At 68.9% G+C, this 57,420-nt stretch carries 53 protein-coding genes and 2 riboswitches (1 of these 55 only partly in view); of the genes, 25 read left to right on the forward strand and 28 right to left on the reverse strand.

The features are described 5' to 3' along the window. The coding region (locus MOQ72_RS23480; protein ID WP_242187581.1) for an acyl-CoA thioesterase at nt 1-974 on the reverse strand (974 nt) is incomplete at its 3' end. A gap of 92 nt (nt 975-1,066) precedes the next feature. Between MOQ72_RS23480 and MOQ72_RS23485 the strand changes: the two genes are divergently transcribed. Together MOQ72_RS23485 and MOQ72_RS23490 are read left to right on the forward strand one after the other, a co-directional pair. Next, the gene (locus tag MOQ72_RS23485) at nt 1,067-1,801 is read left to right on the forward strand and encodes a GntR family transcriptional regulator (RefSeq protein ID WP_242187582.1); all 735 of its coding nucleotides are present in this window, start codon (nt 1,067-1,069) and stop codon (nt 1,799-1,801) included. Nucleotides 1,802-1,900: 99 nt separating this feature from the next. After that, entirely contained in the window at nt 1,901-2,050 is a 150-nt protein-coding gene (locus MOQ72_RS23490) for a hypothetical protein (RefSeq protein ID WP_242187584.1), read from the forward strand. A 33-nt stretch (nt 2,051-2,083) separates the two neighbouring features. On the opposite strand, the gene ligD is transcribed toward MOQ72_RS23490, so the two are convergent. Continuing rightward, nucleotides 2,084-3,079 (reverse strand): non-homologous end-joining DNA ligase, encoded by a 996-nt coding sequence (ligD, locus tag MOQ72_RS23495; RefSeq protein WP_242187585.1) that lies wholly within the window; start codon nt 3,077-3,079, stop codon nt 2,084-2,086. A 172-nt stretch (nt 3,080-3,251) separates the two neighbouring features. Here ligD and MOQ72_RS23500 point away from each other — a divergent pair, with 172 nt between their 5' ends. From MOQ72_RS23500 to MOQ72_RS23515, 4 genes are all read left to right on the forward strand, one after another. Next, on the forward strand, nt 3,252-3,995 hold the full coding sequence (locus tag MOQ72_RS23500; protein WP_242187587.1) for a DsbA family protein: 744 nt from the start codon (nt 3,252-3,254) through the stop codon (nt 3,993-3,995). After that, the gene (locus MOQ72_RS23505; RefSeq protein ID WP_242187588.1) at nt 3,992-4,585 is read left to right on the forward strand and encodes a vitamin K epoxide reductase family protein; all 594 of its coding nucleotides are present in this window, start codon (nt 3,992-3,994) and stop codon (nt 4,583-4,585) included. Before MOQ72_RS23500 ends, MOQ72_RS23505 begins: the two co-directional genes overlap by 4 nt. Nucleotides 4,586-4,677: 92 nt before the next feature. After that, entirely contained in the window at nt 4,678-5,118 is a 441-nt protein-coding gene (locus tag MOQ72_RS23510) for an ATP-binding protein (RefSeq protein WP_242187589.1), read from the forward strand. Further along, nucleotides 5,115-5,957 carry an RNA polymerase sigma factor SigF gene (locus MOQ72_RS23515; RefSeq protein ID WP_242187590.1) on the forward strand — a complete coding sequence of 281 codons (843 nt, stop codon included), beginning with the start codon at nt 5,115-5,117 and terminating at the stop codon, nt 5,955-5,957. The genes MOQ72_RS23510 and MOQ72_RS23515 overlap by 4 nt, the downstream gene beginning before the upstream one ends. A gap of 417 nt (nt 5,958-6,374) precedes the next feature. On the opposite strand, the gene MOQ72_RS23520 is transcribed toward MOQ72_RS23515, so the two are convergent. Next, nucleotides 6,375-7,130, reverse strand: a complete 756-nt coding sequence (locus MOQ72_RS23520) for a M23 family metallopeptidase (RefSeq protein ID WP_242187595.1) — start codon at nt 7,128-7,130, stop codon at nt 6,375-6,377. Between the two features lie 759 nt (nt 7,131-7,889). On the opposite strand from MOQ72_RS23520, the gene MOQ72_RS23525 reads away from it, so the two are divergent. Next, nucleotides 7,890-8,792: a sulfite exporter TauE/SafE family protein gene (locus MOQ72_RS23525; RefSeq protein WP_242187597.1), complete on the forward strand. Its 903-nt coding sequence runs from the start codon at nt 7,890-7,892 to the stop codon at nt 8,790-8,792. 379 nt (nt 8,793-9,171) lie between these two features. Here MOQ72_RS23525 and MOQ72_RS23530 read toward each other — a convergent pair whose 3' ends face one another. Next, a complete protein-coding gene (locus MOQ72_RS23530; protein ID WP_242187598.1) occupies nt 9,172-10,341 on the reverse strand; it encodes an NAD-dependent epimerase/dehydratase family protein in 1,170 nt (389 codons plus the stop codon). A gap of 239 nt (nt 10,342-10,580) precedes the next feature. On the opposite strand from MOQ72_RS23530, the gene MOQ72_RS23535 reads away from it, so the two are divergent. Continuing rightward, complete coding sequence (locus tag MOQ72_RS23535) at nt 10,581-11,051, forward strand: GtrA family protein (RefSeq protein ID WP_277954570.1); 471 nt, start codon at nt 10,581-10,583, stop codon at nt 11,049-11,051. Here the strand turns inward: MOQ72_RS23535 and MOQ72_RS23540 are convergent. The 8 genes from MOQ72_RS23540 to MOQ72_RS23575 all read right to left on the reverse strand — a co-directional run bounded on the left by MOQ72_RS23540 (nt 11,020) and on the right by MOQ72_RS23575 (nt 19,205). Beyond that, the gene (locus MOQ72_RS23540) at nt 11,020-13,308 is read right to left on the reverse strand and encodes a glycosyltransferase family 2 protein (protein ID WP_242187600.1); all 2,289 of its coding nucleotides are present in this window, start codon (nt 13,306-13,308) and stop codon (nt 11,020-11,022) included. The two genes, MOQ72_RS23535 and MOQ72_RS23540, sit on opposite strands and share 32 nt — an antisense overlap. Next, complete coding sequence (locus tag MOQ72_RS23545) at nt 13,305-14,261, reverse strand: NAD-dependent epimerase/dehydratase family protein (RefSeq protein ID WP_242187601.1); 957 nt, start codon at nt 14,259-14,261, stop codon at nt 13,305-13,307. The genes MOQ72_RS23540 and MOQ72_RS23545 overlap by 4 nt, the downstream gene beginning before the upstream one ends. A 66-nt stretch (nt 14,262-14,327) precedes the next feature. Next, on the reverse strand, nt 14,328-14,765 hold the full coding sequence (locus tag MOQ72_RS23550; protein WP_242187602.1) for an SRPBCC family protein: 438 nt from the start codon (nt 14,763-14,765) through the stop codon (nt 14,328-14,330). A gap of 68 nt (nt 14,766-14,833) precedes the next feature. Beyond that, nucleotides 14,834-15,664 carry a phosphoenolpyruvate hydrolase family protein gene (locus tag MOQ72_RS23555; protein WP_242187604.1) on the reverse strand — a complete coding sequence of 277 codons (831 nt, stop codon included), beginning with the start codon at nt 15,662-15,664 and terminating at the stop codon, nt 14,834-14,836. Then, on the reverse strand, nt 15,661-16,854 hold the full coding sequence (locus tag MOQ72_RS23560; protein WP_242187605.1) for a Tm-1-like ATP-binding domain-containing protein: 1,194 nt from the start codon (nt 16,852-16,854) through the stop codon (nt 15,661-15,663). Before MOQ72_RS23560 ends, MOQ72_RS23555 begins: the two co-directional genes overlap by 4 nt. Before the next feature lie 90 nt (nt 16,855-16,944). Next, nucleotides 16,945-17,505, reverse strand: coding sequence for a hypothetical protein (locus tag MOQ72_RS23565; RefSeq protein WP_242187606.1), 561 nt, complete (start codon nt 17,503-17,505; stop codon nt 16,945-16,947). A 185-nt stretch (nt 17,506-17,690) separates the two neighbouring features. Continuing rightward, nucleotides 17,691-17,846 carry a hypothetical protein gene (locus tag MOQ72_RS23570; RefSeq protein ID WP_242187607.1) on the reverse strand — a complete coding sequence of 52 codons (156 nt, stop codon included), beginning with the start codon at nt 17,844-17,846 and terminating at the stop codon, nt 17,691-17,693. A gap of 180 nt (nt 17,847-18,026) precedes the next feature. Then, entirely contained in the window at nt 18,027-19,205 is a 1,179-nt protein-coding gene (locus tag MOQ72_RS23575) for an acyl-CoA dehydrogenase family protein (protein WP_242187608.1), read from the reverse strand. Nucleotides 19,206-19,307: 102 nt separating this feature from the next. Between MOQ72_RS23575 and MOQ72_RS23580 the strand changes: the two genes are divergently transcribed. Then, nucleotides 19,308-19,952: a TetR/AcrR family transcriptional regulator gene (locus MOQ72_RS23580; RefSeq protein ID WP_242187610.1), complete on the forward strand. Its 645-nt coding sequence runs from the start codon at nt 19,308-19,310 to the stop codon at nt 19,950-19,952. A gap of 6 nt (nt 19,953-19,958) precedes the next feature. Here the strand turns inward: MOQ72_RS23580 and MOQ72_RS23585 are convergent, their stop codons facing one another. Further along, nucleotides 19,959-20,207: a hypothetical protein gene (locus MOQ72_RS23585; RefSeq protein WP_242187612.1), complete on the reverse strand. Its 249-nt coding sequence runs from the start codon at nt 20,205-20,207 to the stop codon at nt 19,959-19,961. Nucleotides 20,208-20,348: 141 nt separating this feature from the next. Continuing rightward, a riboswitch (glycine riboswitch) is annotated at nt 20,349-20,443 on the forward strand. Then, a riboswitch (glycine riboswitch) is annotated at nt 20,444-20,544 on the forward strand. It begins immediately after the preceding riboswitch. 115 nt (nt 20,545-20,659) lie between these two features. Here MOQ72_RS23585 and gcvT point away from each other — a divergent pair. The 4 genes from gcvT to bioB all read left to right on the forward strand — a co-directional run bounded on the left by gcvT (nt 20,660) and on the right by bioB (nt 25,966). Next, a complete protein-coding gene (gene gcvT, locus MOQ72_RS23590) occupies nt 20,660-21,766 on the forward strand; it encodes a glycine cleavage system aminomethyltransferase GcvT (protein WP_242187617.1) in 1,107 nt (368 codons plus the stop codon). Between the two features lie 98 nt (nt 21,767-21,864). Then, nucleotides 21,865-23,145 (forward strand): serine hydroxymethyltransferase, encoded by a 1,281-nt coding sequence (glyA, locus tag MOQ72_RS23595; protein ID WP_242187618.1) that lies wholly within the window; start codon nt 21,865-21,867, stop codon nt 23,143-23,145. A gap of 275 nt (nt 23,146-23,420) precedes the next feature. Next, the gene (locus MOQ72_RS23600; RefSeq protein WP_242187619.1) at nt 23,421-24,803 is read left to right on the forward strand and encodes an amino acid permease; all 1,383 of its coding nucleotides are present in this window, start codon (nt 23,421-23,423) and stop codon (nt 24,801-24,803) included. A 101-nt stretch (nt 24,804-24,904) separates the two neighbouring features. Then, nucleotides 24,905-25,966 carry a biotin synthase BioB gene (gene bioB / locus MOQ72_RS23605; RefSeq protein WP_242187621.1) on the forward strand — a complete coding sequence of 354 codons (1,062 nt, stop codon included), beginning with the start codon at nt 24,905-24,907 and terminating at the stop codon, nt 25,964-25,966. Here bioB and MOQ72_RS23610 read toward each other — a convergent pair whose 3' ends face one another. From MOQ72_RS23610 to MOQ72_RS23630, 5 genes are all read right to left on the reverse strand, one after another. After that, nucleotides 25,967-26,632, reverse strand: a complete 666-nt coding sequence (locus MOQ72_RS23610) for a YdcF family protein (protein WP_372495518.1) — start codon at nt 26,630-26,632, stop codon at nt 25,967-25,969. It lies immediately after the preceding gene. 12 nt (nt 26,633-26,644) lie between these two features. Then, nucleotides 26,645-26,851, reverse strand: a complete 207-nt coding sequence (locus MOQ72_RS23615; protein WP_242187626.1) for a UTRA domain-containing protein — start codon at nt 26,849-26,851, stop codon at nt 26,645-26,647. Between the two features lie 284 nt (nt 26,852-27,135). Next, complete coding sequence (locus MOQ72_RS23620) at nt 27,136-27,399, reverse strand: helix-turn-helix domain-containing protein (protein ID WP_242187628.1); 264 nt, start codon at nt 27,397-27,399, stop codon at nt 27,136-27,138. A gap of 130 nt (nt 27,400-27,529) precedes the next feature. Beyond that, nucleotides 27,530-28,171, reverse strand: coding sequence for a response regulator transcription factor (locus MOQ72_RS23625; protein ID WP_242187630.1), 642 nt, complete (start codon nt 28,169-28,171; stop codon nt 27,530-27,532). Then, a complete protein-coding gene (locus tag MOQ72_RS23630) occupies nt 28,162-29,310 on the reverse strand; it encodes a sensor histidine kinase (protein WP_242187631.1) in 1,149 nt (382 codons plus the stop codon). The genes MOQ72_RS23625 and MOQ72_RS23630 overlap by 10 nt, the downstream gene beginning before the upstream one ends. Before the next feature lie 123 nt (nt 29,311-29,433). Between MOQ72_RS23630 and MOQ72_RS23635 the strand changes: the two genes are divergently transcribed. Together MOQ72_RS23635 and MOQ72_RS23640 are read left to right on the forward strand one after the other, a co-directional pair. Then, nucleotides 29,434-30,081 carry a DedA family protein gene (locus MOQ72_RS23635; RefSeq protein WP_242187632.1) on the forward strand — a complete coding sequence of 216 codons (648 nt, stop codon included), beginning with the start codon at nt 29,434-29,436 and terminating at the stop codon, nt 30,079-30,081. Between the two features lie 239 nt (nt 30,082-30,320). Beyond that, on the forward strand, nt 30,321-31,472 hold the full coding sequence (locus MOQ72_RS23640; RefSeq protein ID WP_242187633.1) for an NAD(P)/FAD-dependent oxidoreductase: 1,152 nt from the start codon (nt 30,321-30,323) through the stop codon (nt 31,470-31,472). A gap of 66 nt (nt 31,473-31,538) precedes the next feature. Here the strand turns inward: MOQ72_RS23640 and MOQ72_RS23645 are convergent, their stop codons facing one another. The 3 genes from MOQ72_RS23645 to MOQ72_RS23655 form a co-directional block, all read right to left on the reverse strand. Then, nucleotides 31,539-32,210 (reverse strand): DedA family protein, encoded by a 672-nt coding sequence (locus tag MOQ72_RS23645; RefSeq protein ID WP_242187634.1) that lies wholly within the window; start codon nt 32,208-32,210, stop codon nt 31,539-31,541. 135 nt (nt 32,211-32,345) lie between these two features. Further along, nucleotides 32,346-33,926 carry a D-alanyl-D-alanine carboxypeptidase/D-alanyl-D-alanine endopeptidase gene (dacB, locus tag MOQ72_RS23650; protein ID WP_242187635.1) on the reverse strand — a complete coding sequence of 527 codons (1,581 nt, stop codon included), beginning with the start codon at nt 33,924-33,926 and terminating at the stop codon, nt 32,346-32,348. A gap of 75 nt (nt 33,927-34,001) precedes the next feature. Further along, nucleotides 34,002-34,598, reverse strand: a complete 597-nt coding sequence (locus MOQ72_RS23655) for a LysE family translocator (RefSeq protein ID WP_242187636.1) — start codon at nt 34,596-34,598, stop codon at nt 34,002-34,004. Between MOQ72_RS23655 and MOQ72_RS23660 the strand changes: the two genes are divergently transcribed. Continuing rightward, on the forward strand, nt 34,599-34,763 hold the full coding sequence (locus MOQ72_RS23660) for an Lrp/AsnC ligand binding domain-containing protein (protein WP_242187637.1): 165 nt from the start codon (nt 34,599-34,601) through the stop codon (nt 34,761-34,763). Nucleotides 34,764-34,809: 46 nt separating this feature from the next. Here MOQ72_RS23660 and tesB read toward each other — a convergent pair whose 3' ends face one another. Then, on the reverse strand, nt 34,810-35,748 hold the full coding sequence (gene tesB, locus MOQ72_RS23665) for an acyl-CoA thioesterase II (RefSeq protein WP_242187638.1): 939 nt from the start codon (nt 35,746-35,748) through the stop codon (nt 34,810-34,812). Between the two features lie 76 nt (nt 35,749-35,824). Beyond that, nucleotides 35,825-37,246 (reverse strand): pyruvate kinase, encoded by a 1,422-nt coding sequence (gene pyk / locus MOQ72_RS23670; RefSeq protein ID WP_242187648.1) that lies wholly within the window; start codon nt 37,244-37,246, stop codon nt 35,825-35,827. Nucleotides 37,247-37,320: 74 nt separating this feature from the next. Here pyk and MOQ72_RS23675 point away from each other — a divergent pair, with 74 nt between their 5' ends. Then, nucleotides 37,321-37,665 carry a VanZ family protein gene (locus MOQ72_RS23675; RefSeq protein WP_242187649.1) on the forward strand — a complete coding sequence of 115 codons (345 nt, stop codon included), beginning with the start codon at nt 37,321-37,323 and terminating at the stop codon, nt 37,663-37,665. A 2-nt stretch (nt 37,666-37,667) separates the two neighbouring features. Here MOQ72_RS23675 and MOQ72_RS23680 read toward each other — a convergent pair whose 3' ends face one another. Together MOQ72_RS23680 and MOQ72_RS23685 are read right to left on the reverse strand one after the other, a co-directional pair. Further along, a complete protein-coding gene (locus MOQ72_RS23680; RefSeq protein WP_242187650.1) occupies nt 37,668-38,333 on the reverse strand; it encodes a DUF2461 domain-containing protein in 666 nt (221 codons plus the stop codon). Between the two features lie 57 nt (nt 38,334-38,390). After that, the gene (locus MOQ72_RS23685) at nt 38,391-39,167 is read right to left on the reverse strand and encodes an amidohydrolase family protein (RefSeq protein ID WP_242187651.1); all 777 of its coding nucleotides are present in this window, start codon (nt 39,165-39,167) and stop codon (nt 38,391-38,393) included. Nucleotides 39,168-39,228: 61 nt separating this feature from the next. Between MOQ72_RS23685 and MOQ72_RS23690 the strand changes: the two genes are divergently transcribed. From MOQ72_RS23690 to MOQ72_RS23705, 4 genes are all read left to right on the forward strand, one after another. Next, a complete protein-coding gene (locus MOQ72_RS23690; RefSeq protein WP_242187652.1) occupies nt 39,229-39,984 on the forward strand; it encodes a GntR family transcriptional regulator in 756 nt (251 codons plus the stop codon). Between the two features lie 48 nt (nt 39,985-40,032). Continuing rightward, complete coding sequence (locus MOQ72_RS23695; protein ID WP_242187653.1) at nt 40,033-41,301, forward strand: SLC13 family permease; 1,269 nt, start codon at nt 40,033-40,035, stop codon at nt 41,299-41,301. 216 nt (nt 41,302-41,517) lie between these two features. Beyond that, a complete protein-coding gene (locus MOQ72_RS23700; protein ID WP_242187655.1) occupies nt 41,518-43,872 on the forward strand; it encodes a LuxR C-terminal-related transcriptional regulator in 2,355 nt (784 codons plus the stop codon). Nucleotides 43,873-44,078: 206 nt separating this feature from the next. Further along, on the forward strand, nt 44,079-44,771 hold the full coding sequence (locus MOQ72_RS23705; protein ID WP_242187657.1) for a transglycosylase SLT domain-containing protein: 693 nt from the start codon (nt 44,079-44,081) through the stop codon (nt 44,769-44,771). Nucleotides 44,772-44,792: 21 nt separating this feature from the next. Here the strand turns inward: MOQ72_RS23705 and MOQ72_RS23710 are convergent, their stop codons facing one another. Further along, nucleotides 44,793-45,494 (reverse strand): FadR/GntR family transcriptional regulator, encoded by a 702-nt coding sequence (locus MOQ72_RS23710; protein WP_242187659.1) that lies wholly within the window; start codon nt 45,492-45,494, stop codon nt 44,793-44,795. Between the two features lie 149 nt (nt 45,495-45,643). On the opposite strand from MOQ72_RS23710, the gene MOQ72_RS23715 reads away from it, so the two are divergent. Continuing rightward, nucleotides 45,644-47,050, forward strand: coding sequence for a GntP family permease (locus tag MOQ72_RS23715; RefSeq protein WP_242187661.1), 1,407 nt, complete (start codon nt 45,644-45,646; stop codon nt 47,048-47,050). A gap of 81 nt (nt 47,051-47,131) precedes the next feature. Continuing rightward, nucleotides 47,132-49,420 carry a HelD family protein gene (locus tag MOQ72_RS23720; protein ID WP_242187663.1) on the forward strand — a complete coding sequence of 763 codons (2,289 nt, stop codon included), beginning with the start codon at nt 47,132-47,134 and terminating at the stop codon, nt 49,418-49,420. Between the two features lie 120 nt (nt 49,421-49,540). Here the strand turns inward: MOQ72_RS23720 and MOQ72_RS23725 are convergent, their stop codons facing one another. Continuing rightward, nucleotides 49,541-51,046 (reverse strand): glutamate synthase subunit beta, encoded by a 1,506-nt coding sequence (locus MOQ72_RS23725; RefSeq protein ID WP_242187664.1) that lies wholly within the window; start codon nt 51,044-51,046, stop codon nt 49,541-49,543. After that, entirely contained in the window at nt 51,039-55,589 is a 4,551-nt protein-coding gene (gene gltB / locus MOQ72_RS23730; RefSeq protein WP_242187665.1) for a glutamate synthase large subunit, read from the reverse strand. Before gltB ends, MOQ72_RS23725 begins: the two co-directional genes overlap by 8 nt. A gap of 718 nt (nt 55,590-56,307) precedes the next feature. On the opposite strand from gltB, the gene MOQ72_RS23735 reads away from it, so the two are divergent. Together MOQ72_RS23735 and MOQ72_RS23740 are read left to right on the forward strand one after the other, a co-directional pair. Then, the gene (locus MOQ72_RS23735; RefSeq protein ID WP_242187666.1) at nt 56,308-57,249 is read left to right on the forward strand and encodes an ABC transporter substrate-binding protein; all 942 of its coding nucleotides are present in this window, start codon (nt 56,308-56,310) and stop codon (nt 57,247-57,249) included. Continuing rightward, nucleotides 57,246-57,420 carry the 5' end (the start) of a FecCD family ABC transporter permease gene (locus tag MOQ72_RS23740; protein ID WP_242187668.1) on the forward strand. The gene runs 869 nt beyond the window's last position, so 175 of the gene's 1,044 nt are visible here — the first part of the coding sequence; it begins with the start codon at nt 57,246-57,248; its stop codon lies off the right edge, out of view. The genes MOQ72_RS23735 and MOQ72_RS23740 overlap by 4 nt, the downstream gene beginning before the upstream one ends.

Below are 57,420 nucleotides of genomic sequence, written 5' to 3' on the forward strand. Positions count from 1 at the left end.
GCCGGGCCCCCCCCCCCCCCCCCCCCCCCCCGCCGCCCGCCCCCCCCCCCCCCGGCCCCCCCCCCCCCGCGCCCCCCCCCGCCCCCCCCCCCCCCCCCGGGGGCGCGCCCCCCCCCCCCCCCCCCCCCCCCCCCCCCCCCCCCCCACCGCTCGATGCGCAGCAGGGCTTCCTGGGTGACCGTGGCCACGTGGCGGCCGGAACGGTCGAAGACGTTCCCGCGTCCAAGCACTCGACCGCTCGCTGCCGTCGGGCAGTCCTGGTCGTAGAGCAGCCACTCGTCGGCGCGGAGGTCGTCGTGGAACCACATCGCGTGATCCAGGCTGGCCAATCGCACCCCCTTGGCACGCCGATCGGCGCCGTGCAGCAGGAACACCGGCTCCACCAAGGTCATGTCCGATGCGTAGGCCAGCGCGCACGCGTGCAGCAGCGGGTCGTCCGGCAGCTGTTCCGGTGCGCGCATCCACACCAGGTGGCGGCTCGGCGTGAGCGGTGGCGGGTCTTCGACGTAGCGGAGTTCGATCGCGCCGGGCTTGCGCCACCAGTCCGGGACCGGCACGTCGGAGTCGGCGAACCGCTCGTGCAGCGGCGGCAGGTCTTCCGGTGCGGTCGCTGGTGGGAACTCCGGCTGGTGCCGCAGTCCGTCGCGGGCGCGTTGGAAGGACACCAGCGCCGCGCACACCTCCGCCCCGCCCTGGCTGGCGATCACCCGCCGCGCCGAGGTCGCCCCGCCGTCCCGAATTCGGTCCACTGTGTACTGGACAGGGTCGGCCGGGTCGGCGCCGCGCGCGAACAACGCGTGCATCGAGTGCACCGGCCGCCCCGCGGGCACCGTGCGCCCGGCGGCGGCGATCGACTGCGCGAGCAGCAGACCGCCGAACAACCGGTGTTCCGGCACCGGCTGGGTGCGGCCCACGAACCGGTCCGGACCCGGCTCGGCTAGGTCGAACAGATCCGGCAGGCGAGGAACGTCCATGGCCAGAACAAACTACTCACACCAGGTGGTATCAAGTTGCACGTGACCGGTTACACAATCGGTGGGTTACCACGCTGCGGGGTGGCCCAGCGGTGATCGACGCGGCGATGCGCGCACGCTCTCCCCGGCTTCCCGACGAACTGGCCGATCGGCTGCGGGAACGGATCATGACCGGCCGCCTGCGGCAGGGCGATCACCTGCACCTGGAACGCCTCGCCGAGCAACTCGGCGTCAGCGTGACCCCGGTGCGCGAGGCGTTGTTGGCGCTGCGCGGCGAGGGCTTCGTGAACCTGGAACCGCGCCGCGGGTTCACCGTGGCGCCGCTGAGCCGCCACGACTTCGAGGACGTCCACCGGCTGCAGGCCACCCTCGCCGGTGAGCTCGCCGCCCGCGCGGCGCGCAAGATCGACGCCGACCGGCTCGCCGAACTCACCAGGCTGCACGACGAAATGCGGGTGGCCAGCCAGTTCGTGCTGCTGGACATGGGCGAGTTGGTGACCCGGTTCCGCACCGCGGTGTGCCAGCTCTCGGATTCGCCCAAGCTGTCGTGGTTCCTCGGCATCGCGGTGCGCTACGCACCGCAGAGCATCACCGTCGATGTGCCGGGCTGGCGGGAGATGGCGGTGACCGACCACCACACGCTGCTGACCGCGCTGCGGCAGCGCGACCCGGCCAGCGCCCGTGCCGCGATGCACAAGCACGTGACCCATACCGGAGAGTTACTGATCCATCACCTGCAGCAACTGGGATTGTGGTCCGAGATCCCCGAAACCCCGTCCCCACCAGGGAGTTCCGCATCACATCAGGAACAGGACAGCGGCCGCTAACGTTGCGAATCGGTGTGGCGACACCCAAGTGGGACGCCCGACGAGGCGTACGCCGCGAGTTCTTCCATCCCTACTCAAGAAATTCGGAGGGCACCTGCCATGCAGAGCAACAGCCGCACAATCGTGTCGGTTGTCGGAACGGTGATGATGGTCGTGGCGACCGTTCTGCTCGCGTCATGGAGCCACCCGCACACGGAAGCGCCGACGCGGCCCGTCGCGAACGAAGCCGCGATCGTGATCGGCCGCTGAAGACCTGTCCGCGCGGCGGCCAGGCCCCGAACGCTAAGCCTCGCGCACCACGTCCTGCGGGCGTTTGTCGTTGCGCAGTCCCGAAAAGCGCGGGTGGCGCAGCTTGCCGTCGTCGGTCCACTCGGTGAACCCGATCTGCGCAACCAGTTCCGGCGCCACCCAGTGCGCGCCGGGTTCGTGCACCGGGTCGGCGAACGGTGAGCTGTCGCGGGCCAGCTCGTCCAGTTTGGCGCGCAGTTCCCGCAACGTCCGCTCGTCGTACCCGGTGCCGACCTTGCCCGCGTAGCGCAGCTCCGCTTGCTGGTAGTAGCCGACCAACAACGCTCCGAAACCGAACCGGGATCCCTTGGGGTCGGTGTAGCCGCCGACGACGAACTCCTGGTCGGCGACGCATTTGAACTTCAGCCAGTCCCGGCTCCGCCCGCTGCGGTAGGGCCGGTCGGCGCGCTTGGCGATCAGCCCTTCCCAACCGCGTCGGCACGCTTCGCGGAAGAACTCCTCGCCGGTGCCAGCGCGGTGCGCGCTGAACCGCAGCGGATCGGTGAACTCGAAGATCTCCCGCAGCAGCCGTTTTCGGGTGCGCAGCGCCAATCTCGTCAAATCCACGCCGCCGAAGGAGATCAGGTCGAACACGTAGTAGTAGACCGGCACACCGGTTCGGCGGGCGGCGCGCGGATCGGTCAGGTGGATGCGCTTCTGCAGTCGCGCGAAGCTGGTCTGGTCGCCTTCGAAGGCGACCACCTCGCCGTCGATCACGAACCGGTCGGCGCCCTGCTCGGCGAGCGCGTCGACGACCTCCGGGTAGGCCGCGTCGACCCGCTTCTCGTTGCGGGACCACAGCACCGGGCGGTCCCCGTCGCAGCCCGCGATCACCCGCACCCCGTCCAGCTTGCGCTCGAAGATCCAGTCCGGGTCGGAGAACTGCCGGTGGGTCAGCGTCGCCAACGCGGGCTCGTGCCACGTCCCACCGGGCCAGGACCGCAGCTCCGCTCGTTCGGTGGCGTCGAGCAGCCGCATCGGATCGTTCATCGTCGGCGGATTACCCCCGGATCAGCGCGGCAAACCGGCCAGGCTGAGAACCAGCTGTGAACGGCCTGTGAGTTCGACCCCGCAAGGGAGCCCAATCGGGTCAATGCGAGAAACTGGACCTGTCGACTTCCTGCCGCGCGAGCGGACCGACCGCCGAAGGTGAAAGCACGCGATGCCGAAGAGCAAGAACCCGCTGACCCAAAAAAGCGGGCTGTCCACCAACGTCATCCTCACCATCGTGGTGGTCGTCGTCGCCGTGCTGGTGATCGGCGGCGTCCTGCTGTTCACCCGCGGCGGGTCCGACACCAACACCGGCGGCCGGACGGTGGCGGCCGACGTGCTGCGCAAACCGGACAGCAACGTGCTGACCACGGCGCCCGACAACAAGGTCACCGTGGTGGAGTTCCTCGACTACCAGTGCCCGGCCTGCCACTCGTACTACGACGCGCTGACCAAGCAGGTCGAGGCCGACTACGCGGGCAAGATCACCTTCGTCACCCGCAACTTCCCGCTGAGCATGCACCCGCTGGCCCGACCGGCCGCGCAGGCCGCCGAGGCGGCCGCCCTGCAGGGCAAGTTCAAGGAGATGTACCACGCCCTCTACGACAACTACGCGGCTTGGGCTCTCGCGCCCGACGGGCAGAACCTCAGCACCGACGAGGCCAAAGCGCGCGCGTTGTTCGACCAGTACGCCCAGCAGATCGGCCTTGACCTGCCCAGGTTCCAGCAGGACATGAACTCCCCGCAGGTCAACGCCAAGATCGACGCCGACACCGCGGACGGCAACCGGGCCGAGGTGCAGGCGACGCCGACGATCTTCATCAACGGCAGGGAGTTCGACCCCGGCGACGTGCAGACCTTCCAACAGCTCAACGACGTGTTCCGCCAGCAGCTGGACGAGGAGCTCGCGCGGTGACCACGCCAGGCGCCGCCGCACCTCGTGGCCTGGCCTGGCTGTACGTCGTGGGTGGCGCGGTCGGACTGGCGGCCTCGGCCGCCCTGATCGTGGAGAAGCTGGCCAAGCTGGCCAACCCCGGTTACGTGCCCACCTGCAGCATCAACCCGATCATCTCGTGCGGTTCGGTGATGGACAGCGCCCAGGCCGCGGCGTTCGGCTTCCCCAACCCGCTGATCGGGGTGGCCGCCTTCCCGGTGGTGGTCACCGCCGGGGCCGTGGTGCTGGGCGGGTTCGAACCGCCGCGCTGGTTCTGGCTGGGGATGCAGGTCGGCACCACGCTCGCGGTCATCTTCATCCACTGGCTGGTGGTGCAGAGCCTCTACGAGATCCACGCGCTGTGCCCGTACTGCATGGTCGTGTGGGTCGTGACGATCCCGCTGTTCTGGTACACGACGCTGCACAACCTCACCGCTGGCAACTTCGGTGGCGGGCAATCCGTCGGCGCGGCGCTCGCCCGGTTCCACAGCCTGGTGCTCGTGGTGTGGTATTTGGTGATCGTGGTCCTGATCCTGCAGGCGTTCTGGGACTACTGGAGCACTCTGCTGTAGCGTGCAGCGGCCGTTTGTTCGGTGCGGGCCTCGGGTACCAGGTGACTGTGAGTGAGGTGTGCGCCGCACCTATCGAGACGAGGTGGCCCGGGATGAGCGTGGAACGCGAGATCACGCACGTCGAGCCGGAGACGTCCGCGGCGAACGTGGTCGAGGTCCGCATCGCTGCGGAGCCCGCGCAACTGGCGGTGATGCGGGCCGTCGTCGGTGACCTGGCCATGCGCGCCGACTACGACGTCGACTCGATCGCGGACCTGCGGCTGGCAGTCGACGAGGCGTGCTCGTCGCTGGTCCGGCTGGCCGCCCCGGCCGCGACGCTGGTCTGCCGGTTCCGCACCGGCGACGACCAGCTGTCGGTCACCGCTGAGGTGCTCAGCGACGACGCGTTCGGACCTCGCAAGGACACCTTCAGCTGGCGCGTGCTCAGCGCACTCGCCGACCTTGTGTCAACCTCGGTCGAGTCGGACCCTGCCGCCAACGGCAGCCACCTGGTGCGGATCGAGTTGACCAAGGGACGGACGGCCCACGTGTGAAACGAGCGGATTCCAAGCCGACAGCACATTCGCGCAACGAGCGCTACGACCGGCTGGCGCCGCTCTTCGGCGAGCTCGCGAAGCTGAGCAAGCAGGATCCCCGCTATTCCGAACTCCGCGCCACGCTGGTCACCGAGCACCTGCCGGTCGCCGAGCACATCGCTCGCCGGTTCAGCCACCGCGGCGAGTCGCAGGAGGACCTCACCCAGGTCGCCACCCTGGGGTTGATCAACGCGGTGGACCGGTTCGACCCCGGACGCGGGGTGGACTTCCTGTCCTACGCGGTGCCGACGATCATGGGCGAGGTGCGGCGGCACTTCCGGGACACCGGCTGGGCGGTGCGGATGCCGCGTCGGCTCCAGGAGCTGCACCTGTCGGTGTCGGCGGCGATCGCCCGGCTGTCGCAGGAACTCGGCCGCGCGCCGACCCCGAGCGAACTGGCCAAGCACCTGGGGATCAGCACCGACGACGTCTACCGCGGCCTGGAGGCGGGCAACGCCTACCGCAGCGCTTCGCTGGACGAACTGCTCACCGACACCGACGAGATCCCGCTCGGAGACGCCATCGGCTCCGACGACACCGAGCTGATCGAGGTGGAGAACCGGGAGATGGTCCGGCCGCTGCTGCGCGAACTGCCGGACCGGGAACGCCGCATCCTGGTGATGCGGTTCTTCCGTGGCATGACCCAGACGCAGATCGCCGAGCAGATCGGCATCTCGCAGATGCACGTCTCCCGCCTGCTGGCCCGCACCCTCGGCTGGCTGCGGCAGCGCCTAGAGGAGGACAAACCAACCGCGGAATCCATCAGCGGTCATACAAGGAGTGAAGGGCACCTTTGACCGGCTTGGAGGGTGCGCGGATTGGCTTGCGTGGCGGTGCGGGTGGCGGAACCTCAGAGGCATTCTCGCTGTGGGATCCCCGACATCATGTATGCCGATACACCACGTCGGGGCTGTCCTCGCGGGGAGAACCCCAGAGGGGTGGGCCACCGTGAACCCGCGGCGGCGCAAGCTGCGAGCGTGGGCGGAAGCGGCTGACGCCGCTTGCCTGACGACCCCCTCGACATGCCCAATCCGCGCGAGTTCATAGTCGGTCGAAGGTGCCCTTCACTCATCACCCGTACGGGTCCGCACCGCTCGCACCGCTGCGGCGTAGTCGGGGAAGCCGCCCGGGACCCGTCGGGGGATTTCGGGTCCCGGGCGGCTGTCTGGGGGCGTGCTGGGCTCGGGGTACCTGCGCCCGACGAGCACGCCGGGCTACAACGAGATGCCGCGCTCGTTCAGCCAGGGCAGCGGGTTGATCTTGACGCCATCCTCGATCACCTCGAAGTGCAGGTGCGGGCCGGTGGACTGGCCGCGGTTGCCCATCGTGGCGATCTGATCGCCCGCTCCGACCCGCTGGCCGACGCTGACCTCGATGGTGTTGATGTGGCCGTACACGGTGATCGTGCCGTCGTTGTGCTGCACCCGGATCCACTGGCCGAAGCCGCTGGCCGGACCGGCTTCGATGACCTTCCCGGCGGCCACCGAGTAGATCGGGGTGCCGATGTCGTTGGCGATGTCGACGCCCCGGTGGCTGGTGCCCCAGCGGGCTCCGAAGCCCGAGGTGAAGGTGCCCTCAGCTGGCTTGACGAAGCCGGTGGCCCGCTTCTTGGCCTGCTCCTCGGCCGCGTGCTCGGCCTCGGCGGCAGCGCGCTCGGCTTCCGCACGGGCTTGCTCGATCGCCTGGCTCTTGTCGATTTTCTGCGACTCGGCCTGCGAGTTGGCGACCGGCTCGGCCGCGAGCAGTTTGACCGCCGCCGGGCTGTGCGCGGTACCGCTGACGGCCAGGCTCAGGTTCTTCTTACCGGCCAACGGCTGCGCGGCCTCGTCCGGCTGCGGTTCGGCGTTGGCGGCCAGCGGCTGACCGACCGCGGCGAACGCGCCACCGGCCACCACCGCCGCGACGACCTTGTTGCGGACCGGGAGAGCGGCCTTCGGGGGATGGCCGCCCTCCTTGCGGTGCTTGCCCATCTTCACCTTCCGATTCGGGGTGATCCGGTCACTTCCCGCCGGGGGATTGCGGGATCGCCTTTCGGGGGGAGGCGTCGCGTGACCGAACCGTGACTTACGAACGGCGAACGTAGCTGAGGGTTATCGAGACATGCAACCGTTGGTCCGATTGGCTGGCAAACAGAGGCGGATCAGTCACTCTTAGTGCTTACCAAAGATGACCGATAGATAACGGCGAATCGAACATCCACCGGTCCGACCAGCGCTGTCGACAACTAGCCGCGGCGAGCGCGGAAACGATCAATAAGCCCGTTGTTCGCGCAGGTCCAGGACAAAACGATCAAGCGTCGCAGGGCGCGCGACCGTCTGGCGCGAAGGGCAGCCGAAGCCACCGGAGTCCACAAGCGACACTGCGGCGAACGGAAGGTGAACTGTCCTGATCACCCGTCGGCAAGATCGGCAACCGCCAGAAGTGGCCTTGCGCACAACACTCGCGCGAACCACATCGGGGCCTTCTCGCACTTTGGGAGCAGGTGCCACTCGAAGGCGGAATCTGTTTCACTGTTCCGCATGACGCCTGGTGATCAGTGGCGGCTGCTGGTGCAGCGCCTCCACGTCGACTTGCGCCGCGTCACCTCCGCAGGGTGTCGGTGCGCGCGGTAGGCCCCGCTCCCACCTGACCTCTTCGCCTTCGTCCGGTCCTCCCCATCCGGCTGCGCAACGCCGCGCCGCGGTTCGTCGCGCGCCGGTTCCGGCACCCCACGCATCTACGGAGACATCGTGCAAGCATTCCTGATCTTCGCGATCGGTGGTTTCGTCGCGCAGCTGGTCGACGGCTCACTCGGCATGGCCTACGGGGTGACCTCGACGACGATCCTGCTCGCCGCGGGCCTGACCCCGGCCCTGGCCTCGGCTTCGGTCCACCTCGCCGAGATCGGCACCTCGATCGCCTCCGGGCTCTCGCACTGGAAGTTCGGCAACGTCGACTGGAAGATGGTGCTGATCCTCGGCGTGCCGGGCGCCGTCGGCGCGTTCTTCGGCGCCACCGTGCTGAGCAACCTCTCCACCGAAGCCGCCGAGCCGTGGATGTCGGCGATCCTGCTCGCCCTCGGGATCTACGTGCTGCTGCGGTTCGCCATCCGCCCGCTTCGGCGCCGCCAGCTCACCGGCGTCAGCCCGAAGCTGCTCGCCCCGCTGGGCCTGGTCGCCGGGTTCGTGGACGCCACCGGGGGCGGCGGCTGGGGCCCGGTGGCGACCCCGACGCTGCTGAGCACCGGCAAGGTCGAGCCGCGCAAGGTCGTCGGCTCGGTGGACACCAGCGAGTTCCTGATCGCCTCCGCGGCGAGCCTGGGCTTCCTGACCTCGCTGGCGAATCAGCAGCTGTCCTGGCTCACGGTGGGTGCGTTGCTGCTGGGCGGTGTGATCGCGGCGCCGCTGGCGGCCTACCTGGTGCGCGTCGTGCCGATGCGGCTGATCGGGGTCGGCGCTGGGGGCCTGATCGTGCTGACCAACGCTCGCACGCTGATCAACAACTTCGACCTGCCCGCCCCGTCACCGACCGTCATCTACACGGCGATCATCGTCGCCTGGGTCGCGGCGCTCGGGTACACGATCCGCGTGGTCCTGGCGGAGCGCCGCGAGCTGGCGGACGTGGAGGAAGCCACCGCGCCAGCCCGGAGCTAGCGAGACTGTTTCCGAAGGGGCTTGCGTAGCGCGGGCGATTTCTCGCGAAATTGGCACTTCCCGGGCACCGCCGCCGCAGGGTCTCCGGCGTCCTGGATGGTCAGAAGATTTACCCACGTGCCGTATCGCCGAGATCAACCAAACGAGTTACTGTTCGGTAGACCGTGTGGAAGCCCCCCGACACACGGTAGGCGCCCCGGGAGCGGAGTTCGCGCTCCGCGCCCGGGGCACCGCTCCCCGCACCACGGCCTGATCGACGTGACCGCGGCGTTCGCAATCAAGTGTGCCCCGCCCTGTTGGTATATTCCAGCCGCCACGCGGCCCAGTCGTGGACACGGTTGCAGCACGCCCCGGCATCGTCGATGTGATCAACAGCCGCTCAGCGGTCCGCGCGCAGCGGGCTGGCGGCTTGCCGCCAGTTGACGGTGGGCCGCATCGCGGCGATGTCGACCCGGTCCTTGTGCTTGTCCGCCACCCGGAACAGCGACTCGATGAGCGTGTTCGACAGCAGGTGCGGTTCCAGCCCCAACTCGACCAGACCGGTGTGCTTGACGTTGTAGTAGTGCTCGCCCTGCTCGACCCGCGGATTGTCCAGGTACTCGATCTCCACCGGGCCGTCGTAGCTGTTCGCCACGATCTTGGCGATCTCCCCGACCGAGCACTTCTCGGTCATCTGGTTGAACACCCGGAACTCGCCGCGGTCCGCCGGGTTCTCCGCGGCGAGGCGAATGCACTCCACGGTGTCCCGGATGTCGATCAGGCCGCGGGTCTGCCCGCCGGTGCCGTACACCGTCAACGGGTGACCGAGCACCGCCTGGATGACGAACCGGTTGAGCACGGTGCCGAAGATCGCGTCGTAGTCGAACCGGGTTGCCAGCCGCGGGTCCTGCACGGTCTGCGGCGTTTCCTGCCCGTAGACGACGCCCTGGTTGAGGTCGGTGGCGCGCAGCCCCCAGATCCGGCAGGCGAACTCGATGTTGTGGCTGTCGTGCACCTTGCTCAGGTGGTAGAACGAGCCCGGCTTCTTCGGGTACAGCATCCGGTCGGTCCGGCCGTTGTGGGTGACCTCCAGCCAGCCTTCCTCGATGTCGATGTTCGGCGTCCCGTACTCGCCCATCGTGCCCAGCTTGACCAGGTGGATCTCCGGGTCCACCTGCTGGATCGCGAACAGCACGTTGAGGTTGCCGACCACGTTGTTGTGCTGGGTGTACACCGCGTGCTTGCGGTCGATCATCGAGTACGGCGCCGCCCGCTGTTCGGCGAAGTGCACGATCGCGTCGGGCCGGAAGTCGGCGATCATCTCGACGGTGAACTCGCCGTCGACCAAGTCGCCGTAATAACACTTGATGGATTTGCCCGAGATCTCTTGCCACGCGTCGAGGCGGACCTGCATGGGCTCGATAGGCACGAGGCTGTCCACGCCCATCTCGTGGTCGTAGCCCCGGCGGGCGTAGTTGTCGGCAACCGCGACCTCGTGGCCGCAGTCGGACAAGTGCAGAGCGGTCGGCCAACCGAGGTAGCCATCTCCCCCGAGGACGAGGATTCGCACGCCTTCACTCCCCTATTCGAACTTCGGCGCCACCGTCGCGTACGCCGCACGGCAAGGACCTGGCAGAGCTATCGCCTGAGCCAGCCTCACCCGTTGGATACAACATGGGGCATGGTCTCATCTCTTGACCATTTCACGAAGAGCTGCCCTTTTCGCTTGTCCCAGACTGGGAATTCGCTGGGAATCCGGACTGGGTATGGTTCAACCGGAGCAACCCGAACGGCTGGAACGGAGTCGGCATGGTGCAGCAAACCGCCGAAAGCACCGGCGCTCGCCGTGGTCGGTATTGGCGGTTGCTCAGCCGTTTCGCGGCCGCATCGGTAGTCGCTACCGGAATCAGCCAACTTGTTTTTTTGTTGTCTTACTCACTCGGGGCCACGGCCGTGTTCGCCACCACATTGGCCTGGTTGGCCGGTGCGATTCCGAACTTCGTACTAAATCGGCGCACCTGGGGCGGCGGCGGCCGGGCCGCGTTGCGCGGCGAGATCCTGCGCTACGGCGTGATCTCGGTGGGCACCGCGCTGCTGGCCGCACTGGCCACGCACAACGCCGAAACCCTGGCGCACGCGCTGTTCCCAGATGTCCGGACCGCGCAGATCGCCGTTGTCTGGGGCGCGTTCATCGGCACGTACGCGGTGATGTTCGTGGTGAAGTTCGTGCTGATCGACCGACTGGTGTTCACCGCTCGCCGACCGCGGCGGGCTCGTTGATCGGTTCCCGGTGCGGCGTGCTCGCCCGGCGTTCCCGCCACCAGGTGCCGAGCACGACCCGCGCATAGCGGTAGCCGTACAGCAGGTTGTTGCCCTTCTTGCTCACCCCGGCGGTCCGCGCCAGCATCCGCATCGGCTGTTCCAGCACCTGGTAGCCGTGGCTGAGCACCCCGACCAGCAACTCCGAGGACTGGTACTGCGGCTGCTCCAGCGTCACCGAGTTCGGCACCTCGGCCCGCATGCCGCGGAACCCGAAGGACGTGTCCGTGATGCGCTGCCCGGTCAGCGCGCTGACCAGCCAGGCGAACACGTAGGTGCCAGCGCGGCGGATCAGCGCGGGTCGCTCGTTGCTGCCGAGCCGCCGGGAGCCGGTCACGAAGTCGGCCCGGCCGTCGATCAGCGGCCGCAGCAGCTTCGGGAGTTCGGCGATGTCGTACTGGCCGTCCGCGTCGGTGGTGACGATGTAGCGCGCCCCGCGTTCGGCCGCCAAGCGGTAACCCAACCGCAGCGCCGCACCCTGCCCCCGGTTGACGGGTGCGACGCAGGTCTGCGCGCCGTGCTTCAGCGCGATCGCAGCGGTGTCGTCGGTCGCTCCGTCGACCACCACCAGGGTGTCCACGTCCAGGTCGCAGCTGCGGGCGGGAATGCCGTCGAGCACTTCGCCCAGCGACTCCTCCTCGTTGTACGCGGCGATCAGCACGACCACCGGGGCGAACCGCTGCGCGCCGTAGCGGGCGGAGTAGTCGTCCAATGCGACCCGGTCCACCTCGGCCGGGAAGGTCGTCGGCATCTCACTCTCCTTCGGGGGTCTTGGTCGGGAGCGACCTCGATCGTTCGCACGCCCGCTGGGGACGCCGCGGCGTCTGGCCAGCGCGGTCGCGCCCAGGGCGCCAGCCAGCGGTATCAGCACCAGGCCGGGCAGCTGGTAGCGCCAAGAGAATTCCATCGCCGCGGCGGTGCCCAGCACGGTGGTCGCCATTCCGGCGCAAAGCAGGCATGCGGGGCGCAGCCCGGACCCACGGGCCCGGCCGACGCCGAGCACGGCCAGCGCGGCGACCGCGAGCGCGCCGCCGAGGGCGATGCCCGGCGTGTAGCCGCCGCCGAGCTGGTAGGCGCGCAGGAACCCGGCCAGCTGCGGGTCGACCGACAAGCTGCCGTCGTCGTAGAGCTCGGTCCACTCCACGACGTACCAGTCGACTGCGTACATCGGGTAGGTCTGCTGGAACTGCCAGCGGTCCAGCGGCACGTCGCCGGGCGTTTGGGTGCGGGTCGGGGCGAAACCCTTGAAGAAGTCCTCGGCCATCCCGCCAACCACGTCCAGCGGTTGGTGCAGCAGAACCTTGCGGGTGAACGAGCCTTGCGCGGCGGCGACGTCCATGTCGGCTGGCAGGAACTTGTCGACGTTCTCCTGGACGTGCCAGAAGTGGATGTAGAAGTCGATGCCGTTGCGGGCCCGCTGTTCGAGCGGTTCCGCCGGGCAGACCAGCCGCTCCTGCGGTGTCAGGTCGAGCTCGTCGCAGTGGGCGACCACCGCGGCGCGGCCGTAGAGGGCACCGCCGCCGGAGCCGCCCACGCCGAACGAACCGGTCCACGCCAGGTGGTACAGCGAGTAGCCGCCGACGCCCGCGGCGAAGGCGCCGACCAGCGCGGCGGTGGCGATCAGGCGGCGCCGCCAGCCGTCCCGCGGCCGCCAACCGGTGGCCAGCAGCACGAACACCGCGGCCGGAACCACCAGCGTGAGTCCGACGACGCGCACCGTCACCGCTGCGGCCAGCACGATCCCGGCCAGCGCGGCGAGCCTCGGGCCCGGCGCGCCCCACCAGGTCAGCACGTAGACCGCGACCAGCAGCAACACCTGGAACAGCAGATCGGACATGATGTTCTGCTCGATCTGCAGCTGGTAGGCGTCCAGCAGCACCGGGGCCGCGGCCACCGCCGCGATCCACGGCCGGACGTCGAACCGCCGCAGCAACGCGTAGATCCCGACGCCCAGGCCGAGCCCGAGCAGGTGCTGCACCGCCACCACGGCGGTCAGGCTGCCGACCGCGAGCAGCGGCCACAGGAACACCTCGTAACCGACCGGGTTGATGCCGCCCGGGAAGAACGCGCCGACGTCGTCGAGGTAGCGGAACGAGTCGATGTAGAGCAGTGCGGGCCGGTAGGCCAGCTGGACGACGATCCGCAGGACCAGTCCGGCGAGCACGAACAGTGCCAGCAGCCAGTGCCGCCGGAGGATGCGCGCGAGCGCGGCGCTCATCGCATTCCGCGGCGGAAGTCCGCCCAGACGGTGCGCAGTCCCTCGGTGAGCTCGACGTTCGGGGTGTAGCCGAGTTCGCGCTGCGCCTTGGCCACGTCCACGATCACCGCGGGCATCTCGCCGTTCTTGGCGGACACGTGGGTGACCGGCACGTCTTCGCCGGTGGCGGCGCGGACCGCGTCGATGAGCTCAAGCACCGAGATCGAGTGCCCGGAGCCGATGATCGCAGTGCCGGTGTACTGCTTGTCCCATGCGGCCAGCATGCCCTGCACGACGTCGTCGATGTGCACGAAGTCGCGGCGCTGCGCGCCATCGCCGTAGACCTCGACGCCGCTGTTTGCCAGCGCTGCCCGCATCAGCCGCGGGATGAAGCTGTCCTTCTGCGCCATGCCGGGTCCGTAGATGTTGGTGAACCGCAGCGCGCAGGTGGCCATGCCGTACGCCCCGGCGTAGCCGGAGAGCAGCATCTCGCACGCCGCCTTGGTGGCGCCGTAGGGCGTGAGCGGGCGCACCGGCAGAGCCTCGGAGATCGTGCCGTGACCAATGTCACCGGTCACCGCGTTGGTGGACGCGAGGATGAACTGGCCGACCGCGCGGACGCGGGCCAGCTCCAGCAACTCGTGGGTGACCGCCACGTTGTTGGCGTAGGTCTCGGCGGGCTGGTCCACCGAACGCAGCACCGAGGTGATCGCGGCCAGGTGGATGATCCCGGCGGCGCCCGGCGGTACCGCAGCCTCCCGCACGTCGGCGTCCCGCAGGTCGCCTTCCAGGTAGGTCACCAGATCGCTGCGCAGTTCGGCGGGCGGCGCCTGCAGGTCCACGATGGTGACCGGGGTTCCGCGCCCTAAGAAGGCGCGTACCACTGCTCTGCCGACGAAACCGGAACCACCGGTGACGACAACGCGATCGGCCTGGGCAGTGTCTGTTGCGGGAGGAATAACGCTGCTTGGCACGCGCCAGACTCTAACCGCCCTCCCGCGCCCTGCGGTCCACACCTGTCCCGAACCGCGACGTCCGCGTTATCCGCCGAGATGTTCCGCAAGTCCGTTTAGCCCGGTCCGATAGACCCCTTGGGCGAAGGTCTGACCCAACTGCTGCTCGTCGGCGGCGTCGGCGTCGTAGTGCGAAAACCATTCGACGAAGCTGTGTCCGGTGTCCGTTATCGGCGCGACTCGGATGGTGGAGCGGTAGCTGCGCACCGGGAAGGGGCTCGTCACGAACTCGTAGGTGTAGCTGTGGTCGATGTCGTCCAGCGCCATCAGCCGCTCCCGCACCGCACCGCCGTCGGTCAGGGTCAGGTGCCGGACGCAGCCCACCGCGTCCGCCGGGCCACCGCCTTCGATCTCGCTCGCTTCGATCGCCGGATGCCAGGTCGGCAGACCGTTGAAATCGCGCACCGCCTGCCACACCTGCTCGACCGACGCCGCGATCACCCCGCTCGCATAGGACTTCGCCACCGTTTCCTCCTCAGTGCTCAGTTGTGGTGGGCCGCTTCGTCCACCCTCGACACTTGATGCACGGGTCCCTAGAACGTCAGGTCCTTGAACGCCTTGGTCTGTTCGATCAGCGCCTTCTCGGTGGGCAGTCGCTCCATGCTGCTCGCGCCGTAGAAGCCGTGGCACCGCTTGGTCCTGGACAGCACGTGCGCCGCGTCCCCGGGCATCGAGATCGGCCCGCCGTGGCAGAGCACCAGCACGTCGTCGCGCACTTCGCGGGCGGCCTGCGCCCACTCGTCGATCAAGGCCACGCAGTCGTCCAGCGACTTGGCGGTTTCCGCGCCGATGGCGCCGCCGGTGGTCAGCCCCATGTGGCACACGATGATGTCCGCGCCAGCCTCGGTCATCGCGCGTGCATCGGCGCTGGAGAACACGTACGGCGTGGTCAGCAGGTCGGCTTCGCGCGCTGCGGCGACGAGTTCGACCTCCAGGTCGTAGCCCATGCCGGTTTCCTCCAGGTTCGCCCGGAAGGTTCCGTCGATGAGCCCGACGGTCGGGAAGTTCTGGATCCCGGCGAACCCGAGTTCGCGCAGTTCGGCCAGGAACCGGTCCCGCAGCATGAACGGGTCGGTGCCGTTGACCCCGGCCAGCACCGGGGTGTGCCGGACCACCGGCAGCACCTCGCGGGCCATCTCCACCACGATGTCGTTGGCGTTGCCGTAGGCCAGCAGTCCGGCCAGCGAACCCCGCCCGGCCATCCGGTAGCGTCCGGAGTTGTAGATGACGATCAGGTCGATGCCACCGGCCTCCTCGCACTTCGCGGACAGACCGGTGCCCGCACCACCACCGACGATCGGTTCCCCGCGCTCGACCTTGGCGCGCAATCCGCGCATCACCTCGGCGCGGTCGAATCGGCTCATCGTGCCTCCTGGCGAGCGACGTCGCGGAACGCCGCGATCAGCGCGGCGGCGAATTCCGGGTCGTTGACGTTGTGCGGTACCCGCAGCACCTGCCGGTCGGCGGTCTGCCGCAGCTGGCTTTCGAGGGTGTCGAAGAGCACCGCGTCCACCTCGGGATCGTAGAAGGGCTGCCCCGGTGCGTCCAACATGGACACTCCGCCGGTCGGGAGCAGGAAGCGCACCGGTCCTCGGCAGGCGTTGAGCTTGGCGGCGATGAACGCCGCGATCCGCCGACATTCGGCCGCGGAGGTGCGCATCAGCGTGACCTGCGGATTGTGCACGTAGAGGTTGCGGTCCCGGTACTGCGGCGCAACGGTGTCCAGCGCCCCGAAGTTCACCATGTCCAGGGCGCCGCACGAGCCGACGTAGGGCACTTCGGTGCGGGCGATGGCGTCGAGGCGCTGCTCCCCGGCGCTCATCACGCCACCGGCGATCAGATCGCAGACCTCGGTGGTGGTGATGTCCAGAACCGCGCGGACCAACCCGTCGTCGACGAGCTTCTCCATCGCCCGGCCACCGGTTCCGGTCGCGTGGAACACCAGCGGGTCGTAGTCGGCGGACAGTTGCTCGGCCACCGCGGTCACGCACGGCGTGGTGACGCCGAACATGGACAGCGCGACAGCGGGCTTGTCCTCTGCCGGAGGTGCCGGATGGGTTACGGCACCGAGCAGCGCGTGCGCGGCGTTGGCCAGCACCTGGCGGGAAATCCGGTTCAGCCCGGCGACATCGGTGACCGACGGGAACATCGCGATATCGGTGGCGTCCACATAGGGCGAAACATCACCGGAGGCCACTGTGGACACCATCAGCTTCGGCACACCGACCGGCAGAGCGCGCATGGCGGGCGTGATCAGCGCGGTGCCGCCCGATCCGCCGAGCCCGATGATCCCATCGACGTCGCGGCCGACGAGGAACCGTTCGAATGCGGTGGCCATCGCCGCGACAGCGGAGCCGCGATCACCGGTGAACACCGCGTCGGCGCCGTCGGGGTGATGCGCGGCGACCTCGGCGGCGGACACGTCGACATCGGACGATTTGCCCGTAGTGGACAGATCAACGGTGACGACGGGATGCCCGCGCGCCACGAGCTCGGCGACGTAGTGCAGCTCAGCGCCCTTGGTGTCGAACGTCCCGGCGACGTACGCGCCCATCGCAACCTCCGCGGCTCGACGTCGAACCAACCCGGCGAAACTCTACTGTTGATCAGCCCGCCGCACAGCCCTGTCGTCCGGGCGATTGCGTCAGCGGCGCCGCTGCTTGGGGACGTGGCCGAGCCGACGGGAATGCGCGTGCGTCGCTTGCACCCACTGCGCAACCGCCGGGCGGGTGATCAGGACCATCAGCGTGATCACGACGACCGCGAGCACGATCCACACCAGCAGGGTGGCGAAGTCCGGGCCGGTCTCGGCCAACCCGCGCACCGAGCGGAACGCGCCGAAGGCGACGACGGCCATCGTGGTCCAACCGGCCATCGCCATCCGGGCGGTGCTGGGAAACCTGGGGTGCAGCAGACTTGCGACGCCGAGAGCGTGCATCGCACCGACCCCACCGATGATGAACGCGAGCAGCACCACGACGATCTCGCCACCGCCGCTGGCCCCGCTCCACCCGGCGACCAGGGTGAAGACGGCAACCCCGACGATGATCAGCGCGACAAGCCCGCCGAGGACCGCGGCCGCGAGCACCACCCCCGGCCGCCGCGGAGCCTGCGGTGGTGTCGGTCCGTACTGGGCCTGCGGAGGCTGGGGCGGCGGCCCGTGCTCCTGCGGATAGCGGTTCCCCTGCCAGGGCGGTTGGGACATGGCCACACTCCTGCTCAGGCGCCTCCGGTCCGCAGCGAAGCGTAACGGATCAAGTCGCCCAGGAAGCCCGCATCGGCTGATTTCGTCGACGGGACAACGATTTCCGAAATCGCGCTGGTACCACCGAACACATGCCAGACGAACGGCCTCCCGGCGTGCTGCCGGGAGGCCGTTGTCAGCTCAGGTCAGTGGCTCTTGCCACCCTTGCCGAAGAACTTGTTCTTGACCTGGTCGATCTTCTCCTTGTTCTTCGGGTCGGAGGCGTACTTCTTGGCCTGGTCGATCACCTTGCGGCCCTGCGGGCTGCTGGCGAACTCGGTGACCTTCTTGAACAGCGACATCGTTGCTCCCGGCTGGTCGAAGTCATGGGCGGTTCGGATTACCGGCTCCTCCCAGGCTACCGACAAAACGGGCAAGCATCAGCCGAGCGCAGACCACCGGGTCGGACGAAATCCGCCCTTGGTCTCGAACGTGATGCTGCGGACCGCAGAACTCGCGCAAGACCAGCCCGGAACCGGGATTCAGCCGAGCACGCCGCTGATCGAGGCATGTCCGCGCAGCAGGTTTCGGGCCACCGTGCGGCGCTGGATCTCGTCGGTGCCTTCGAAGATGCGCAGCAGGCGCAGGTCGCGGTACCAGCGTTCGATCGGCAGTTCCTTCGTGTAGCCCATGCCGCCGTGCATCTGCAGCACCCGGTCCACGATCTCGCCCGCGCGGGTCGCCCCGAACAGCTTGGCGATCGACTGCGCGTGCCGCGAGTCCAAGCCCTGGTCCACCTGCCAGGCCGCCTGCAGCACCAGCCAGCGCAGCGCCTCGATCTCCACCGCGGAGTCGGCGATCATCCACTGGATGGCTTGGCGCTCGGCGATCGGTTTGCCGAACGTCTCACGGGTCTTGGCGTAGTCCATGCCCATCTCGACCAGCCGCTCGCAGGCCCCGAGGGCGCGCGCGGGCAGCAGGTAGCGGCCTCGACCGATCCACTGCATGGCCAGCGCGAAGCCCTGCCCGACCTCGCCGAGCACGTTGCCCGCTGGCACCCGCACGTTGTCGAACACCAGCGCAGCGGGCTGGCGCTCCAGCGGCCCCATGATGTCGATGGGCTCGGACTTCCAGCCCATGTCCCGGTCGGCCAGGAAGCAGGTGACCCCGCCGTTGGCACCCTTCTCCCGGTCCGTGACGGCGAAGACCATCACGAAGTCGGCGTCGATGCCGCCGGTGATGAACGTCTTCTCCCCGTTGATGACCCACTCGTCGCCGTCCTGGACGGCGGTGGTGCGCAGGTTCTTGGCGTCCGAACCGGCGCCGGGCTCGGTGATCGCGAAGCACGACTTGCGGGTGCCCTCGATGGTCGGCAGCAGGTAGCGCTGCTTCTGCTCGTCGTTGGCGTAGTACAGGATGTTGTCGGCGTAGCCGCCGAACCGGAACGGCACGAAGGTGCGGCCGAGTTCGATCTCGATCAGCGCGGTCAGAACCGCCGACAGGCCCATCCCGCCGTACTCCTCGGGGGTCTGCACACCCCAGAACCCGGCTTGCCTCGCCTTGTCCTGCAACGCTCGCAGCTCGTCCTTGGCAAGGCCGCGCTCGCCAGCCCGTTCGCGGCGCAGCACCTCCGGTTCCAACGGGACCAGTTCGCGTTGGACAAAGTTGCGCACCCAGTCGCGGATGTCGCGTTCGGTGTCGGACAGCGAGAAGTCGACCATCGCCGTGTTCCTTTCGGTGCGGCGCGTAACTAACGACGTTAGTTTTATGGCAGTCTAAGACCGTCCCGACGAGCGCCGCAAGGGCGCTGGCGAGGAGAGAACGTGCCCAGACCGACCATTCCCCGGCTGTCGCCGGAGCGCATCCGGCGAATCGGGTTGGAGATCATCGACACCGACGGCCTCGAAGCGCTGTCCATGCGCCGCCTGGCCGAGCGGCTCGGGGTGCGCGCCGCGTCGCTGTACAACCACGTGTCGACCAAGGAAGACCTGCTGCACGAGATCGCCGACGGGGTGATGACGGCGGTGGACGTCTCCGGCTTCGAGGTGGACTGGACGACGGGGCTGCGGACCTGGGCGCGCTCCTACCGAGCCGCCCTGATCGCGCACCCGAACCTGGTCCCGTTCCTGGCCTACGGTCCGGCCCGCCGGGAGACCGCCCTGCGCCGCGCCGACGCGGTGCACGGCGGCCTGACCGAAGCGGGCTGGCCGCAGCGCTACGCCACGATGATCGGCGCCTCGACGAAGTACCTGGTGGTGGGCTCGGCGATGGGCTCGTTCAGCAGCGGCTTCCCGGACGACGCGGCGCTCTACGACGACCGCTTCCCACACCTCAGCCGAGCCCACCTGCTCCGCGAACACGCGGCGGAAATAGACGCGGACAGCTTCGAACTAGCCCTAGCCGCCCTGATCAACGGCCTGCAAAAGCAATACCGCGAACTTGGTTCGAACGCGACCCCGAAGGAGTGACACCTGTCAGACACCAAATCCATCTGGCGGAGGCACCGGGCCGAAGTCGCCACCTATCGGCCCCGTCAGGGCTTCGACCAGCACTGGATCGTCGTAGATGTCCGCAGTCGCTTTCCACTCGCGGATGGTCTGGTCAAGCGGGGCCCGGGTGCCGAGCTCCGCGGCAAGGCTGGATGCGCGGACGTAGTCCTGCTCGAACTCGGGCCGACTCTCCGGCGGCAATTTCTTCAGCCATGGAAACTCTTCGATCAACACATCACGCAGAGTATCCGTATGCGAACTGTTCGCATACGCTCATGCGTTCACCAGGTCGGCACGAGATCACCCACCCTTTCGGTTGACTTCGGTCTCGGTTGGTTCGTAGCGTCCTGGGCGCACAACCGAATACCGCGCCGATGACGTCGTGCGGGAGAGACTCCGCTTGCGAGGCGGAGCGCCGAAGGAGCAACACTCCCCAGCAAACTCTCAGGCACCGGCACCGCACGGCACCAGGCGAACGCGGAGAAAAGCAGAAGCACGCGCTTCTCGCCCACGGTGCAAGCCGCCCCTCGGTGGGTGGTGAAACTCTCAGGCCAATGACTCCGGGGAGACCCGCCGACCAGCGCAAGCCCGCGCAGGTCGGAGTCGAGGTGTCCCGGATAGGGTTGGGCGCAGTGAGCTGACCGGCCCTCGACTGCCGACCGGCGCCCACCAGGAGGAGTCTCACCATGTCGTCGTCACCACGACAGACGCCGTTGCACCAGGTGCACGAAGCTCTCGGTGCGACCTTCACCGAATTCGCGGGCTGGCGGATGCCGCTGCGCTACTCCGGTGACACCGCCGAGCACAACGCGGTGCGCAACAGCGCCGGGCTTTTCGACCTGACCCACATGGGTGAGATTCGGATCAGCGGACCACAAGCCGCCGAGGCGCTGGACTACGCGCTGGTCGCCAACGCGTCCGCGATCAAGCCCGGTCGTGCCCGCTACACGATGATCTGCGACGAAGCCGGTGGCGTGCTCGACGACCTGATCGTCTACCGGCTCGACGAGCAGGAGTTCCTGGTAGTGGCCAACGCGGCGAACGCCGCCGTGGTGTCCGCTGAGCTGGCCGAGCGGGTTGGTGGGTTCGACGCCGAGCACCAAGACGTCTCCGACGACTACGCGCTCATCGCCGTACAGGGACCGAACGCGGTCGCGATCCTCGCTCCGCTGACCGACACAGACCTCGACGAGGTCAAGTACTACGCGGGCTACCGCAGCCGGGTGGCGGGCAAGGACGTGCTGCTGGCGCGTACCGGCTACACCGGCGAGGACGGTTTCGAGCTGTTCACCGCACCTGGGGACGCCGAAGCGGTCTGGCAGGCGCTGACCGAGTCCGGAGCGCGGCACGACCTCCGGCCAGCCGGGCTGTCCTGCCGCGACACCCTGCGGCTGGAGGCGGGCATGCCGCTGTACGGCAACGAGCTGTCCGCCGACCTCACGCCCTACCACGCGAACCTCGGCCGGGTCGTCAAGCTCGACAAACCCGGCGACTTCGTCGGCAAGGCCGCCCTGGCCGTCGCAGCGGAGAAGCCGACCGAGCGCACCCTGGTCGGGCTGACCACCGAGCAGCGGCGCGCTCCCCGGCACGGCTACCGCGTGCTGGACGCCGACGGCGCCGAGATCGGCGTCGTGACCAGCGGCGCGCCATCCCCGACCCTGGGCCACCCGATCGGGATGGCCTACGTGGACCGCGACCACAGCGAACCCGGCACCCAGTTGCAGGTCGACATCCGCGGCAGGAACGTCGCGGTGCAGGTCGTCGAGCTGCCGTTCTACCGCCGCGAAGCCTGACGAGATCGAACACCTGGAGGACACTTGCGAGATATTCGTCATCCCGCGCACGTGTCCGGCCAGGTGCGGGTGTCCCGCGATACACAGGAGGCAACACCATGTCGACACCGGACCTGTTCAACGACCAGCTGGCCGCGGTGGATCCGGAGGTGGCCGTGGCGGTCGGCGCCGAGTTGCACCGCCAGCAGTCCACGCTGGAGATGATCGCGTCGGAGAACTTCGCGCCGCGTGCGGTGTTGGAGGCGCAGGGTTCGGTGCTGACCAACAAGTACGCCGAGGGCTATCCGGGCCGTCGCTACTACGGGGGCTGCGAGCACGTCGACGTCGTCGAACAGCTGGCCATCGACCGGGTCAAGGAGCTCTTCGGGGCCTCGTTCGCCAACGTGCAGCCGCATTCCGGCGCGCAGGCCAACGCGGCCGCGATGTTCGCGCTGCTCAACCCGGGCGACACCATCATGGGCCTGGACCTGGCCCACGGCGGGCACCTCACCCACGGGATGCGGATCAACTTCTCCGGCAAGCTCTACAACGTGGTGCCCTACCACGTCGGCGCCGATGACCACCGCGTCGACATGGACGAAGTCGCCCGGCTGGCCCGCGAGCACCAGCCGCGGCTGATCATCGCCGGTTGGTCGGCCTACCCCCGCCAACTGGACTTCAAGCGGTTCCGGGAGATCGCCGACGAGGTCGGCGCCTACCTGATGGTCGACATGGCGCACTTCGCCGGACTCGTCGCCGCCGGACTGCACCCCAACCCGGTGCCGCACGCCCACGTCGTCACCACCACCACGCACAAGACCCTCGGCGGGCCGCGCGGCGGGGTGATCCTCTCCTCCGACTCGGAGTTCACCAAGAAGTTCAACTCCGCCGTCTTCCCCGGTCAGCAGGGCGGGCCGTTGGAGCACGTGATCGCCGGGAAAGCGGTGTCGTTCAAGATCGCGGCGTCCCCGGAGTTCGCCGACCGGCAGCGGCGCACCGTGGAGGGCGCGCAGATCCTGGCCGGACGGCTGCTCGCCGACGACGCCGCCCAGGCCGGGGTGCGGCTGGTCTCCGGCGGCACCGACGTGCACCTGGTGCTGGTGGACCTGCGGGATTCGGAACTGGACGGCAAGCAGGCCGAGGACCGGCTGCACGAGATCGGCATCACCGTCAACCGCAACGCCGTACCCAACGACCCCCGGCCGCCGATGGTGACCTCCGGCCTGCGCATCGGCACCCCGGCGCTGGCCACCCGCGGATTCGGCAAGGAGGAGTTCACCGAGGTCGCCGACATCATCGCCGAGGCCCTCAAGCCGGGCTTCGACGAGACGACGAGTGCGAAGCTGCGGTCCCGCGTGGAAGCGCTGGCCGCGAAGCACCCGCTGTACGCGAACCTCTGAATGTGACGGAAAACTCAGCTGTCAACGCCGCTTGCGTCCACAATGCCCGGAATGCGGCGTTCACAGCTGAGTCCGAAGTGGACTATTGCTCGATCGGGCAAACGCTCGGTGTCAAGTAGCACCAACCCCTTGCCAGCATCCACCGAATGTCGCAATATCTGCGCAGTTTCAGCGAAACTCGCTGGCAAGTGATGAATTTGTGGGGATCGGGGTTCCGCTAAGCGACCACCAGAGCAAGACGACCCCCGCACCCTCGTTGAAGGAGTCCACTTCTGATGAGCCAACCAGTGGCCGAGGAGTACCGGAAGGATCTGAGTACCCGGCACATCAACATGATCGCGATCGGTGGAGCGATCGGTGTCGGACTGTTCCTCGGTTCCGGCAAGGCACTGCACCAGGTCGGACCCGGCCTGATCCTGATCTACGCGATCGCCGGGTTGATGATCTTCTTCGTGATGCGGGCGCTCGGCGAGTTGCTGATGTACCGCCCGGTCAGCGGCTCGTTCGCGGAGTACGCGGGCGAGTTCGTGGGACCGTGGGCGAAGTTCGCGGTCGGCTGGGGGTACTGGCTGGTCTGGATCGTCACCGGCATGGCCGAGATCACCGCGGTCGGCGAGTACTTCCAGTTCTGGTTTCCCAACCTTCCACAGTGGATCCCCGCGCTGGTCGCACTGGTCGTGCTCAGCGGGGTGAACCTGATCGCGGTGAAGCTGTTCGGCGAATTCGAGTTCTGGTTCGCGTTGATCAAGGTGCTGGCCATCATCGGCCTGATCGTGCTGGCCGCGCTGATCCTGGTGTTCGGCTTCAGCGATGTGGGCGACACCGCGTCGGTCAGCAACATCTGGTCCAACGGCGGGCTGTTCCCGAACGGGGCGGCTTCGTCGCTGCTGGCGTTCCAGATCGTGATGTTCGCCTTCGTCGGCGTCGAGATGGTCGGCCAGACCGCCAGCGAGAGCTCCAACCCGCAGAAGGTGCTGCCGCGCGCGGTCAACTCGGTGATGTGGCGGATCCTGATCTTCTACGTGGGCGCGCTGATCGCGTTGACCGCGTTGGTCCCGTGGAACCAGTTCCCCAGCGACGGCAGTCCGTTCGTGCACGCCTTCACCCTGATCGGCATTCCGGCCGCGGCCGGGGTGATCAACTTCGTGGTGACCACGGCGGCGCTGTCGTCCTGCAACAGCGGCATCTACTCCACCGCCCGCATGATTCGCACCCTGTCCGAGGACAGCCAGGCGCCCCGGTCGGTGGGACGGCTGAGCTCGCGGGCAGTGCCCGCGCGGGCCATCGGGGTGACCTTCGCCGCGATGCTGATCGGCGTGGTGCTCAACTACTTCGTGCCGGAGCAGGCGTTCACCTACATCACCAGCGCGAGCACCGTGGGCGCCATCTTCACCTGGGGCATGATCGTGATCGCGCACCTCGCCTACCGGCGCAAGATCGCCCGCGGCGAGCTGCAGGCCGGACCGTTCCGGATGCCGCTCGCGCCGTACTCGAACTACGTGGTGCTGGCGTTCCTGGCGTTCGTCGTGGTGCTGCTGGCCTTCGACTCGGAGACCCGAATCGCCCTGTACATCACGCCGGTGCTGGCGGTCGCCGTCGCGATCGGCTACCTCGCGGTGCGCAACAAGCAGCGGGAGCGCGAGCTGGTCCGCAGGTGAGTTTTCCCTAGGGCTTGAGGATTCGCCTCGACAAAGCATCGATGCGGATCTTGTAGGGCGAGCACGTTGTTGGCCCATCGCGGGTCGGCGAGGCTCTTGGCATGACGATCTCGCTGGACGAGCTGGTTGCCAAGGCACTCGACCGGAGTGCGCCGACCCGCGATGAGGCACTCGCTCTGCTCACCGACGAACTCGACGTGCTGGACGTGGTGGCCGCCGCCGGTAAGGTTCGCCGGTACTTCTTCGGCCGCCGCGTCAAGCTCAACACGATCATCAACCTGAAGAGCGGGTTGTGCCCGGAGGACTGCACCTACTGCTCGCAGCGGCTGGGCTCCACTTCGGACATCCTGAAGTACTCGTGGGTCAAGCCCGCGGAGGCAGCCGAAGCCGCCGACCGCGCGGCGCGGGCGGGTGCGAAGCGGATCTGCCTGGTGGCCAGCGGACGCGGTCCGGGGCAGCGGGACATCGGCCGGGTCGTCGAAACCGTCGAGGCGATCAAAACCGAGCAGCCGGACGTGGAGATCTGCGCCTGCCTGGGGCTGCTCGAGGAAGGGCAGGCCGACCAGCTGCGCGACGCCGGGGTGCACGCCTACAGCCACAACCTCAACACCAACGAGGCCCGCTACGCGGACATCTGCACCACGCACACCTTCAACGACCGGGTCGACACCGTCCAGCAAGCGAGCAGCGCGGGTCTTTCGCCCTGTTCCGGGGCGATCTTCGGGATGGGCGAGTCCGATGCGGACATCGTGGACATGGCCTTCGAACTGCGCGAACTGGACCCGGACTCGGTGCCGATCAACTTCCTGATCCCGATTCCAGGCACCCCGCTGGGCGGCGACTGGCACCTGACCCCGATCCGCTGCCTGCGAATCCTGTCGCTGTTCCGGTTCTGCTTCCCGGACGTCGAGGTGCGCCTGGCCGGTGGCCGCGAAATCCACCTGCGCAGCATGCAACCCCTAGCGCTCCAGGTGGCGAACTCGATCTTCCTGGGCGACTACCTGACCAGCGAAGGCCAGTCCGGTGTGGACGACCGGGAGATGATCGAGGACGCGGGCTTCACAATCGAAGGCAAGCAAGAACAAACCCTCCCAACAGCCCGCCACGACCTGGTGGCGATCCGCCGCCGAGGAGTAGGCACCAACCAACCCTCCAACGCCTGATCAGTTGACGAGCCGCGAGGTGTATCCGGCGGCGACGAGCTGCTCATAAGCTGCCTGGACATCGTCCGGCACGTGCTGTGCGATGGCGAAGCCTGCATTCGCGTACACGGTGATGCGCTGGGTGTCGCCGACGAGCATGTTGAGCACGCGCTCGACGTCGCCAATGCTTTCGAGGTGGTCATCGAGGCTCTGCTGTTGGGCTGAGCAGCGGAAGTGGATTTCGGGCCAGATCTTCTTGGCCGTCGCGTACGCCCGTCGCTGTTGATAAGGCCGGGAGAGCAGGAGCATCGACCGAACCGGAACACGTTGCCGTTCAAGGAACTTCCGGATGAGTGCGATGTTGTCTCCGGTGTTCCGCGCATCGGTTTCCACGAAGATCACTTCTGCGGGGACGCCCCGCTCGATCGCGATCTCGCGGTAGTGGACGGCCTCACCGCGCGGGAACCGCTCCACAGTAGTCGGCGCATTGGCACCGCTGAAGACGATGCGCGGGAACAGCCCGCGGTGGTACAGCTCGGCGGTGTAGACGGCCACGCCGGGATCACGACTCCCGAGGCCGAGCGCAACGTCAACCGGTCGCAGGTCGTGGTCCAAGCGGTGGTAGTCCCAGAGCACCTGCGCGGCAACGCGCAGGTGCTCTGGGATCCTCGCGACGGTCACAGACATCGCCTCTCGCGATCAATCGGGAATGTGGAACGTATAGGACCACGAGAACCGAGAAGCCGCATGGACGCCACGCGCGTACTCCACGATCGCTCCCTCCGCCGTATACGTCTCGCGGCGAAGAATCATCACGGGTTCGCCCGCTGGTAACGCAAGCTCTTCGCGCTCTTCCGGCGTCGGCATTCGAGCGAAGACCATCTCGGTGATGTAGTCCGGCTCCAAACCTTGCATGGTCGGGACCGCGACTCCTCCACCCCGCCCGGCCGGGCCTGGGCGCCCTACTCCGACTGGTACTCGTGAGTGGTGATGGTCGTTCTAGCGGCCATTACCACTCACGAGTCCAGGTAGCGGAGTACGGCTAGAACTCTGCGGCCGTAGCCCGTGACGGGTGGGCTAGGTCCAGCGTCTCGTGGGTCAAGCCCGAACGTGGTTGAAGCGAACCTGCCGCGTGGCCCGAAGGGTATCCGCCACATCCAGGTCTGCGGGGTGGCTCGGGTGTTGCGTGGTTAGAAGAGTCCGGGCTCGACCTGACCCATCGCTTCGATGAGGCGGATGGCCGTCGGCTTGGCGGGGACTATTTCCGCTGCTTCGAAGCGCTCGATGTCGGACTCCAGCATCCCGGCCGACTCGGCGAGTCCGGCCTGTGTCCATCCCAGCTCATGACGGATGACGCGCACCAGCCGGACCAGGTCCTCGGTGTCGTGGGGATGCTCCACTTCGGACTCCGTCACGAGCGGGGCCGAGCTGAGGTGATCATCGCGTCCAGCCATGCCTTGAGCTCCTTGCCTCTCATCGCCGTAGTGGTGTCCCACCGTATCCCGCGCGGCTTTGCTGGAGAGCAGCGTAACCGGACAAGGCCAGCTCGTGAGTGGTAATGGTCGTAAGAACGGCCGTTACCACTCACGAGTCCAGGTAGCGGAGTACTGCTAGGACTCTGCGGCTGTAGCCCGTCTGGTGGGCCAGGTTCAGTTTTTCGAAGATCGCGTTCGCGTGCTTTTCCACCGCGCTCTGGGAGATGTGCAGGTTCTCGGCGATTCCCGCGTTCGTCCGGCCCTGGGCCATCTGGTCGAGGACGTCCCTTTCCCGGTCCGTCAGGCGGGACAGCGGGTCTCGGTCGCGGCGGACCAGCAGGCGGCGCACCACCTCCGGGTCGAAGGCCACTCCTCCTTCCGCCACCCGCTGCAAGGCGTCCAGGAACTCGTCGACCTGCACCACCCGGTCTTTGAGCAGGTATCCGACCCGCGCGGAGTTGCTGGTCAGCAGTTCGACCGCGTAGCGCTTCTCAACGTACTGCGACAGGACCAGCACACCGACCTCCGGGTGCTCATGCCGGATTCGCAGCGCCGCTCGCAGGCCGTCGTCGGTGTGCGTGGGTGGCATGCGCACGTCCACGACCGCCACATCCGGCTGATGCCGCTGCACTTCGGCCAGCAGGCTCGGTGCGTCTCCGACTGCGGCGACGACTTGGTGCCCCTCGTCGGCCAGCAAGCGCACCAGACCTTCCCGGAGCAGCGTGGAGTCGTCAGCCAGGATCACCCGCACGGCAACTCCGCTTTGATCACCGTCGGTCCACCAACCGGACTGTCCACTGTGAACATCCCATCGAGCGCGGCTACCCGACGCGCCAAGCCGGACAGGCCCGCGCCCTGCTCGGATGCCCCACCGACGCCGTCGTCATCGACTCGAACCACGAGCCACCCCGCTTCCCGATTCACCTGGACGGTGACGATATCCGCGCTGGCGTGCTTGGCCGCGTTCGTCACGGCCTCCGACACCACGAAGTACGCCACTGCCTCGACTGCCACGTCCGGGCGCCGCGCCACCTCGTAGCGCAGTTCGATTGGCACCCCGGCGCGTTCGACCAGCACCGCCAAGGCTGGTTGCAGGCCCCCGGCATCCAGCGCGGCGGGGTACACCTGCCAGGCCACATCGCGGAAATCCCGGAGTATTTCTTGGGATTCCTCGTGTGCCTGGCGCAGCAGCTCGGCCGTCCGGTCGCCGTCGTCCGCCCGCCGAGCCCGGCCGATCAGCATGCCCAGCGCCACCAGCCGTTGCTGCACCCCGTCGTGCAGGTCGCGCTCGATGCGGCGGCGCTCCTCGTGGATGGCCGCGACCACATCGGATCGGGTGGTCGAAAGTTGTTCCACCCGTTGGCGAAGCTGCTCCGCGCGGTCCGGTTCCAGGAAACGCCGGGCCAGCGCGCGATCCAGGGCCGCAGCGCCTGCGATGCCGGTCAACGCCAAATAGGCCAGTACGACGCCGAAAACACCCAGGTAGGCGGTGAGCCAGATCTTCTCCGAGACGGTCCGGCCCCACCCCTCGAGATCGAGCCACAATTCGCGGATCTCGACCACCGAGGCGACCGCGCCGAAGAGGATCAAGAACAGCACGATCCCGCCGAGCAGTCCGATCAACCATCGAACCGCCAGGTACCGCAGCGCCCGAGCGCCGTCGGGCTGCCCAGCGTGGCTGTCGTCCAAGTACCGGGCGAGTCGACGTCGCTCGACATCGGTCAGCGCGCGTACCCCGGCGAACACCCGTGCCGCCACGCGCGGTTTGAGCCGGGGCAGGATCAGGACACCGAGCAGCGCCACGCCCGCCCACAACACGTATCCGAGCTCGACGAGTGCGGTGCAGGCGCCCAGCACCACTGCGAACAACACCCGCGGCCACCGACGCATGTTCCGAGCCTAGCCACGGCGACAACCTGCGGTTTTCCACACCCCGAACACTGCGCCAAGCCACCGCGAAGTCCCCGGAAAGCCACATACCGCGCGTCACCGCCGATTCCTAGCGTCCGGTGCATGACTTTTCTCGCGCAGTCCGATGCCGCCCAACTGGACGGTCTGGTCGGGTGGATCACCGGGCTCATGGAAACCATCGGCGGCCCCGGTGCGGGGCTGGCCGTGGCGCTGGAGAACCTGTTCCCACCGATTCCCAGCGAGGTGATCCTGCCGCTGGCCGGATTCGCCGCGAGCCAGGGCTCGATGAGCCTGCTCGGCGCGATCCTGTGGACCACGGTCGGCTCGCTGGTCGGCGCGGTCGTGCTGTACTACCTCGGCGCGTGGCTGGGCCGCGACCGCACTCGCGCGATTGCCGCGAAGCTGCCGTTGGTGAAGGTCGCCGACCTGAACCGCACCGAGGCGTGGTTCGCCCGGCACGGCACCAAAGCGGTCTTCCTGGGGCGGATGGTGCCGATCTTCCGCAGCCTCATCTCGCTGCCCGCCGGGGTGCAGCGGATGCCGCTGCCCAGCTTCCTGGTGCTGACCGGCTTCGGCAGCCTCATCTGGAACACCGCGCTCGTGCTCGCCGGATACCTGCTCGGGCAGAGCTGGTGGCTCGTCGAGTCCTACATCGGGGTCTTCCAGAACGTCGTCATCGGCGCCATCGTTGTCGCGGTCGCCTGGTTCGCTATCGCGCGCATCGTCCGGATGCGCAAGACGCGCGTCTGACCTTCCACCTCGGTCCCACCATGCGGTCAACGCCGCGCGAAACATCAAAAAGAACGGCCGACCCCCTTGACGCACCCACGCCAGAAGCCGCACATTGTTGCGCATTGCACTCCGTGTTCTGTATAACGCAACGGAGGTCCCGGAATGTTGCAAGCCTGCCCGATAGCCGACCTGCCACCCGGCGCGTCCGTCCGCATCGAGGTGTGCCACTTCGTCGAGACCGAAGTGCGGGAAGTCGGATGAGGACGATCGCGATCGTCGGCGCGTCGCTGGCGGGCTGGCGAGCGGCCCAGGAACTGCGCGAGCAGGGCTTCGACGGCCGGATCGAGCTGATCGGCGAGGAATCCCACCAGCCCTACGACCGGCCGCCGCTGTCGAAGGACTTCCTGTCCGGCAAGCTCGACGCGCCCGACCTGGCCCTGGCCGAGGACACCGACCTCGCCGTCGTGCAGGCGACCTGGCGACTGGGGCGACGAGCGGTCGCGCTGGCACCCGGCGACAGCGCGATCGAACTCGACGACGGCACCCGCTGCTCAGCGGATGGCGTGGTGATCGCCACCGGCGCGACCCCGAAGACGCTGCCAGGCCCGCCGGGCGTGCACACGCTGCGCACTCTCGACGATGCAGTCGCGTTGCGCGACGACCTGCGCGCGGGTGCGCGGGTGGTGGTCATCGGCGCCGGATTCGTGGGCGCCGAGGTCGCGTCGACCTGTCGGGAGCTCGGCTTGGACGTCACCGTGGTGGAGGCGCTGGACGTGCCGCTGGCGCACGTCGTGGGCACCGAACTCGGCGCCGTTTGCGCGGCACTGCACTCCGATCACGGCGTCCGACTGCTGCCCGGCACCGGAGTCCAACAGTTGCATGGCGAACAGCGGGTCATGGCAGTGGAACTGACCGATGGCGCGGTTCTGCCCGCCGACGTGGTGGTGGTCGGCATCGGCGCCCGACCGAACACCGACTGGCTGCACGGCTGCGGCCTGACGCTGTCGAACGGAGTTCGGTGCGACGTCGGAGGAGTCACCGACCTGCGGAACGTCGTAGCCGTCGGCGACGTGGCCAGCTACGGCACGCAACGGTTCGAGCACTGGACCACTGCCCTGGAACAACCGGCCACCGCGGTCCGCAACCTCCTCGCTGGACGCACGGTGGCGAATTTCACCGCCGTGCCGTACTTCTGGTCGGAGCAGTACGGGGTGCGAATCCAGTTCGCCGGACACGTGAACCGGACCGATCCGGTGACGATCGTCGATGGCGCACCGGACGACCGCCACTTCGTGGCGACATTCCAGCGAAACGGCGAAACCACCGGAGTCCTGGCGATGAACAACCCCAAGCTGTTCACCAGATTCCGCAGACAACTCGCGGCGAAGCCCACGGTCCCGGTCACCTGATGCAACACGAGACGAGTCCCCGGACGGATCCGAATCCGTGTGTCTACTGTGGATAGCCGGTGGGGATCAAGCCGCCGATTCGACGTCTCCCCGGAGTTCGTCGGCGGTGGTCTCCGCCACGGCCGCACGATTCCCTCGGTTTCGCCGCCAGAACCAGATCCCCAGTCCGACGAGCACCAGGAGCGCCGCGAGGATCCAACTGGCCTGGCCCAGCACCTCCTCGATGTACTTCGCCGACGCCCCGGCCGCCCACCCGATGCTCACGTGCGTAGCCGACCAGGCGACCGCCCCCAACAGCGACGACACGAAGAACCGGCCGTAGGACATCCCGCTGGCTCCGGCCGCGGCGGGCATCAAAGTCCGCACCACCGGCAGGAATCTTGCCACCAGAACGGCCCCGATCCCCCACTTGCACAACAGCCGCCCGGCCCGGTCCCAGTGGTGCTGGCCGAGTTTCCGCACCACCTTGGTCTCGCGCATCTTCAGCCGGTACCGGCGTCCCAGCCAGAACCCGATGTTGTCCCCGACAGCCGCGCACACCGCGACGACACCGGCCAGCACGAGGAAGAACCAGAGGTCGGTGACCGCCGCCGAAGCCACCAGCAGCCCGCTTTCGCCGGGGACCAGGAAGCCGAGCCCGATGGTGCATTCACCGAGTACCAGAGCACCCGTCACCAGCACCAAGAGCGGCTTCGGCAAGCTCCCGACGATCGCCAGGATGTCGCTGATGAAGGTCACGAAACTCGCTCCTCGGCATGCGTGCGGAACGGACGGGCGTCACGCTACCGGCGTAATCATGCCCAGGTCTCCGGAATGCCCCCTACCCGCCCCTGAGACCTCCGAAGTAGCCGGGATCTCACGATCCCGTCGGGGTCAGCACGCCTTCACCCACGAACATTCCAGGGTGCTTTCGTCAACCCGCGTGCTCGGGTCGTCGGGCGCCGTCCTCGGCGGCGCCACGTGCGATCCACCGCGCGGCTGGTCCTCGGCACCGTCGTACTCGGCCAACCGGATCGCGATCGCGTCCTCCAGATCCTCCGGCGCGTCCGACAGGTAATCGTTGAACATCACCGAGAAGACCAGCTCTCGACCGTTGGCGGCGGTGACGTAGCCGGACAGCGACGTGACGCCGGTCAGCGACCCGGTCTTGGCGCGCACGTTGTTCTGCGCCGCGGTCCCGGCCATCCGATTGCGCAGCGTGCCGCCGACCATGCGATCCGCCACCCCGGCCACCGGCAGCGCGTCGTACCAGGACTGGAACCAAGGGCGCTGGCGCGCGTTGTCGAGCAGCACGGTCAGCTGTTCCGGCGTCACGTTGTCCATAGCGGACAGACCGGAGCCGTCCACCAGGCGCAACACCCGCGGATCCAGGCCCAGTCCGCTCAGCTTCTCGCTCAGCACTTCGAGCCCGGCCCCCCAGCTCCCCGCACCGCGGACCGCTCTCCCCATCGCCTTCACCAGCACTTCGGCGTGCCCGTTGTTGCTCAACTTCAGAAACGGCACGAGCAGCTCCCGCAGCGGGATGGACTGCCGTTCGGCCAGCACCCGCGCATCGCCCGGCGCCGTGCCGGCCCCGGTCCCCTGGACCGTCACCCCATGCGCGGCGAGCGCGCGGGCGAAGACATCGGCGGCATACGCGGACGGGTCCTGGACCGTGGTGAAGTCCTCGAAGGGTTGCGCACCGACCGGAACGGTCCCGCTCACCACGACTCGGGATCCGCCGTGGTCGCGCTGCACGGTCACGTCGGGCTCGCCGCCCGCAGCGGACGTGGTGGTCTGGTTGTCGATCTGCACGGCATCGGTCGCCGGGTCGAGCTGCACCGCAGCGGGCTGACCTTCGGCGGTCGGGCTGATCCGCACGATGGCCGTTCCGGCGTCGAAATCGGTGTTGGGCGCCACCGTCAGCGCCGACACCGGCGCCGCGTAGTAGTACGGCTCGTCGTCCCAGGCCCATCCGGTGCCCAGCGGCACGTCGTCGAACCAGGTGTCGTCGGTGCGCAGACGTCCCTGCACGACCCGGATGCCGGACTCCGCCACCTGCGCCGCGAGGCGGTCGTAGTCGGCCGCGAGCAGCGTCGGATCCCCCGTGCCGCGCAGGTAGAGGTCACCGTGCAACACCGAGCCCTGCTGCGCCGCGCTGGTCAGCACATCGGTGCGGAACCGGTAGTCCGGCCCCAGGGTTTCCAGCGCGGCAGCCGAGGTGAGCAGCTTCGCGTTCGACGCCGGGGTCGCGCGATCCGCCGCCTGCCTGCTGTAGAGCACCTCGTCGGTGGCCGGGTCGCGCACCACGACTCCGGCGTGCGAGCCGTTCAGCCGCTGGTCGGCGAGGATGTCGTCGAGATCGACCCGCAGCGCGTCCGGCCCGCTGGGGGCAGCACCGGACGGCGCCACGAAGGCGAACGGAACACCAAGCGCCACCGCCAAACCGAACGCCAAACCCCATCGTCGCCGCATCGCGCTGCTCCTTCGGCTCGCCCGAACAAGTCATGCAGCGTAGACAGGCCATCACGGACGGTCAACGAAACCCGCTCAGTTGGCGGCAATAGCAGTCGCCATGGCCAGCAGCGCCCCACCGCAGCACCGCTCGAAGACCTTGCGTCGACTCGGGTCCGCGAGCAGCGCGGAAAGCCACCGAACCGAGGGGACCACGATCATCCACCACACGCCGAACGCGGTCACCGCGACACCGCTGAGCAGCGCCGCCTGCGCCACCGGCTCGGCCGCCGGGTCCATGGCCTGCGGCAACAGCGTCAGGAAGGTCAACATCACCTTCGGGTTGAGCACATCGGTCAGCAGCCCGCGCAGGAAGACCGCACCGCCGGAACGAGGAGTGTCCACAGTGGGCGCATCCGGCACCGCACCGGCTGCTCGCAAGATCTGCACGCCCATCCAGGCCAAGTAAGCCACCCCCAGCACCTTCACGACCAGCAGCGCCGCAGGTGCGCTCGCCACCAGCGCGGAGAGCCCGAGGGTCGCCGCCGTGGCGTGCAGCAGCAGACCGCAGGTCACCCCGGCCGCGGCGAGCCAGCCCCAGCGCGCGCCGTTCGCGGCGTTGCGGGTGACGAGCACGAAATCCGGCCCCGCTCGCTGCTGCACGTCAGCGGTCAGGCCGACTTCCTGCTGCACGTGGCGGTCGCCGACACCAAGCGGTTGCAGGAGTTCCTGGTGGACAAGCTCGCCTCCCGCACCGAGGTCCGCCACTTCACCAGTTCGATCGTCCTGGAGCAACTGCACACCAAGGCCCTGACCGCACCACAACACCTGCGCCCCAAACGCCGCCGATCGCGGTGAGGGGCGAAAACGGCAACCCCGAAAGGGCGCCCGAAACCGTGCGCGATCAGTCGCTGACGCGCAGCAGTCCTTCTTGGACGACTGTCGCCACCAGGCTGCCGTCGCGGGCGAAGAACCGGCCGGTGGCCAGGCCCCGCGCGCCGGAGGCGCTCGGTGAGGCGCAGTCGTAGAGCAGCCACTCGTCGGCGCGGAAGCGGCGGTGGAACCACATCGCGTGGTCCAGGCTCGCGCCGCTGACCTTGTCCAGGCCCCAGTACACGCCGTGCCGCGCCAGCACCGCGTCGAGCAGCGTCATGTCGGAAGCGAACGCCGCGATGCACACGTGCAGCAGGTCGTCGTCGGGCAGCACGCCGTCGGCGCGCATCCACACCTGGCTGCGGGCCTCCCGCGGACCGCGCTCGCGGCTCACCCACGGCGGTTCGGTCACGTATCGCACGTCGATCGGCCGCGGCTGGGCCCGCCCCAGCTTCTCGACCAGCGGACCGATCTGTTCGCCGAAGGTCGGCAACGTCTCCGGATCCGGCACCGCGGGCATCGGCTCGGCGTGGTCGATGCCTTCTTCTTCGATCTGGAAGGACGCCGACAGCGAGAAGATCGCCTTGCCGCGCTGCACCGCGACGACGCGGCGAGTGGTGAACGAGCGGCCGTCGCGGGTGCGGTCGACCTCGTAGACGATCGGAATGCTCGGGTCGCCGGGCCGGATGAAGTAGGCGTGCAGCGAATGCACCCGCCGCTCCGGCGGCACCGTGCGACCGGCGGCGACCAGTGCTTGACCAGCGACCTGACCGCCGAAGACGCGCACCGGCGAGGAAGCCGGGCTGACACCGCGGAAGATGTTCTCCTCGATGCGCTCCAGGTCCAACAGGGCGACCAGGCTGTCCAGCACCGGCTGGCCGTGCGGCATGCCGTTGACGTCCAGCGGAACCGCGTCCTGCAGACGGGTGCCGGCCGGATCGGCAGCCGCGGCTCGGGCCGCTTCGGTCACTGCTCGCTCCTAGTGCTCTCGCGTCCGCCCGGTTGCCGGACGGGAGCGCCGGGTGGCTCCCGTCCGAGTACGCGGATCAGACGTGGTCTTCCTCGCCCAGTCGATGCACGCGGATGAGGTTGGTCGAACCGACCGTGCCAGGCGGCGAACCCGCGACGACGACGACCATGTCGCCGCGCTGCGACCGGCCCAGGGACAGCATCGCCTGGTCCACCTGCCGCACCATCTGGTCGGTCGTGTCGACTCTAGGCACCAGGAACGTCTCCGTCCCCCAAGTGAGAGCCAACTGACTCCGGACGGATTCCTCCGGGGTGAACGCCAGCAGCGGCAGCCTGGTGTGCAACCGGGCCAGTCGGCGCACGGTGTCGCCGGACTGCGTGAAGGCCACCAGGGCCTTGGCGTTGAGCCGTTCACCGATGTCGCGCGCCGCGTAGGAGATGACGCCGCGCTTGGTGCGTGGGACGTGGCTCAGCGGCGGCGGCGCGGCCGAACCGGCCTCGACCGCTTCGACGATCCGCGCCATGGTCTGCACGGTTTCGATCGGGTAGCGGCCCACGCTGGTCTCGCCGGAGAGCATCACCGCGTCGGTGCCGTCCAGCACCGCGTTGGCGACGTCGGAGGTCTCGGCACGCGTCGGACGGGAGTTGTTGATCATGGAGTCGAGCATCTGGGTGGCGACGATGACCGGCTTCGCGTTCTCCCGCGCGATCCGGATCGCCTTCTTCTGCACCAGCGGCACGTGCTCCAACGGCAACTCGACGCCGAGGTCACCGCGGGCGACCATGACGCCGTCGAAGGCCAGCACGATGGCCTCCAGGTTGTCGACCGCTTCCGGCTTCTCCAGCTTGGCGATCACCGGAATGCGTCGGCCGACCTTGTCCATGACCTGGTGCACCAGGTCGATGTCGGCCGGGCTGCGCACGAACGACAGCGCGATGAAGTCCACGCCCAGCTCCAGCGCGAACTCCAGGTCCTCGATGTCCTTCTCGGACATCGCGGGCACCGAAACGTCCATGCCCGGCAACGAAATTCCCTTGTGATCCGAGACCGGACCGCCCTCGGTCACCTCGCAGATGACGTCGTTGTCCTCGACGCCGGTCACAGTCAGCCCCACCTTGCCGTCGTCGACCAGCAGTCGGTCGCCGATCTTGGCGTCGTTGGCGAGGCCCTTGTAGGTGGTGGACACCCGGTCATGGGTGCCTTGGATGTCGTCGACCGTGATGCGCACGGTGTCACCGGTCCGCCACTCCACCGGCCCGGCGGCGAAGCTGCCGAGGCGGATCTTCGGCCCCTGCAGGTCACCGAGGATGCCGACGGCGCGGCCGGACTCCTTGGCCGCGGCCCGGACCAGGTCGTAGACCTGCTGGTGATCCGCGTGGCTGCCGTGGCTGAAGTTCAGCCGGGCGACGTCCATCCCGCTGCTGACGAGCTCGGCCACCTTCTCCGGTGTGGCGGTGGCTGGGCCCATGGTACAAACGATCTTGGCTCGTCGACTCACGTTGTGCCAGCGTAGTCTGTTGACCCGCGCCCGCAGCACGCAGCCATGCCTGTCGACGCCGATCGGGGAGATCGTTGCTGGATCATTACAGAACTCACCTCTCCCGAGCGCCATTCGTGATCGCGGGGCTGGCGAGCCTGGTCATCCTGTTCACCCCGGAATCGGGCGTACCGACCGCGCCGCCGGGCACCGACAAGGTGGTGCACTTCGTGCTTTTCGCGGCGCTGGCCAGCACCGGCCGGATCGCCGGATTCCCCACCGCGCGACTGCTGCCCGCGCTGGTCGGCTACGCGGCGGTGTCGGAGGTGCTGCAAGGATTGCTGCCGCTCGGCCGGAGCTGCGAGATCGCCGACGGACTGGTCGACGTGGCGGGCGCAGCGGTCGGCTGGGCAATAGTCACGGCCGCGCGGCGGCTCTGAGCTCAGCGGCGTTTCTTCTCCGCGACGCCGATGTGGTCGGCGCACCACTGGTTCAGTTCACGCACCGCGCTCCACGCCTGCCGAACCCGGTCCAGGCAGGCGCGCTCGTACAGGATGTCGTCGGACGGCCACCTGCGGAACGCGTAGAGCGTGCGGTGCCTCAACAGGTCCAACCGGGGATGGTCGGGGGCGACGCCGCGCGGACGACTCTTCAGCGTCTCCCCCGCGATCTCCCAACCGGAATCGACCAGCGCGCCGAGCAGCTTCTCCAGCCGCGCGCCGTGGATGTCGGTGTCCACCGCGGCGCGGAAGCGGGCGAGTTGGTCGGCTTCGGCGTGGTAGCAGCCGCCAGCGGCGAGCATCCCGTCCGCGCCGATCTCGACGTAGTAAGCGCCGCCGCCGCGACCCTGCTCGATCACCGCGCCGCAGTGCGTCTTGTACGGCGACTTGTCCCGGCTGAACCGCACATCCCGATACGGCCGGAACACCTTGCCCTTGCCGAAACCCGGCGCGAACTCCGGTTCCAGTTCGGCGAGCAACGCCTCCATCGGCGCGCGCACGTGCTCGCGGTAGATGGCGAGGTTGTCGTTCCAGTACGCCTTGGAGTTGTCCGCCTGGAGCCCGTCGAAGAACTCCAACGCCCCGTCACCGAAACCCTCGAACCGCACCGGATCAGCTTACGAGTCGACTGACCACGCCGCGTCGGCCGCCGTCGCGGCCAGCGATCACGACCAGTCCAGCAGGCGGGCCGGGTTCTCCCGCAGCACCCTCGCGAACCGGGCACCCAGCAGCGCCTGGGCCCAGGAGAGGAGTTCGCCGAAGCTGCGGTCCCGCTCGTGCTGCGTCCAGGGCCAGTCGCTGCCCCACAGCAGGCGGTCCGCGCCGACGGTGTCCGCCAGTTCCGCTGCGGCCGCGCTGGCCTGGCCGCTCGGGCTGCGGTAGGGCGCGGAGACCTTGACCCAGACGTGCTCGTGGGCGGCCAGTTCCCGGACCGCGCGCCGACCGGGGTCGGTCGCGCATCGCGGCAAGCCGACGTGGTCGATCACCACCGGACCCGGCCAGTCCCGCAGCGCGGGGGCCAGCTGGACCCACTGCGGTCCGCGCGCTTGGAACTCCAGGTGCACGCCCAGTTTCGCCATCCGATCGGCGAAGGGCTCCCACGCGGCCAGGTCCGGCACCTGCGCTCCGATCAGGTTCAGCCGGATGCCGCGCACCCCGACCGCGTGCAACCGGTCGAGCCCGGCGAGGTCGAGTTCGGCCGGGTCAACCACCACCACGGCCCGCAACCGCTCCGGGCGCCGCGCCGCGCAGTCCAGCAGGAAGGTGTTGTCGGTACCCAGGAAGCTCGGCTGCACCAGGACTGCGCGCCCGATGTCGTGGCGGTCCAGCTCGGCCAGGTAGTCGGCCAGGCGCGCGTCGTAGTCCGGCGCGTACCGGCGGTTCGCCGCCAGCGGCAGGCCGCGGTGGAAGACGTGGGCGTGGGTGTCGACGGAGGTGTGCACCGCTCCACTTTAAACCTTCATAGGACTAGACGACTGAAGCAAAAGAAGTCATGATGCCCGCATGACATCGCCGTCCGCGAAAGCCGCACGCGAAGCGCTCGCCGCCCTGGACCCGCGGTTACCGCTGCACGCCCGACTTCGAGAGGCGCTCACCGAGCGCCTGCGCGGCGGCGAGTGGTCTCCCACCGAACCACTGCCCGCCGAGGCCGAACTCGCCCAGGACTACCGGGTTTCGCTGGGCACCATGCGGCGGGTGCTGACCGATCTGGTCGACGAGGGACTGCTGGAGCGCCGCCAGGGCAACGGCACCTACCTGCGCCGGATGCAGGCGCAGAACTCGCTGTTCCGCTTCTTCCGCCACTACCGGCAGGGCGACCAGGTGCCCGCCAGCCGGATCCTCGCCCGCGAGACCGAGCCCGCTCCCGCCGACGTGGCGCGCGCCCTCGGCAAGCGCGCCGGGGCGCGGGCCCTGCGGCTGCACCGCGTGCGGCTCTACGACGGCGAACCGTTCCTCGCCGAGGACATCTGGTTGCCGCTGCCGACCTTCGCTCCGCTCCGCGACGTGGGCTTGGACGAGATCGGCGACCTGCTCTACCCGGTTTACGAGCGGTTGTGCGGGCAGGTCGTGGGTGCCGCCGACGAGGAACTGTGGGTGGAACTCGCCGACGACCCGGTCGCCGAACTGCTCGGCTGCTCGCCCGGCGAACCGGTGGTGGTCGTCGAACGCGTGGCCCGGACCCACTCCGGCACCCCCGTCGAGGTGCGCCGGTCCCGAGGTCTGGCCAGCACGTTCCGGTACCGCGTCGAGATCCGCTGACCCGGCGGGTACCGCCGCAACGCCCAGATCGAGGGAAGGTTCTGCACCATGCCCGCTGAATTGCTGTCCGTGCTCGTGCTGGTCGCGGTCTTCGCGCTGGCCATGTGGCGTCCGGTGAACATGGGCGCGGTAGCGCTCGTCGCGGCTTTCGCGCTCGGCACCACCTACTTCGGGTTGGACACCGACGATGTGGCCAAGGGCTTTCCCGGCTCGCTGCTGGTGACCCTGGTCGGCGTCACGTGGCTGTTCGCCATCGCCAAGCGCAACGGCACGGTGGATCGAATCGTCGGCCGCTCGGTGCAGGCGGTCGGCGGCCGGGTCGTGCTGGTGCCGTGGGTGCTGTTCCTGCTGGCGGCCGTGATCACCGGCTCGGGCGCGGTCAGCGCGGCGACCAACGCGATCCTGGCGCCGGTCGGGCTGGCGTTCGCCCAGCGCTACCGCATCCACCCGATGCTGGTGGGCCTGTCCATCCTCAACGGCACGAACGCCGGTGGTTTCTCCCCGATCAGCGTCTACTTCAGCATCGTCAACGGCGTGCTGGTGCGCAGCGGCGTGCACGTGAACGCAGGCGGGGTCTTCCTGGCGACGTTCCTGTTCAACCTGGTGCTGAACCTCGCCGCGTTCACCCTCTTCGGCGGTTGGAAGCTGATCGGGCGGGGCAAGGCGCAACCTGCGGAGGCCGAACCAGCGGACGCTCCGGGGGCTGCCGCGCGGGGCTGGACCGGCGCGCAAGTGCTGACCATCGCGCTGCTGGTGCTGCTCGTCATCGGGGCGCTCGGGTTCGACCTCGACGTCGGGTTCGGCGCGCTGGCCGTGGCCGTGATCCTCACGGTGATCTTCCCGCGGCAGAGCAAGGACGCCGCCGGGGAGATCGGCTGGAGCGTCGTGCTGCTGATCGGCGGCATCGTGACCTACGTGACGATGCTGCAGAACGTCGGTGTGGTGGACAGCCTCGGTGGCTCGATCGCGGGCATCAGCCAGCCGCTGCTGGCCGCGCTGCTGATCTTGCTGGTGGGCGGGCTGGTGTCGGCGTTCGCCTCCACGAATGCGATGTTCGGCGCGTTGGTGCCGCTGGCCGTGCCGTTCATGGCGTCCGGCGACATCGGGGTGTTCGGTTTCGTCACCGCGCTGTGCGTCGCGGCGTCGGCGGTGGACTCCAGCCCGTTCTCCACCGGCGGCGCGCTGGTGGTCGCCAACACCGAGGAGTCCAAGCGCACCCAGACCTTCCGCAGCCTGCTGGCCTGGGGCATGTCGATGATCGGAGTCGCGCCGCTGGCCGCCTGGCTGGCCTTCCTGGTCATCCCCGGTCTGGGGTGAGCAGCATCGGTGACTCGGCGTAGTGGAACGTATCGGCTGCGCCAGGAGGCCGCCGGGCCGAAGACCGCACCATCGTGTTGTTCGTCGCCGACTTTCCAGGGCCGCAGAATCTACGGACCGTGCTCGCCAGTCACACAGTTCACTCTTATGGGTGATGGGGCATCGGTTGGCACAAGATCCCAGGTCAGGCCCTGAATGGCGGGTTAAGCTCGTGGCGTGGTCTCCACTGCGCGAGCCCGTGTGCGGGAGCCAGCGGGCAACCTCCCGGCCGACGTCACGAGCTTCGTCGGTCGACGTCGCGAGATCACCCTCACCAAACGCCTGCTGGCCGAATCGCGGGTGGTGACCCTCACCGGCCCAGGCGGTGTCGGCAAGACCCGGCTGGCGATCCGGGTCGCGAGCAACATGCGCCGTTCCTTCCGGGACAAGGCCCGCTGCGTCGAGTTGGAGGACGTGCGGGACGGCTCGGTGGTGGTCGACACGGTCATCGAGCAGCTGGGCATCGGCGGTCCGTCGGCCGGGGAGGACATCGACACCGTCATCGAGCAGCTCAAGAACCGCGAGATGCTGCTGTTGCTGGACAACTGCGAGCACGTGGTCGAGGACGTCGCGCTGCTGGTGGACGCGGTGGTGCGGTGGTGCCCCGGCGTGCGGGTGCTGGCCACCAGTCGCCAGTCCCTCGGCGTTGCCGGGGAGGCGACCATGGTCGTGCCGCCGTTGCAGGTCCCCGACATCGAAAACCTGCCACCGCCGGAGGCTTACGAGCAGTTCTCCTCGGTCCGGCTGTTCGTCGAGCGGGCCAAGGCCGCGATTCCCGAGTTCGAGGTCACCGCCGAGAACGCCACCGCGCTGATGCGGCTGTGCCACCACCTCGACGGCAACCCGCTGGCGATCGAGCTGGCGGCGCTGCGACTGCGCTCGCTGTCGCTGCGGCAGTTGGAGGAGCGCTTGGCCGAGCGCTACGACCTGCTCACCGAGGGGCGCAGGGGCGCGCCGGCCCGGCAGCAGACGCTCCGCGCGCTGATCGACTGGAGCTACGAACTCGCCTCCGACCAGGACCGGCTGACCTGGGCGCGGATGTCGGTGTTCTCCGGCAGCTTCGACCTGGACGCGGCCGAACACGTGGCCGTCGACGGGCTCTCCGACACCGACGTGCTGAGCGCGATCCACTCGCTGGTGGACAAGTCGGTGCTGATGCGCGAGGAAGAAGGCGGCGAGGTCCGCTTCCGGTTACCGCACACGCTGCGCGAATACGGCCGGAACAAGCTCGTCGAGTTCGGCGAGCTGGAGGTCGTGCAGCAGCGGCACTGCGCCTGGTACGCCGACCTCGTCAGCCGGTTCGCCGCGGACTGGATCGGCCCGGACCAGATCGCCTGGATCCACCGGCTGCGCAACGACCAGGGCAATCTCCGCGTCGCGCTGCGCACTGCCGTCGCGAGCCCGGAAACGGCCGCGACGGCGCTGCGGATCTGCACCGACCTCTGGCAGTACTGGGGCATCCGGGGTCTCAACAGCGAGGGCCGCCACTGGCTCGACCAGGCACTGGCCATCGCTCCGCGCGAGGTTCCGGAGCGGGCTCGGGCGCTGCGGGTCAGCGCCTGGTTCGCCTTGTTGCAGGGCGATCTGGACACCGCGATGCCCATGTCGGAACAGGCTGCGGCGCTGGCCGACCAGCGCGGCGACGACACCGAGAAGGCGTTCGTGGTGATGGTGCGGGGCATGGCGGCGTTCTTCGTCAACGACACCGCCCGCGCGAGTGCGCTGGCCGAGGAAGCGCTGGGGCAGTTCCGCAAGCGCGAGGTGCCGGGCGGCGAGATGTTCGCGCTGTTCGGGCTCGGGCTCATCAAGGGCCTGAGCGAGGATCCCGCGACCGGACTGGGCCTGCTGGCGGAATGCATCCGGCTGACGACGGAGCGCGGCGAGCTGCTCTGGCGCTCCTACGCGTTGTCCGCGTCGGCGCAGATCGAGGTGCGGCGCGGGGATCCGGTGCGGGCCGAGGCCGCGGCGAAGGAAGCCCTCGACATCCAGCGCCAGCTGGACAACCGGATGGGGATGGCCACCAACGTCGACACCCTCGCCTGGGTGGCGCAGCAGCAAGGCAAGCACGAGCGCGCCGCGCGGCTGTTCGGCGCGGCCTCGGCGGCCTGGGACGCGGTGCGGGCGGCGCCCGGTTTCTGGGTGAATTTCGCCGCCGACCACGACGAACACGAGGCGCAGACCCGAACCACGCTCGGCGCGGCGGCGTTCCAGGAGTCGTTCGACCGCGGCCGCCAGCTGTCGCTGGCGCACACCATCGACTACGCGCTGGAAGTGAAGAAGCACGCACGGCCCCGCAGCGAGGACAACGTGCACCCGATGCCGCTGACCCGGCGGGAGCGGCAGATCGCGGAACTGGTCGCGCAGGGCAACACCAACAAGGAGATCGCCGAGAGCCTGGTGATCGCGCAGCGCACCGTCGAGGGCCACGTGCAGAACATCCTGACCAAGCTCGACTTCTCCTCCCGCGCGCAGATCGCCGGTTGGGTGGCGGCGCAGAAGACGGGTGACGTGCGCGACCCGGTTCCCGAGTAGCTTCACTTTGTGTAACTAGATCCCCTCGCATGGTCGCCCATTCGGGGCAATCTAGGTACCTATGTGCGTGCAAACCGCGATGCGGGTACACGCTCCGTGCTGGAGTCTCGGGTCCCGTGACCCCCGAACAAATGAATTCCCCCGAATGCAATGCCCCCGACAACCGAGATACCCCGCCGTCCGAGCGGCACCGCTGGGAGAGGGTGGTGCCGCGGACCGCGACCTGGCTGCGCGCCGCGTTCGTCGGCGACTCGGCAAACCGGCAGCACCGCGTCCCCCCGAAGACGCGGTCCCTGCAGGTCGGTGCCGCAGTGGCCGCGATCGGCGTGATCGGCGTCTTCAGCAGCGTCGGCGACGCCCAGACCGAGCAGCCTGCGGTGCAGGCCGCCGCGCAAGTCGCCCCGCTGGCTGACGCCACGCCGCTCCCAGCCCAGGCGCCGCTCGCCCCGCAAGCCCCGCCCGCTCCCGAGGCTGCGCCCGCGCCGCAGGTCGCCCCCGAGGCGGAGAAGGCCGCGGAGCCGGTCCCGGACAACAAGCCGAAGGACCAGGTCGGCGCCTGGATCGACCAGGCGCAGCGTGTCCTGGAAGCCAACGGCATCTCCCGCGATCACGCCGACGCCGACGCGATCCGGATGATCATCATGCACGAATCCAACGGCGACCCGACCGCCAGCAACAACTGGGACTCCAACGCCGCGGCGGGTACCCCGTCCATCGGCCTGATGCAGACCATCGAGCCGACCTTCGAATCCTTCGCGCTGCCCGGCCACGGAGACATCTACAACCCGGTCGACAACATCATCGCCGCCACCCGGTACTCGATCTCGCGCTACGGCTCGATGTCCGACGTGCCAGGCGTCGCAAGCGTGCGCTCCGGCGGCAGCTACCAGGGATACTGACCAGACCTCATAAGCCACGGGTTACTGGGCGGCAGCGGCCAACCCCGACAACGTTCCGTCCAGCGCTTCGGCGACCAACTCGCGCATGGCTTCTTCGGCCCGCGCCCGGTCACCGCCGCGGATGCACTCGGCGATCTCGCAGTGCAGCCGCACGGCGACCGGGCGCGGGTGCGTCGGCATCAGACCGTGTCCGGCCCGCCACTGCAGCAACTCTTCGACGACCTCGTGCAACTGGGCGAACATCTCGTTGCCCGACGCGGTCAGCACCAGGCGGTGGAAGGCCACATCGGCAGCCATGAAGGTGTCCAGGTCACCAGCCCGTGCGGTGGCGACCATCCGCTCGGCGAGGCTGACCAGCTGCGCGGCGTCCTCGTCGCTGGCGCGCAGCGCGGCGGCTGCGGCGGCGACCGGTTCGACCGCGGTGCGCAGTTCGGCGAGCGTCTTCAGCTGCGCGGTGCGGTCGGCGGCCAACTGCCAGCGGATGAGCAGCGGGTCGAAGGCGTTCCAGTCCGCTCGGGGCCGGACCACGATGCCGACCCGCTTGCGGCCGAGGACCAGCCGGATCGACGCGAGGCTGCGCACCACCTCGCGGGCGACGCTGCGGGAGATCTCGAAGCGCTGCTCCACCTCGTCGATGCGCAACACGCTGCCCGGCGGGTGCACACCGGCGGCGATCTCGTGCCCGAGCACATCCAGGACCTTGTCGTGCAGTCCGCCAGCCATCCGGCCCTCCCGTTGATCCGGCACCAAACATAAGCGGTCGGATCCGGGTGACGGGCCTAACAGCATACTTAATCGATCAACATGGCAATAAAGTCATACTTATTGCTTAGGCTGTGCCGCGCACCAGCTGCTCAACGAGGAGCCCCTCAATGCCAAACAGCCTTACCGGCGGCCTCGCAGTCCTGGCGCAGGCCGCGCCCACCGGCGCCTGGACCGCGCAGGACACCCGACTGCTCACCGCGGCCGTCGCGGGCATCGCGGTCATCGTGGTGCTGATCAGCTGGGCGAAGCTGCATCCGTTCCTGTCGTTGGCGTTGGGCGCCACCACCCTCGGCGTGGTGGCTGGCATGCCCTTCGGCGATCTCGTGGACACCTTCACCGAAGGACTCGGCAAGACCGTCGGGGACGTCGGCCTGCTCGTCGCGCTCGGCGCGATGCTGGGCAAGCTGCTCACCGACACCGGCGGTGCCGAGCAGATCGTGGAGACCGTGCTGCGCCGCACCACCCGGCGGAGCCTGCCGTGGGCGATGGTGTTCATCGCCGCGCTGCTGGGTCTGCCGATGTTCTTCGAGGTCGGCGTGGTGCTGCTGGTCCCGGTGGTGGTCATGGTCGCCAGCCGCTCCGATCAGCCGATGCTGCGGATCGGCATCCCGGCGCTGGCCGGGCTGTCGATCCTGCACGGACTCGTGCCACCGCACCCCGGCCCGCTGGCCGCGGTCGACGCGCTGCACGTCGACCTGGGGCTCACGCTGGCGCTGGGCGTCGTCGTCGCCATCCCGACCGCCATCGTCGCCGGTCCGGTGTTCGGTTCCTACATCGCGAAGCGCGTCGAACTGCCCCCGGCCACCCACCTGCTGGGCAAATCGCCGGTCCAGGCCGATCCCGAGCGGCGGCCCGGATTCTTCGTGTCGGTGGCGATGCTGCTGCTGCCCGTCGTGCTGATGCTCGGCAAGTCGGTCGCCGACCTGCTGCTGCCCGAGGACAGCATCGGCTACCAGGTGCTCGACACCGTCGGCACTCCTGTCGTCGCGCTGATGCTGACCGTGCTGATCGCGATCGTGGCGCTCGGCGGCGGTGCCCGGTTCAGCCGCAACCGGCTGGCCGACGTGGTCGGCGGATCGCTGCCCGCCGTCGGCGGGATCATCCTCATCGTCGGTGCCGGTGGCGGGTTCAAGCAGACCCTGGTCGACTCCGGGGTGAACAACATGATCACCGGTCTGGCCAGCGGAGCGCACCTCTCGCCGCTGGTGCTCGGCTGGCTGATCGCGGTCGGCATCCGGGTCGCGACCGGTTCTGCGACGGTGGCCACCATCTCGGCCGCTGGCATGGTCGCGCCGCTGGTCGCCGGGCTCCCGCCGACGCAGGGGGCGTTGGTCGCGCTGGCCATCGGCTCCGGGTCGCTGTTCCTGTCGCACGTCAACGACGCGGGGTTCTGGCTGGTCAAGGAGTACTTCGGGATGACCGTCGGGCAAACCCTCAAGACCTGGTCGGCGATGGAGACGCTGCTGTCAGTGGTCTCCTTCGGCGTGATCCTCGGGCTGTCCGCGGTGCTGTGACGACCGCTGCGCGCGGTATATTGGCGGGTCGGGCCCGCTGGTGGGCTTTCCCTGATCCGTCCCCGGTACAAGGTGGCGCAATTGTCGAACGCCCGACCCGATCGGGATGCCGTCCGCGCGCAGGAAATCGCAGCCGAGCAGCAGTACCTCTCGGTGCTGTACGCCAAGCTGGATGCGCTGCGGCAGGAAACGACGCAGCGGCTGAAGGAGACGCTGCGGGACAGCGGTGGTCCGCCGCAGGCGCGCACCGAGCGCGACATCTCCACCCGGATGTACACCGACCGGCTCACCGAGCTGAGCGCGGTCGAGCACGGGATGTGCTTCGGGCGGCTGGATCTGGACAGCGGCGAGACGTTCCACATCGGTCGGCTCGGGCTGTTCGACGAGGACAACGAGTACGAACCGCTGCTGCTGGACTGGCGCGCCCCCGCGGCACGGCCGTTCTACCTGGCCACCGCTGCCGCGCGGGACGGCGTTCGGCGCCGACGGCACCTGCGGACCAGCTGGCGGAAGGTGCTGGACTACGAGGACGAGGTGCTCGACCTCGACGCCGCCGACCAGGGCGGCAACCTGGGCCTGGCCGGGGAAGCGACCCTGCTGGCCCGGCTCGACGCGCGCCGAACCGGGCAGATGCAGGACATCGTCGCCACCATCCAGGCCGAGCAGGACCACATCATCCGCGCTGGGATGAACGGCGTGCTGGTGGTGCAGGGCGGCCCCGGCACCGGCAAGACCGCCGTCGCGCTGCACCGCGCGGCCTACCTGCTCTACACCTTCCGCGAGCAGCTGTCCAAGCGCGGTGTGCTGGTCGTCGGCCCGAACCCGACGTTCCTGCGCTACATCGGACAGGTGCTGCCCTCGCTCGGCGAAACCGGCGTGCTGCTGTCCACTGTGGGCGGACTGTATCCGGGGATCACCGCCACCGAGGTGGAATCCGCGCGAGCAGCCGAGATCAAGGGGCGCGCGAACATGGTCGACGTGCTGCACGACGCGGTCCGCGACCGGCAGCAGGTGCCCCAGGACTACATCGAGATCACCAACGACGGCGAGGCGCTGCGCATCGACCGCCGCACCGCGACCCAGGCGCGCACCCGCGCCCGGCGGTCCCGCAAGCCGCACAACCTGGCCCGGCGGATCTTCCGCACCGAGATGTTCTCCGCACTGACCCTGCAGGTCGCCGACCGGCTCGGCCGCGACCTGCTGGACCGCCGCGACCTCGACGACATCAACCGCGAACTGCGCGCCGATGCGGTGGTGGGCAAGGCGTTGGACGAGCTGTGGCCGGAGATCACCCCGCAGGAACTGCTGGACGACCTGCTGGGCTCGCCGGAACGGCTGCACACCGCCACCCGCAAGCACCTCGACGACGCCGAACGCGACGAGCTGCTGCGGTTGCCGGGATCCCCCTGGACGCCGAGCGATGTGCCGCTGCTGGACGAGCTCGCCGAACTGCTCGGTGAGGACGACGCCCAGGCACGGGCCGAGCGCGAACGCCAGGAACGCGAGGAACTCGCCTACGCGCAAGGCGTTCTGCACATCATGGAGCAGGACGAGGAGCTCGCCGACGAGGAACGGCTGCGGGTTTCCGACGTGCTGGACGCCGAGTTGCTGGCCGAGCGGTTCCGGGGCAGCAGCGACCTCACCGCCGCCGAACGCGCGGCCGAGGATCGCACCTGGACCTTCGGACACGTCATCGTCGACGAGGCGCAGGAGCTGTCGCCGATGGCGTGGCGGGTGCTGATGCGGCGCTGCCCGAGCCGGTCGATGACGCTGGTCGGCGACGTCGCCCAGACCGGTGCGCTGGCCGGTGCCCGGTCCTGGCACGAGGTGCTGCACCCGTACGTCCAGGACCGCTGGAAGCTGGCCGAGCTGACCGTCAACTACCGCACCCCGGCGGAGATCATGACCATCGCGGCCGATGTGCTGTCCGAAATGGACACCGACCTGGTGGTGCCGCGCTCGGTGCGCACCAGCGGCCACCGGCCGTGGACCCGCCAGATTCCGGCCGCCGACCTCGCCGCCGTGCTGCCGAGCGTGGTCACCGACGAACTGCGCGAGGTCGGCGAGGGCCGCCTAGCGGTGCTGCTGCCGCCGGAGCTGCTGGCCGAACTCGGCCCGCGGCTGGCGGATGCGCTGCCCGACGCGGTGATCGGCACCCAACCCGACGATCTGGAATCCCCTGCCGTGCTGCTGACCGTCGACCAGGCGAAGGGTCTGGAGTTCGACTCGGTGCTGGTGATCGACCCGGCGGCGATCGTGTCCGCCTCCGAGCGCGGGCTCAACGACCTCTACGTAGCCCTGACCCGCGCCACCCAACGCCTCGGCATCGTGCACCCCGACGAACTCCCGCCAGTGCTGCGGAACATCTGATAGCACGTCGTGAGCGGCTGTGGTCGCTATGGCGACCATTGCCACTCACGACCGAGGCGGCCGACCGCGACCACGCAACCACAGGGCGATTCGCGCCTGGAACTCTTTTCCGGGAAGAGGTCAGACGACTGCCAGCGGGAGCGCTGTCGGGTGGACCGGGGACGGGAGTTGGGAGTCTCCGGTGAGGTAGGCGTCGACCGCGTTGGCCACCGAGCGGCCCTCCGCGATCGCCCACACCACCAGCGACGCGCCGCGGTGGGCGTCGCCGCAGACGAACACGCCCGGCGCGGCGGTCTCCCAGTTCGATCCGCAGCCGATGGTGCCGCGCTTGGTCAGCTCGATGCCCAGGCCGTCCAGCAGCGGCATGTGCTCGACGCCGTCGAAGCCGATCGCCAGCAGCGCGAGGTCGCAGGGCAGATCCTCGACCTCGTCGGACACCGGGACGACCTGTCGGCGCCCGTCCGCGTCGCGCTGCACCCGCACCTCGCGCAACCGCACGGCGCGCACGTTGCCCTCGTCGTCACCGACGAAGGATTCGATCGCCACCGCGAACTTCCGCTGCCCGGCCTCCTCGTGCGCCGGGTAGGTGCGCAGGATGTACGGCCAGGTGGGCCACGGCGACAGGTCGTCGTCGCGGGTCGTCGGCGGCTGCGGGTAGTTGTCCAACTGCGTCACCGAAAGCGCGCCCTGCCGGGTCGCGGTGCCGTAGCAGTCCGCCCCGGTGTCGCCGCCGCCGAGGACGATGACGTGCTTGCCCTGCGCCGAAATCGGCGTCGGGCCGTCACCCTCGCACTCCTTGTTCGCCAGCACCAGGTGCTCCATGGCCAGGTGCACGCCCTTGAGCTCGCGGCCCGCGATCGTGCTGTCGTCGCGGCCGCGCAGCGCGCCCACCGCGAGCACCACGGCGTCGTAACCGGCGCGCAGTTCCTCGACGGTGAGGTCGACACCGACCTCGCAGCTGGTGATGAACTTGGTGCCCTCGGCCCGCATCTGCGCCAACCGCCGGTCCAGGACGGACTTCTCCATCTTGAACTCGGGGATGCCGTAGCGCAGCAGGCCACCGATGCGGTCGTCGCGCTCGTACACGGTGACCTCGTGACCGGCTCGGGTCAGCTGCTGCGCCGCGGCCAGCCCGCCGGGCCCGGAGCCGACCACGGCCACCCGCTTGCCGGTGTGCACCTCGGCCACCTGGGCGGTGACGTACTCCTTCTCCCAGCTGACCTCGGCGATCGTTTCCTCGACCCGCTTGATGGCCACCGCGCCACCGGCCTCCGGCGAAATGGCCAGCACACAACCGGCTTCGCACGGCGCGGGGCACAACTTCCCGGTGAACTCCGGAAAGTTGTTGGTGGCGTGCAGCCGTTCGCTGGCGTCCCGCCACTGACTGCGGCGCACCATGTTGTTCCACTCCGGAATCAGGTTGCCCAGCGGGCAACCCGCCGAACCCGAGTGGCAGAACGGGATACCGCAGTCCATGCACCGCGCGGCCTGCGTCGACACCTGGGCGTTGCGGTCCTCCCTGGACAGTTCGGCGTAGACCTCGTGCCAGTCGCCCAGCCGTTCGTCGGTGGGGCGCTTGGGGGAATCGGCCCGCGAGTACTTCAGGAATCCCCTCGGGTCAGCCACGGGAAGCCTCCATGATCGCCTCGTCCACGTCCCGGCCTTCGATCCGGGCAATCCGCATGGCGTCCAGCACGCGCTGGTAGTCGCGCGGCATCACCTTGGTGAACGCCGCCGAGCGCCGCGGCCAGTCGCCGAGCAGCGAGGCCGCCACCGCCGAGCCGGTCAGTTCGTGGTGCCGCCGCACGATCTCGTGCAGCCACTTCAGTTCCTTGGCGCTAGGCCGTTGCAGGTCCACCATCGCGGTGTTCACCCGCACCGGGTCCAGGTCCAGCACGTAGGCGATACCGCCGGACATCCCGGCGCCCACGTTGCGGCCGGTGCCGCCGAGCACCACCGCGCGACCGCCGGTCATGTACTCGAAGGCGTGGTCACCGGCACCCTCGGCGACCGCGATGGCACCGGAGTTGCGCACGCAGAACCGCTCGCCGACCTTGCCGCGCAGGAAGATCTCGCCACTGGTCGCGCCGTATCCGATCACGTTGCCAGCGATCACCTGGTCCTCGGCGGCGAACCCCGAGTCCGGGTGCGGGCGCACGATGATCCTGCCACCGGAGAGGCCCTTGCCGACGTAGTCGTTGGCGTCGCCGACCATGTCCAGCGTGACGCCGGGCGGCAGGAACGCGCCCAACGACTGCCCGGCCGAGCCCTCCAGTTCGACGCGGATGGTGTCCGACGGCAGCCCATCGCCGCCGTAGCGGCGGCTGACCTCGGCGCCCAGCAGCGTGCCGACGGTGCGGTTGACGTTGCGCACCGGCAGTTGCAGCCGCACCGGGCGCGCGTCTTCCAGCGCCGCCTCGGCGAGCTGGATGAGCGTGCGGTCCAGCGCGTGGTCCAGGCCGTGGTCCTGCTCGCGGACCCGGCGCCGCACCGGCGAGTACGGTGTCCGCGGCTCGGCGAACACCGGGGTCAGGTCCAGGCCGCGCGCCTTCCAGTGCGCCATCGCCTCGTCGGTGCGCAGCGCGGAAACCTGGCCGATGGCCTCGTCCAGGGTGCGGAACCCGAGCTGCGCCAGGTATTCGCGCACCTCCTGGGCGATGAACTCGAAGAAGTTCACCACGTGGTCGACCTGGCCGGTGTAGCGCTTGCGCAGTTCCGGGTTCTGGGTGGCGACCCCGACCGGGCAGGTGTCGAGGTGGCAGACGCGCATCATCACGCAGCCCTCGACCACCAGCGGCGCGGTGGCGAAGCCGTACTCCTCGGCGCCCAGCAGCGCGGCGACGACCACGTCGCGGCCGGTCTTGAAGCCGCCGTCGACCTGCACCGTGATCCGGTCCCGCAGGCCGTTGAGCAGCAACGTCTGCTGGGTCTCGGCCAGTCCGACCTCCCACGGCGTGCCCGCGTGCTTCAACGAGGTCAGCGGCGCGGCACCGGTGCCGCCGTCGTGGCCGGAGATCAGCACCACGTCGGCGTGCGCCTTGGAAACACCTGCGGCGACCGTGCCGACGCCGAACTCGGAGACCAGCTTGACGTGCACGCGGGCGTGCTCGTTGGCGTTCTTCAGATCGTGGATCAGCTGCGCCAGGTCTTCGATCGAGTAGATGTCGTGGTGCGGCGGCGGCGAGATCAGGCCCACCCCCGGCGTGGAGTGCCGGGTCTTGGCGATCCACGGGTACACCTTGTGCGCGGGCAGCTGACCGCCTTCACCCGGCTTGGCGCCCTGCGCCATCTTGATCTGGATGTCGCTGGCGTTGACCAGGTATTCGCTGGTGACGCCGAAGCGACCGCTGGCCACCTGCTTGACCGCCGACCGGCGCTGCGGGTCGTAGAGCCGGTCGACGTCCTCGCCGCCCTCCCCGGTGTTGGACTTGCCGCCGATCCGGTTCATCGCGATCGCCAGCGTCTCGTGCGCCTCCGCGGAGATCGCGCCGTAGCTCATCGCGCCGGTGGAGAACCGCTTCATGATCTCCGAGATCGGCTCGACCTCGTCGATGTCGATCGGCGCCCGGCCACTGTCCAGTTCGAACAGACCGCGCAACGTGCCGCCCTCGGCGGACAGCCGGTCGCACTCCGCGGTGTACTTGCGGAACGCGTCGTACTTGCCGGTCTTGGTGGAGTGCTGCAGCAGGAACACCGTTTCCGGGGTGAACAGGTGCAGTTCGCCCTCGCGCCGGTAGAGGTAGTCACCGCCGATCTCCAGCTTCCGGTGCACCCGTTCGGTCGGGTTGTCCGGGTAGGCGCGGCGGTGCCGCTGCGCGACCTCCTCGGCCAGCACGTCCAGCCCGACACCACCGAGCTTCGAAGCGGTGCCTTCGAAGTACTCGTCGACGACCTGCTCGGAGAGCCCGACGGCCTCGAAGACCTGCGCGGCGGTGTAGGCGCCGACGGTCGAGATGCCCATCTTGGACATCACCTTCAGCACACCCTTGACCAACGCCTGCACGTAGCTGCGGATCGCCACCTTCGTCCGGGTACCGGTGATCTGCCCGGTGGTGATCATGTCCTCGATGGTCTCGAACGCCAGGTACGGGTTGACCGCCGCGGCGCCGTAGCCGAGCAGCGCGGCGATGTGGTGCACCTCGCGGGCATCCCCGCTTTCCACCACCAGCGCGACGCGCAACCGCTCCTTGGTCCGCACCAGGTGCTGGTGGACCGCGGAAACCAGCAGCAGCGAAGGGATCGGCGCCAGCTTGTGGTCCGAGTCGCGGTCGGAGAGCACCAGCACGCGCGCCCCGGCGTCGATCGCCTCGGACGCCTCCTGGCGGACCCGCTCGATGGCCGCCGCCAGCGCCTCGCCACCACCGTCCACTTCGTACAGACCGGAGAGCACGGCGGAGGCGAAACCGGGCAGGTCGCCGTCGTCGTTGACGTGGATGAGCTTGGCCAGCTCGTCGTTGTCGATCACCGGGTTGGGCAGCACGATGTGCCGACAGGACACCGCCGAGGGGTTCAGCAGGTTCTGCTCCGGGCCCATGATGCGCGCCACCGAGGTGACGATCTCCTCCCGGATCGCGTCCAGCGGCGGGTTGGTGACCTGCGCGAACTGCTGCACGAAGTAGTCGTAGAGCATCCGGGGGCGCTGCGACAGCGGCGCTGGCGGGGTGTCCGAGCCCATCGACCCCAGCGGCTCGCCGCCGGTGGTGGCCATCGGCGCCAGCAGCAGGCTGAGTTCTTCCTCGGTGTAGCCGAAGGTCAATTGGCGGCGCACCACCGACGCGTGGCTCTGCACCACGTGCTCGCGGTCCGGCAACTCGTCGATGTTGAGCAGCCCGGCGTGCAGCCACTCGTCGTAGGCGTTGCCCTCGGCGAGCTGCGACTTGACCTCGTCGTCGTCGACGATGCGGCCCTGCGCGGTGTCGATCAGGAACATCCGGCCCGGCTGCAGGCGACCCTTGGCCACCACCTCTTCGGGCTTGAGGTTGAGCACGCCGGTCTCGCTGGCCAGCACCACCCGGTCGTCGGCGGTCTGCCACCAGCGGGCCGGGCGCAACCCGTTGCGGTCCAGCACCGCGCCGACCACCGTGCCGTCGGTGAAGGTGACGCAGGCCGGGCCGTCCCACGGCTCCATCAGGCTGGCGTGGAACTGGTAGAACGCCTTGCGCTTGGGGTCCATCTCGGCGTGGTTCTCCCACGCCTCCGGCACCATCATCAGCACCGCGTGCGGCAGGCTCCGGCCGCCCAGGTGCAGCAACTCCAGCACTTCGTCGAAGGACGCGGAATCCGATCCGCCGTCGGTGCAGATCGGGTACAGCCGGGCGAGATCGCCGGGGATCAGCTCGGATTCCAGCAGCGCCTCGCGGGCCCGCATCCGGTTGCGGTTGCCGCGGATCGTGTTGATCTCACCGTTGTGCGCCACGAAGCGGAACGGGTGCGCCAGCGGCCACGACGGGAAGGTGTTGGTGGAGAACCTGCTGTGCACCAACGCGATCGCGCTGACCAGCCGCTCGTCGCCGAGGTCCGGGAAGAACGCGGGCAGCTGCCCGGTGGTCAACATGCCCTTGTAGACCAGGGTCCGGCTGGACAGCGACGCGAAGTACAGCTCCAGACCCTGCTGCGCGGCCGTCTTCTCGGCGCGCTTGCGCAGGCAGAACGCCAATCGGTCCAGCTCGATACCGGCCTCGCCGCAGTCCCCGGCGACCAGCACGATCGCGAAGTGCGGCATGCACTTCAAAGCAGTGGTGCCCACGCCCGCCTTCTCCGGGGCGATCGGCACGTCGCGCCAGCCCAGCACGCGCAGGTTCTCCTCGGCGGCGACTCGCTCCACCAGCTCCACCGCCCGACGCCGCTGGTCGGCGTCGGCTGGCAGGAACGCCATCCCGGCCGCGTAGCGGCTGCGTCCGGCCGCATCCGGCGTCGGCAGCCCGATGCCCGCTTCGGCGCGCAGCAGCTCGTCGGGCAGCTGGATCAGGATGCCCGCACCGTCCCCGCTGGTCGGCTCGGCACCGGCCGCACCGCGGTGCTTCAGGTTCGCCAGCGCGGTCAGGGCATCGGCGACGATGCCGTGCGACCGGCGTCCGCGGATGTCGGCGACCATGGCGACACCGCAGGAATCCTGCTCCGCAGCCGGGTCGTACAACCCCTGAGCTGCTGGGACGGCAGAGAAGACCACTGCGCAGACCTCCCTCGTCAGTTCTCGTGCTGGAAGTCGTCGGCCGATTTCCGACCTGACACTTCACGACTTCTGGGCACGGGACGACGCTGGCCCGCAGATGACTTCCGGTTACTCGACAGAAGTTTTCGGGCGCGACTGCCCGCTCGCTGCGACCGGAGTGTTCAGGGAACTTTAACAGCCGCGATACCCAGAAGCAGCACTCTGGGAGTGATGCTGACCATCTTGTAGTAACGCGCTCGCATCGGTTAGGGACTCGCTGTTTCCCGGGTGGTACTGCATGCGTGGCGGAGTGCGGCTTTCACCGCCCGCCTGCCGCCGAAGCGCAGCTGAGCACCTACACTGCCCGATCCGCGCGTACTCTCCTCACCCCGACGACCGCACGCCGCTGGACACGGTTCGCTGTCAAATTTAACCGCTTGGTCGCAGTCGGTATAGCCCCCGTGCCGCAGGACACCCCGCGGCGGCGTGGGCGGGAGATCTTCTCCTGATATCTTTCCAGCTCAGAGCACCCGCGACGCGGGGGCTCGCGGGACGCCAGCGCCAAGCGAAACCGGTGTGAACCCGGTGCTGTGCCGCAACTGCGATGGCCCGGTCCGCCGGGCACGAGCCAGGTCGCCTTCGCGCGTGGCGTCGATGTCCGCCACCCCCGGTGCAGGGGTGCGGTGTCGGCTTCCCGTAGGCCGCGCCCGCCGCACCGGCCGAACGTAGGGAAGACATGACCGGGTTCCGCCGACTCGCCGCGCTGCTGCTCGCCACGCTGGCCCTGTTCGCCGGGGTAACCGCGTGCGCCACCCGACCTCGTTCCGAAACAACGGCACCGGCTGACGATCCGGCCTCGGCGTTCCCGGTCAAGGTCGAACTGCCCGGCCAACCTCCCGTGACGCTGGCGCAACAACCGAAGCGGATCGTCTCGCTGTCCCCAACCGCCACCGAGACGCTGTACGCGATCGGGGCCGGAGACCAGGTCGTCGCGGTGGACCAGTTCTCCAACTTCCCGCCGCAGGCGCCGCGCACTGACCTCTCCGGCTTCACCGCGGACGCCGCGGCGGTCGGCGCGCGCACCCCGGACCTGGTCATCGCGCCGGACAACGCGGGCCAGCTGGCCGAGGGGCTGAAGGTGGTCAACGTGCCGACGTTGCTCACCCCTTCGGCGGCGACGCTGGAGGACGCCTACCGGCAGATCGAGGTGCTCGGCCAGGCCACCGGGCACACCGAGCAGGCCGCCCAGCTGGTGGACCGGATGCGTTCGGACATCGACGAGATCGTCCGCCACACGCCCAAGCCGCCGCAGCCGCTGAGCTTCTACCACGAGGTCAGCCCGGACTACTACAGCGCGACCTCGCAGAGCTTCGTCGGCGGCGTCTACGGCCTGTTCGGACTGGCCAACGTCGCCGATCCGGCGGGTGGGAAGTTCCCGCAGCTTTCCGAGGAGCACATCGTGCGGGCCAACCCGAACCTGATCTTCGTGGCGGACGCGAAGTGCTGCCAGGTCAACGCGGCGGCCGTGGCGGCCCGACCGGGTTGGAACACCCTCGACGCCGTGCGCCGCGGCCACGTCATCGAGCTCGACGACGACATCGCGGGCCGCTGGGGGCCGCGGGTGGTCGACCTGGTGCGGGCCATCGGCGACGGAGTGGCCAAGGCGCAGCGGGGGTGACCACCGCGCTCCGCCCGGCCCCTGCGGCGTTGAAGCAGACCAAGCTGCGCCCCCGCCACCTGTTGATCGGGGTGGCGGTGCTGCTGGCCAGCACCCTGCTGTCGGTGCTGTTCGGGGCGGCCGAGCTCGGTTGGCAGCGGGTGCTCGGGGAAATCGTCGCGCAGCTAACCG

The organism is Saccharopolyspora soli (genome assembly GCF_022678645.1).
Taxonomy (GTDB): Bacteria; Actinomycetota; Actinomycetes; order Mycobacteriales; family Pseudonocardiaceae; genus Saccharopolyspora; species Saccharopolyspora soli.

Excerpts from the sequence above, each read along its gene's own strand:
- MOQ72_RS23695 (WP_242187653.1), top strand. The coding sequence starts at position 40,033 with ATGCCCGCTGAATTGCTGTCCGTGCTCGTGCTGGTCGCGGTCTTCGCG.
- MOQ72_RS23540 (WP_242187600.1), bottom strand. The coding sequence starts at position 13,308 with ATGAGCGCCGCGCTCGCGCGCATCCTCCGGCGGCACTGGCTGCTGGCA.
- MOQ72_RS23570 (WP_242187607.1), bottom strand. The coding sequence starts at position 17,846 with ATGTCGCTGTTCAAGAAGGTCACCGAGTTCGCCAGCAGCCCGCAGGGC.
- MOQ72_RS23510 (WP_242187589.1), top strand. The coding sequence starts at position 4,678 with ATGAGCGTGGAACGCGAGATCACGCACGTCGAGCCGGAGACGTCCGCG.
- MOQ72_RS23565 (WP_242187606.1), bottom strand. The coding sequence starts at position 17,505 with ATGTCCCAACCGCCCTGGCAGGGGAACCGCTATCCGCAGGAGCACGGG.
- gcvT (WP_242187617.1), top strand. The coding sequence starts at position 20,660 with ATGTCGTCGTCACCACGACAGACGCCGTTGCACCAGGTGCACGAAGCT.
- MOQ72_RS23715 (WP_242187661.1), top strand. The coding sequence starts at position 45,644 with ATGCCAAACAGCCTTACCGGCGGCCTCGCAGTCCTGGCGCAGGCCGCG.
- MOQ72_RS23635 (WP_242187632.1), top strand. The coding sequence starts at position 29,434 with ATGACTTTTCTCGCGCAGTCCGATGCCGCCCAACTGGACGGTCTGGTC.
- MOQ72_RS23535 (WP_277954570.1), top strand. The coding sequence starts at position 10,581 with ATGGTGCAGCAAACCGCCGAAAGCACCGGCGCTCGCCGTGGTCGGTAT.
- MOQ72_RS23560 (WP_242187605.1), bottom strand. The coding sequence starts at position 16,854 with ATGGGCGCGTACGTCGCCGGGACGTTCGACACCAAGGGCGCTGAGCTG.
- MOQ72_RS23710 (WP_242187659.1), bottom strand. The coding sequence starts at position 45,494 with ATGGCTGGCGGACTGCACGACAAGGTCCTGGATGTGCTCGGGCACGAG.
- MOQ72_RS23575 (WP_242187608.1), bottom strand. The coding sequence starts at position 19,205 with ATGGTCGACTTCTCGCTGTCCGACACCGAACGCGACATCCGCGACTGG.
- dacB (WP_242187635.1), bottom strand. The coding sequence starts at position 33,926 with ATGCGGCGACGATGGGGTTTGGCGTTCGGTTTGGCGGTGGCGCTTGGT.
- ligD (WP_242187585.1), bottom strand. The coding sequence starts at position 3,079 with ATGAACGATCCGATGCGGCTGCTCGACGCCACCGAACGAGCGGAGCTG.
- MOQ72_RS23630 (WP_242187631.1), bottom strand. The coding sequence starts at position 29,310 with ATGCGTCGGTGGCCGCGGGTGTTGTTCGCAGTGGTGCTGGGCGCCTGC.
- MOQ72_RS23520 (WP_242187595.1), bottom strand. The coding sequence starts at position 7,130 with ATGGGCAAGCACCGCAAGGAGGGCGGCCATCCCCCGAAGGCCGCTCTC.
- MOQ72_RS23490 (WP_242187584.1), top strand. The coding sequence starts at position 1,901 with ATGCAGAGCAACAGCCGCACAATCGTGTCGGTTGTCGGAACGGTGATG.
- glyA (WP_242187618.1), top strand. The coding sequence starts at position 21,865 with ATGTCGACACCGGACCTGTTCAACGACCAGCTGGCCGCGGTGGATCCG.
- MOQ72_RS23555 (WP_242187604.1), bottom strand. The coding sequence starts at position 15,664 with ATGAGCCGATTCGACCGCGCCGAGGTGATGCGCGGATTGCGCGCCAAG.
- MOQ72_RS23600 (WP_242187619.1), top strand. The coding sequence starts at position 23,421 with ATGAGCCAACCAGTGGCCGAGGAGTACCGGAAGGATCTGAGTACCCGG.
- MOQ72_RS23500 (WP_242187587.1), top strand. The coding sequence starts at position 3,252 with ATGCCGAAGAGCAAGAACCCGCTGACCCAAAAAAGCGGGCTGTCCACC.
- MOQ72_RS23690 (WP_242187652.1), top strand. The coding sequence starts at position 39,229 with ATGACATCGCCGTCCGCGAAAGCCGCACGCGAAGCGCTCGCCGCCCTG.
- MOQ72_RS23640 (WP_242187633.1), top strand. The coding sequence starts at position 30,321 with ATGAGGACGATCGCGATCGTCGGCGCGTCGCTGGCGGGCTGGCGAGCG.
- MOQ72_RS23620 (WP_242187628.1), bottom strand. The coding sequence starts at position 27,399 with ATGGCTGGACGCGATGATCACCTCAGCTCGGCCCCGCTCGTGACGGAG.
- MOQ72_RS23610 (WP_372495518.1), bottom strand. The coding sequence starts at position 26,632 with ATGTCTGTGACCGTCGCGAGGATCCCAGAGCACCTGCGCGTTGCCGCG.
- bioB (WP_242187621.1), top strand. The coding sequence starts at position 24,905 with ATGACGATCTCGCTGGACGAGCTGGTTGCCAAGGCACTCGACCGGAGT.
- MOQ72_RS23735 (WP_242187666.1), top strand. The coding sequence starts at position 56,308 with ATGACCGGGTTCCGCCGACTCGCCGCGCTGCTGCTCGCCACGCTGGCC.